The organism is Rhodovulum marinum, assembly GCF_004343075.1.
Taxonomy (GTDB): domain Bacteria; phylum Pseudomonadota; class Alphaproteobacteria; order Rhodobacterales; family Rhodobacteraceae; genus Rhodovulum; species Rhodovulum marinum.
In genome coordinates, this window is record NZ_SLXP01000007.1 from 163,034 (window position 1) to 207,073 (window position 44,040).

Here is a 44,040-nt window from a genome sequence, read left to right on the forward strand (position 1 = left end):
CCTCGGGGCTGATGATATAGGCCCGCGCGCCCTCGGGGGCGGGGGTGCGGTCCTGCGCCCAGGCGGGCAGGGCCAGCGCGGCACACAGCGCGGCGCTGGCGGCATATGGCAAAGATTGACGGATCCTCATGGGCCGACTCCTCCCTGTCTGGCGATGGCCGTCCCCCGTGGCCCTCTTGCGGGGCCTTCCCTGCAGGAAAGGATAGACCGGCGCGGCCCGCGATCAATCCTCGGCGGGCGCGATCGGGGCGCGCGGCGGGATCGGCACCCACAGCCCCTCGACATGCACATCCACCAGCTCGTCACAGTGGAACAGCGTGTAGGTGAACACCGTCTCGGGCTTGCGCATCACCCGCGGCCCCGTGGTCAGCATCCCCGCCGGCTGCGGGCGCGCGCCGGGCTGCATCCGCGGGCCGTGCAGCCGCTGGGCGGGTGATACGACCACGTCGCGCGCCGGCAGGCCCGCGCCGAACGCCCCCGGCCGGATCAGGATCGGCAGCGCCTCGGGGTGATGCGCCAGGAATCCCTCGTCCAGCACCACCCGGTCAAGCCAGACGATACGCTTGAACGGCCCGCGCCGGGTGCGCACGCGGTCGCCCACGCGCAGGGTCTGCGCCGGAAAATCGCCCAGCTGCGTGGTGATCCGCGTCATCGGCCCGAACCCGGGCAGCGCCCAGCCGGGCGCGGCCGCCACGCCCCGGGGCCCGCCAGGGCCCGGGCTGCGTGCGGCGGCAGGATTGCCCCGCGCGGCGGGGTCGGCATACCGGTCGGACATGACCTGTCCCCATGTCGTGGCCACGGCCCGCCGCCCTTCGGCGCAGACCGCGGGTGCGTTGGGGTGCAACGGACCGGTACGACCCAAAGGCCCGCGCACCCCAAGCAACCACACCACTGGTTACGAGCCCCGAAGGACCCTTACGCAGGACCGGTCGCAACCGGCCCGTGAGCGACTTAAGCCCCCGAATTGGTCAAGAGTCAGGTGCGTTCTCGCGGCTTTGTGGAGCTTTGGTGACGCCCCGCCCACAAAGCGCCCCGGGCCCTGCCCCGCCCTGTCCACAAAGCGGCGACAGTGCCCCGGGCAAACCTGTCGGAAAGATTAGGTCGCCCCGGCAAAGCCCCGGTTTCGGTTTCGCCGCGCGGGACAATCAAAGATGGCCGTTTCGCCCTCTTTCGACGGTTCGCAAAACGAGAACAAACCGTTTTTCCGCGTATTTTCATCGTCTCTTAGGAGAATTCGCCTCGAATCCCCCCAACCGCGGCCCGACTCACCCCGAACCCGATTCGCCCCGCCCACGCCCCGGCACCGCTTCCCCCGCGCGCCGGTTTCGCCTATATGCCCCCCACCATGGCCAAACCGAAGACAGACCCCAACTACAAGGTGATCGCCGAAAACCGGCGGGCGCGGTACGATTACGCGATCGAGGACGACCTCGAATGCGGGATCATGCTGCAGGGCTCCGAGGTGAAGTCGCTGCGCGAGAACGGCGCCAACATCGCCGAAAGCTATGCCAGCGTCGAAGACGGCGAACTGTGGCTGGTCAACGGCTATATCCCGCCCTACGAACAGGCCAAGACCTGGGGCCACGAGGAACGCCGCCGCCGCAAGCTCCTGGTGTCGCGCCGCGAACTGGCGCGGCTGTGGTCCGACACGCGGCGCAAGGGCTACACGCTGGTGCCGCTTGTTCTGTATTTCAACCACAAGGGCATCGCCAAGCTGAAGATCGGCATCGCCAAGGGCAAGAAGACCCAGGACAAGCGCGCCACCGAGGCCAAGCGCGACTGGCAACGGCAAAAGCAGCGCCTGCTCAAGGACCACGGCTGATCGCCTTGCCAGCCGCGCGGTGCCGTTTTAAGTGGGAACGAAGCTGCGCGAGGCGGAGGGGTTCATGGCCTATGACGATCCGAAGACGCTGGTCTCGACCGAGTGGCTGGCAGCCCATCTGAAAGATCCCGACCTGCGCCTTCTGGACGGGTCGTGGTACCTGCCGACGATGGGGCGCGACGGGCGCGCGGAATACGACGCCGCCCACATACCCGGTACGCGCTTTTTCGATATCGACGAGATTTCCGATCAGCGATCCGCCATCCCCCACATGGCGCCCCCGGTGGAAAAGTTCATCGCCCGGATGCGCGCCATGGGCCTCGGCGACGGCCACCAGGTGGTGGTCTATGACGGGGCCGGCATCTTTTCGGCGCCGCGCGTGTGGTGGACCTTCCGCCTGATGGGCAAGACCGACATCGCCGTGCTGGACGGCGGCCTGCCCAAGTGGCTGGCCGAGGGCCGCCCGGTCGAGGATCTGCCCCCCGTGGTGCGCGACCGGCACATGACGGTCCAGCGCCAGGCCCACCTGGTCAAGGATGTCACCCAGGTCGCCGCCGCCTCCAAGCTGGCGGATTACGAGATCATCGACGCCCGCAGCCCCGGCCGCTTCGTCGGCGACGAACCCGAACCGCGCCCCAACCTGCGCTCGGGCCATATCCCCGGCTCCAAGAACGTGCATTTCGCCACGCTCTTGAACGCCGACGGCACGATGAAATCGCCCGACGACCTGCGCGCGGTGTTCGAAGCGGCCGGCGTCGACCTGAAAAAACCGGCCATCACCACCTGCGGGTCGGGGGTGAACGCGGCGATGCTGGCGCTTGCGCTGGAACTGATCGGCCACCGCAACCACGCGGTCTATGACGGCGCCTGGACCGAATGGGGCATGTATAACGACCTGCCCGTGGCGACCGGGCCCGCGTGATGCTGACCCGCCTGTCGCCGCAGGCGCCCGACAAGATCATCGGCCTGATGCAACAGTTCCGCGCCGATCCCCGCGCGGACAAGATCGACCTGGGCGTGGGCGTCTACCGCGACGCGGCCGGCGGCACGCCGGTGATGCGCGCCGTCAAGACCGCCGAGCAACGGATCTGGCAGGCGCAGGCGACCAAGGGCTATGTCGGGATCGAGGGCGACCCGGCCTTCCTGGACGCGGTCCGCACGCTGGTGCTGGACGATGCCGCGCCCCCCGACCGGGTGGCCGCCGTGGCGACACCGGGCGGCACCGGGGCGGTGCGCATCGCGTTGGATCTCGTGCGGCTGGCCAACCCGGCCGCGCGGGTGTTCATCCCCGATCCCAGCTGGCCCAACCACGCCGCCATCGCGGGCTTCGTCGGGTTGGAACAGGTCGCCTACCGCTATTACGACGCCGCCGCCCACGCGCTGGACGCCGCGGGCATGCTGGCCGATCTGGAACGCGCCGGGCCGGGCGACGTGGTGATCCTGCACGGCTGCTGCCACAACCCCACCGGCGCCGACCTCTCGCCCGCCGACTGGGCCGACGTGGCCGCCGTGCTCCAGAAAACCGGCGCGCTGCCGCTGGTCGACCTGGCCTATCTGGGCTTCGGCGCGGGGGTCGAGGCCGATGCCGCGGGCCTGCGCCTGCTGGCCCGGCACCTGCCCGAGATGCTGATCGCGGTCAGCGGGTCCAAGAATTTCGGCCTCTACCGTGAACGCGTCGGCGCGATCCTGGCGCTGGCGGGCGATGCCGCCACCGCGACGCTGGCGCGCGGCAACCTGTCGAACCTGAACCGGCAGACCTACGCCTTCCCGCCCGATCACGGCGCCCGCGTGGTGACCGACATCCTGGCCGACCCCGCCCTGCGCGCCGACTGGCAGACCGAACTCGACGCCATGCGCACCCGGATGGAGGGCCTCCGCGGCGCGCTGTCGGATACCCTGCGCGAACTCAGCGGGTCCGACCGCTTCGGCTTCATCGCGGCGCAAAAGGGCATGTTCTCGCTGATCGGCGCAACGCCCGCCCAGGTCGCCACGATGCGCGACGATCACGGCGTCTACGTCATCGGCGACGGGCGGATGAACGTCGCGGGCCTGACCGAGGCGATCCTCCCCCGCGTCGCCCGCGCGATGCTGGCCGCGGGTCTCTAAGTCCAAAAGACGAAACGCGCGCGCAGCTTAGAGCAGAATATACAAGCAATAGTACCGCGTCTTGGGTAGATCACGCGGCTGTTCAACCTAAGCGTGAAAACGCATTCCCACCCAAAGAACAACCGCCATTAACTCGACAGCAATCATTGAAAAGCCTACCATGGATGCCATCAAGAACCTGGATATTTGCGCCTCCTTTCCAAGAATTATTACAACAGCGACGGCGATTGGCGCAAGGGTAAGAAAAAACGTCGCCCAAAACACAAAATCTATGGATACCGTCATTTCTGCCAACAGCTTGCCAAGGAAAAGATGGTCGACCCCTAGAAGCAAATACATGTCAGATTCACGCCACGGCGGGAAGGCCCATGAAGTAAAGGTGAAGTAAGTCAAAATAGCGAAAGCGGCTAAGCGTAGCGCCATCTTCACCTTCGTATTATCCGAGAAAGCCGCAGACCAAATTGTTAAAAAGAAAGCCGATGTGAGGACGGCGACACTTTCCGCTATGAAATACACGTTGAGATGAAAACTCTGCGAGAAGACTTCATCGCCAGTGTTGTAGTGCGCGTATGGCGGATATTGGTAACCATCAGGAGTGAGCAAAAAAGAACCCACGACTGTGTGATTGTAGAGTTCGGTCGAAACTGTAAAAATAGCCGCAAGCACCAAAGAAACCAACAGCACTCGAAGCGAGTCCACAGAGAACAAACCTCTGCTTGTTTCACCAATCGAGTTTGAAACGGCGCCACTTATAAGGGCGGTAACGGCTATCGAAAGCGCAACAGCAAGCGCTACCAGGGCAATCGCGCAAGCAATTAGCGCAGCAATTAAAATAGCTAATACCGCCATATGAAAGCAACCTGGAAGTTAATCAATATCTTAGGTCGTCATAGAATAAGGAGAAACCTCGGTCAATGGTTATTGACCGAGGCTCTCTTAGCTATCCGATGACTAGCCCTTGGCGAATTCCGGGTAGGCTTCCATGCCCAGTTCGCCGATGTCGAGGCCGTTGACCTCTTCCTCTTCGCTGACCCGGATGCCCATCGTGGCCTTCAGGATGAACCACACGATGGCCGAGACCACGAAGACGAACACGCCGACGATCACGATCGATTTCAGCTGAACGAGGAGCGACGCGTCCGGGTTCGTGAACACGACCGCGATGGTGCCCCAGATGCCGGCGAACAGGTGCACCGGGATGGCGCCGACCACGTCGTCGATCTTCAGCTTGTCCAGGAACGGCACCGCGAACACCACGATCACGCCGCCGATGGCCCCGATCACGGTCGCCATGCCCAGGGACGGCGTCAGCGGTTCGGCGGTGATCGCCACCAGGCCCGCCAGCGCACCGTTCAGCACCATGGTCAGGTCCGGCTTGGAATACAGCACCTTGGTCAGGATCAGCGCCGCCAGCGCGCCACCGGCCGCGGCCGTGTTGGTGTTGGCCATGATCCGGCTGATGTCGGCCACGTTGCCTGCGGTATCCATGTACAGCTGCGACCCGCCGTTGAAGCCGAACCAGCCCAGCCACAGGATGAACGTGCCCAGCGTGGCCAGCGGCAGGTTCGAACCGGGGATCGGGTGCACCGACCCGTCCTTGCCGTACTTGCCGATGCGCGGCCCCAGGATCAGAGCGCCCGCCAGCGCGGCCCAGCCGCCCACCGAGTGCACCACGGTCGAGCCGGCGAAGTCGAGGAAGTCGGTCACGCCCTCAACGTCCGGAGCAAGGAAGCCGCCGCCCCATTTCCACGACGCCTGGATCGGGTAGATCAGGCCGGTCAGGACCACGACGAACAGCAGGAAGGGCCACAGCTTGATCCGCTCGGCCAGCGTGCCCGACACGATCGAGGCGGTGGTGGCGCAGAACATCAGCTGGAAGAAGAAGTCCGAACCGACCGAGGCATAGGTCAGGTCGGTTTCCGTATCGGCCAGGCCGACCGGCTCCAGCGAGGTCCAGCCGAAGGCGCCAAGATACCCGAAAACGTCTTCTCCCACCGTGCTAGAGATGGTCCAGCCGTCGCCCGGGTACATCAGGTTATAGCCGATCAGGTAATACATGATCGCCGCGATCGAGAAGAGCCCCATGTTCTTCATCAACTGCGTCGCGGTGTTCTTCTGGCGCACCAGGCCGGCTTCCAGCATGGTGAACCCGGCGGCCATCCAGAACACCAGGAAGCCGGTCACGAGGAACATGAAAGTGGTGAAGATATAGCCGATCTCTTCGTTCGGCGGCGTCATGTCGACCTCCTGGGCAAAGCCCAGCGCGGGCAGCAGCGCCAGCCCCGCGGCAAGAGGAATGAATTTCGTCAGTTTCATCTGTACTGGTCCTTTTGCTTCCGGATCGTCGCGGGGCGCGCTCAGATCGCGTCTTCGTTGGTTTCGCCCGTGCGCACGCGAACGGCCTGGTTCACGTCGAGAACGAAGATCTTGCCGTCGCCGATCTTGTCGGTCTTGGCGGTCTTGGCGATCGTCTCGACAACCTGGTCGGCCATGGCCGCGGCCACGACGATTTCCAGCTTCACCTTGGGAACGAAGTTCACGGCGTATTCCGCGCCGCGATAGATTTCCGTGTGCCCGGATTGCGAGCCAAAGCCCTTGATCTCGGACACCATCATGCCGCGCACGCCGATGGTGGTGAGCGCTTCCCTCACCTCCTCCAGCTTGAACGGCTTGATTGCAGCAATGATCAGTTTCACGTCATGACCCTTCCGTTTACGTGGCAGGCGGTCCTGCGGGTGTACCGACGCAAGGAGGGGCCTCCGGCACCGGGGAGACAAGGAATCCGCCGCCTCCGACGGCCGCCGCACTGGAAAGTTTGCACAATTTTTGCACAAATTAATTTCCGTGATGGTTTTTTGTGCAGTTGTGAAAGCCGAAAACGTGAGCGGCTGGGAACTCCACATTGCCGGGCGGGCGCGGTAAGGTGGCCCGAGGCAGAGCAGACAATCGGAACGGCAATGGGCAGCAAGGGCCGGAGAACACCCCCGCTCGTGGCGGAACGACGCTATCCCGCCAAGAAGGCGGGCGCGAAGAAACGCGCGCCCACCCGGCGCAAATCCACGGGCACGAAACGGCGCAGGACGCGGCGGTCGGGCAACGCCGTGACACGGTTTTTCGGCGGCCTCTTCCGCTGGATCCTGCGGCTGGTCTGGCGCATCGGCTCGCGGCTGGCGCTGATGGGCGCGGTCGTGGTGGGGCTTGCGGTCTTCTACTTCTACGTCCAGTTGCCCCCCGTCTCCGCGCTTCTGGACGGGCGCAACCGCGGCTCGGTCACGCTGCTCGACCGTTCGGGCCAGGTCTTTGCCTGGCGCGGCGAACAGTTCGGCGGCCAGATCACCGCCGCCACCGTGGCGCCCGCCCTGAAAAACGCCGTCATCGCCACCGAGGACCGCCGATTCTACAGCCATTTCGGCATCAGCCCGCGCGGCGTCGCAGGCGCGATCCGCATCAACCTGTCCGAAGGGCGCGGCCCGCTGTCGGGCCATGGCGGCTCGACCATCACCCAGCAGACCGCGAAACTGTTGTGCCTGGGCGTGGCCTATGACCCCGCGCAATGGAAATCCGAAGCCGAGTACGAGGCCGATTGCCGCCGCACCACGCTCGCGCGCAAGGCCAAGGAAGCGGTCTACGCCATGGCGATGGAGGCCAAGTACACCAAGGACGAGATCCTGACGATCTACCTCAACCGCGCCTACCTGGGCGCCGGCGCCCGCGGCTTCGAGGCCGCCGCCCAGCGCTATTTCGGCAAGTCCGCCAACCAGGTGAACGCCTCGGAGGCGGCGATGCTCGCGGGGCTGCTGAAGGCGCCGACCACCTATGCGCCCACCAACAACCTGGAACGCTCGCGCAACCGGGCCAATCTGATCCTTGGGCTGATGCAGGACCAGGGCTACCTGACCGCCAAGCAGGCCGCCATCGCCAAGGCCAACCCGGCCGAACTGTCGGCGGCCGCCGAATCGCGCTCGGGCGGGTATTTCGCCGACTGGGTGATGGGCGCAGGCCCCGATTTCCTGACCCGCACCACCACCGAGGACGTCATCATCCGCACCACCTTCGACCCGCGCCTGCAAAAGGCCGCCGAAGATGCGCTCAAGGACGTGTTCGAAACCAAGGTGAAACCGGGATCGAAGGCCGAGGCGGCGATCGTGGTGATGTCCGCCGACGGCGCGGTGCGCGCCATGGTCGGCGGGCGCAAGACCACCATCGGCGGGTTCAACCGCGCCACCATGGCCCTGCGCCAGACCGGATCGGCCTTCAAACCCTTCGTCTATGCCGCCGCGCTCGACCTGGGCTACACGCCGAACGCCACCGTGGTCGACGAACCCTACACGATAAACGTCCCCGGATCCGGCCCCTACGCGCCCGAGAATTACGACCGGCGCTTTCACGGCCGGGTGACCCTGACCGAGGCACTGCAGCATTCCTACAATGTCCCGGCGGTGAAGGTCTCCGAATCGGTCGGCCGCGAGAACGTGCGCCGCATCGCCGCCGATTTCGGCCTCGACAGCGACCTGGCGCTCGGCCCGGCCCTGGCCCTGGGCGCCTCGGAATCGACGCTGATCAAGATGACCGGCGCCTATGCCGGCATCCTCAACGGCGGTTCCAGCGTCACGCCCTACGGCCTGGTCGAGCTGCGCTTGAAGGGCGAGACCGAACCGCTGATGGGCCAGGAAGGCGGCATGGGCGAACGCGTCATCTCCGAACGTGCCGCGCGCAGCCTGGTCTACATGATGCACCGCGCGGTCGAGGCCGGCACCGGGCAACGCGCGCAACTGCCCGGCTGGCAGGTCGCGGGCAAGACCGGCACCACCTCGGCGGCGCGCGACGCCTGGTTCATCGGCTTCACCGCCGACTACGTCGCCGGCGTCTGGATGGGCTACGACGACAACACGCCGCTGTCGGGCGTCACCGGCGGCGGACTGCCCGCCGAGATCTGGCACGAAACCATGGCGCGCGTGCATGACGGGCTGACACCGCGCCCGCTGCCGATGCTGGTGCCCGACCGCCGCGACACGGCACCCGGCCAATATCCCGGCGAAACCTATTCCTCGGGCGATGGCAATGGGGTCGAGCGCCCGCGCGAAACCGGCGGTGACGTGGCCGAACGCATCCTGCTGGAGGTGCTGGGCGCGATCCTGGGCACCGGCCGCGGCAACTGAGCCCCCGCGCCTTTCGGGTTTCGCCCCGGCTGTCGCCGGGGCGACCGGCTGGGGGCTCCGCCCCCAGACCCCGGGGATATTTCAAGCCAGAAGAAGACCTCGCCCCTTCTTCTGGCCCGAAATATCCCGGGGGGAGTCCGAAGGACGGGGGGCAGAGCCCCCCCGCGGATCAGCCCAGCCGGCGCAGGTCCTCGATCAGGGCATCCAGATCGCCGCGGCGCCGGTCCAGCAGGGCGCCGATCTCGGTCCGCTCGGTGGCCAGCATATTCACACCCTCGATGAAGATGTTGAAGAACAGGTCGCGCCCCGACCGGTCCGAAACCAGGAAGGTCACCTCGAACGGCGCCTGGCCGCGTAGAATCGCGGTGGTCTTGACCTCGTGGAAATTCTTCAGCGGGCGCGCCTCGCGCACCTTCAGCTCGCCGCCGATGAACTCCCGGAACCGGCGACCGTACTTGCGCGAGATATAGCCCTGGAAGGCGTCGGTAAAGGCGCGCATCTGCGCCGCGCTGGCCGACCGCGCCGCCACCCCGAGCGCCGAGCGGGCGATGATCGGCACATCGGCATAACGGGCGAAGATACGCTCGAACTCGGGCAGCATCTGCGCCTCGGAGCGGCCGGAATTGATCACCCGGTTGATATCGGCCACCACCCGGTCGATCAGCTGCGCCGCCTGTTGCGTGGTCAGCGCCCGTGCCGCCCCGGGCAGCGCCAGCACGGCGCCCGCGGCCAGGCCCGCGCCGATCAGCGCGCGGCGTTGGGGGTCACTGGGCATCTGGGTCGGCATAGGGGTCCTCATACGGGTCGAAATAGTCCGGCGTCGCGCCCCGTCCAAGCTGGAACCGGCGGTTCTGCAGGTAGGTCTGGCGCGTTTGCGCATAGCTGTCGGCGCTGTCGTAAAGGATCGAATCGATCAGCTCGGACCGGTCGTAGCGCGCCCCCAGCCCCGAAAGCACCCTCAGCCCCGTCGCGGTTTCGCGCTGGTCGGCGCGCGGCAGGTGGCCCAGCGGGTTGATCGCCAGGTCGACCACCGCGCCCAGCGTGTCGCGCCCGGTGGACGGCCCCAGGAACGGCAGTTCGACGTAATTGCCCTCGGCCACGCCCCAGACGTGCAGGGTCTCGCCGAAATCGGTGTCGATCTCGGGCGCGCCCATCGGCGTCGCCGGGTCCAGCAGGCCGCCCAGCCCGATCGTGGTGTTGACGAAGAACCGCGTCGTGTTCTGCGCCGCGTCGCCCGGGCGCAATTGCAGCAGGCTGTTCAGCACCTTGCCCGGCAGTGACAGGTTGGCCGAGAAATTGCTGAACGCCGTGCGCACCGGGTCGGGCACCACGCGGCCATAGGATGTGGCCGCCGGGCGCACCAGCGCGCGGTCCAGCGCCACGTTGAAATCGTGCACGCCGCGGTTCTGTACCTCGTAGGGGTCTGAAACCCCGCCGGGAATCGGCGCGGCACAGCCGGCCAGAACGGCCAGGGCGGCGGCGGCCGCGACGTGGCGCGGCCATCGAAGACGGTCGGTCGAAAGGGCGGGCACTGGCAGCATCCGGATCAGGTGAAAGAACCCGGCTACGGAACCATGACGCGCCGCGGATCACAAGGGCCAAGCCCCGTTCCAAGCCGTCCGAACGTCTTCATTTTTCGGTTTCACCCGCTTCGGCGCGGCTGTAGCGTCGCCCGCGTCGGGACAGGCCACAAGGAGAGAGCCCATGAGCGGACGATTCGAAACACGGCTGGCAGAGATGGGCGTGACCCTGCCCGAGGCGCCCGCGCCGGCGGCCAATTACGTGCCTTACGTGGTCTCGGGCGACCTCGTGTTCGTCTCGGGCCAGATCGCGATGCAGAACGGCACCTTCCTCACCGGCAAGCTGGGTGCCGACATGGATGTGGACGCGGGTGCCGCCGCTGCGCGGACCTGCGCGATCGGGCTTCTGGCGCAGGTCAAGGCGGCCTGCGGCGGCGATCTCGACCGGCTGCAACGGGTGGTGAAACTGACCGGCTTCGTCAACTCGACGCCCGAATTCGGCGACCAGCCAAAGGTGATCAACGGCGCCTCGGATTTCCTGGTCGAGGCGCTGGGCGATGCCGGGCGGCATTCGCGCTCGGCGGTCAGCGCGGCCTCGCTGCCCTTCGGCGTCGCGGTCGAGATCGAGGGCATTTTCGAAATCCGATGACACCGCTGCCCCGGGCCTTCCTGGACGCGCCCATCGCCCACCGGGCGCTGCATGACCGTGCCGCCGGGCGGCCCGAGAACTCGATCGAGGCGGTGCGCGCCGCGGTGGCGGCCGGTTACGGCATCGAGATCGACATCCAGGGGTCCGCCGACGGCGTGCCCATGGTGTTTCACGATTACGACCTCAAGCGGCTGACCGGCGAGACCGGGCGCATCGCCCGGCGCAATGCCCGCGAACTGACCGAAATCCGTCTGACCGGCGGGCAGACCGGCATCCCGACGCTCGAGGCGGTTCTCGAAGAGGTCGCGGGCCGGGTGCCCCTGCTGGTCGAGATCAAGGACCCCGACGGTGCCATGGGCCGCGACGTGGGCCGGATCGAACGCGCCGTCGCGCGCGCGGTTTCGGGCTATGCCGGCCCCGTGGCGGTGATGTCCTTCAACCCCCATTCGGTCGCCGATTTCGCGATGGCCGCCCCCGACGTGGCGCGCGGCCTGACCACCTGCGCGTTCGAGCGGCTGCACTGGCCGCGCCTGCACGCCCCCACCCGCAAGCTGTTGCGCGGCATTCCCGATTTCGACCGGATCGAGGCCGCCTTCATCTCGCATCGCTGGTCCGACCTTTCCCGCCCGCGGGTGGCCGAACTGCGCCTGCAGGGGGCGGCGGTTCTGTGCTGGACGGTCAAATCCCCGCGCGACGAGGAAACCGCCCGGCTTCTGGCGCAGAACGTCACCTTCGAGGGCTATGCCGCGGCCCGGCCCGTTCTGCCGGCTTGACCTCGGCCCGCCCCGGCCCATCTGACCGGGCAAGGCAGGAAAGCACGGATGCCCGCAGAGCAAGTCGAAATCGAGGTTCTGTCGTCGCTGGCCGATATCCCGGCCGCCGAGTGGGACGCTTGCGCCTGCCCCGAGGCGGCCGATGGCGGCCGCCCCGACGACCCCTTCACCACGCACCGGTTCCTCAAGGCGCTGGAGGACAGCCGGTCCGTCGGCGCGGGCACCGGCTGGCAGCCGCACCACCTGGCCGCGCGCCGGGCGGGCCAGATCATCGCGGTGGCCCCGCTTTACGCCAAGACCCACAGCCAGGGCGAATACATCTTCGACCACAACTGGGCGCATGCCTATGAACGCGCGGGCGGGCGCTATTACCCCAAGCTGCAGATCGCCGTGCCCTTCACCCCCGCCACGGGGCGGCGGTTCCTGACCCGGCCCGGGGCCGAACGGGCGGGCATGGCCGCGCTGGTGCAGGGCGCGATCCGGCTGGCCGCGCAGAACCGGCTGTCCTCGCTGCACGCCACCTTCTGCACCGAGGCCGAGGCGCGTGCCGGGGCCGACCTGGGCCTGCTGCCCCGCGTCACCCAGCAATTCCACTGGGAAAACGCGGGCTATGCCGATTTCGACGCCTTCCTCGCCTCGCTGTCCTCGCGCAAGCGCAAGAACATCCGCAAGGAACGCGCCACCGCCCAGGGCTTCGGTGGCACGATCACCGGCTATACGGGCGAGACGATCCAACCCGGCCACTGGGATGCCTTCTGGCGCTTCTACCAGGACACCGGCGCGCGCAAATGGGGCACGCCCTACCTGACGCGGGCGTTCTTCGACCGCGCCCACGACACCCTGCGCGACGACATGCTCCTGGTGCTGGCCGAACGCGACGGCGAACCGGTGGCGGGCGCGCTGAACTTCATCGGGCGCAGCCGCCTGTATGGCCGCTACTGGGGCTGTGTCGAGGATCACCCCTGCCTGCATTTCGAACTGTGCTACTATCAGGCCATCGACCACGCCATCGCGCACGGCCTGGACACCGTCGAGGCGGGCGCGCAAGGCGCGCACAAGCTCGCCCGCGGCTACCTGCCGGTGGCCACCCATTCGCTGCACTGGATCGCCGATCCGGGCTTTCGCGGCGCGATCGAACAATATCTCGTGGCCGAACGCGACGCCGTCGAAGAGGAAATCGAGGTGATGACCGATTACGGCCCGTTCCGAAAGACGATGACGGAGGACACATGACCGCCAAGCTGACCGATGCCGAACGCAAGGCCGACCTCGCCCCCCTGCTGGCCAATGGCTGGACCAAGACCAAGGGCCGGGATGCCATCGAAAAGACCTATGAATTCAAGGATTTCGTCGCGGCCTTCGGGTTCATGACCCGCGCCGCGCTCTGGGCCGAGAAACTGAACCACCACCCCGAATGGTTCAACGTCTACAAGACGGTGCAGGTCACGCTGTCCACCCATGACGCGGGCGGGCTGACCATGCTGGACGTGAAACTGGCCCGCAAGATGGACGCGCTGGCCTGAACGCGCTGCGCCCTGCGCCGATTTTGCACTGGCCACCGCCCGCCGCGGCCCCTAGCATTCGCACCGTAACGGTCTGAAAGGTCAGGACAATGGCGGGGCAGCTTCGGCGCAGTATCCTTCTTGCGGCAGTTCTTGCGGCGGCCCCCATGGCCGGCGCGCAAACGCTGGACGTGCCGGCGCTGATCGCCGCCGCGCAGGCCGGCGACCCCGAGGCCCAGCGCATGGTGGGCGAGGCGCGGGTCTATGGCCTGGGCGGGGCGCAGGACGTGCCGGCCGGCATCGCCCTGCTGGAGCAGGCGGCACAGGCGGGCGACCTGCGCGCCAAGGCCAGCCTGGGCAAGATCCTTCTCGACGGCTTCTACCTGCCCGCCGAACCCGACCGCGCGCTGCCGCTGCTGGACGAGGCCGCGCAGGCCGGCGACACCCGCGCCCGGACCGCGCTGGGCGCCGCGCTGTTGTGGGGCGACGTGACCGCGCCCGACCCCGACCGCGCCCGGGCGCTTTTGCAACAGGCCGCCCAGGCCGGCGATGTCGAGGCGCTGCGCATTCTCGGCGAACAGCTTGTGCAGGGCTGGGTGATGGCGCCCGACACCCGCACCGGCCTTGCCATGCTGGAACAGGCCGCCGCCACCGGCGACACCGGCGCGCAGGTCGCGCTTGGCGCCGTGCTGCTGGATGGGCCCGGCGTCGATCACAACATCCCCCGCGCGGTCGAGTTGTTCGAATCCGCCGCGCGCGCGGGCGACGGCGCGGGGCTGGAAACATACGGCGCCTGGCTGATGTGGGGCCAGCGCGACCCGGCCCGGGCCGAAACCCTGCTGCGCCGCGCGGGCGAAATGGGCCGCGCCAGCGCCTGGACCACCCTGGCCGAGGGCGCGATGTATGGCTACCTGCCGCCCAATTCGCGGGCCAAATTCGCGGGCTTTGCCGACCGCGCCCGCGCCGCCGGACAGGACCGCATCGCCGTTCTGGACGCCGAACGCCGCATGTGGGGCATCGGCATGCGCGCCTCGGGCCCCAAGTCTCGCGCCCTGCTGGAACAGGCCGCCGAGGCGGGCAACCCGGACGCGCTGCGCTTTCTCGTGCGGCTGTTGCGCGACGGCAATGGCATGAACGTGGCCCGCGACCGCGCCGCCGCCCGCGCCCTGCTGGACCGGTTCGCGGATCTCCTGTCCCCGGCCGAACGCGCCAGGCTGGCCCTGACGATCGACATCTCGGCCACCCGCCAGACGGCCAGGTACCCCGCGCTGGCCGACCGGCTGGAGCGCGACCACCAGCGGCTTGGCCTCGCACTCGCCCGCGACCTTTACGCGGCCAATCCGAATTTCGCGATCTACCTGCTTCAGCGCGACATGGCGCGGCGCGGCATCTATGCCGGGCCGCTGGACGCGCTGGCCACCAGCGACACCTTGCGCGCGCTTCATTCCGATTGCATGGCCCGGCTGCCCGACCGCTGGCAATGCGGGGAAAACGTCATGGACGTGTCGGTGATCGGCCCGCTTCTGGCGCGCCGATCCCCGGGCTGACCCTCATACAAGAGTCATATGCGATTCATATGGAATTCATATGCGATTCATATCGCTGATTCCGGCCGTTTTCAGATCGCCGCCAACAGCGCCTCGCCCGCCGAGATCTCGCACTCGCCGGGGCTTTCCTCGACGTTCAGCACCGTGACCACGCCATCCTCGGCCAGCATCGCGTAACGTTTCGACCGCGCCACCAGACCCACCGGCAGCGCCGTGAAATCCATCCCGATCGCCTTGGTAAAGGCGCCGTCCGCATCGGCCAGCATGGTGATCCCGGCATCCGTCGCCCCCGTCGCCTCGCCCCAGGCCTTCATCACGAAGGGGTCGTTGACGGCAACGCAGATCACCTCGTCCACGCCCTTGTCCTTCAGCCCGTCCATCACCCGCACGAAGCTGGGCACATGGGCCGAATGGCAGGTCGGCGTGAACGCCCCCGGCACCGCGAACAGCGCCACCTTGCGGCCCGCCAGTTTCTCGGACAGCTTCACCTCCTGCGGCCCCTCGGCGCCAAGCTGGATGAAGGTGGCCTCGGGCAGCCGGTCGCCGGTGGAAATCGTCATCTCTGTCCCTCCTCGTGGATTGCAAACGCTTTCCCGCCTCAGATAGTGTCTGGCCCGGATCATGCCAGAGCGGAAGGCCCAATGTCCCACATCGTCATCATCGGCGCCGGCCAGGCGGGCGCGGCGCTGGCCGCGAAATTGCGGGCACTGGACTTTGCCGGGCGGATCACCCTGATCGGCGAGGAACCCGCCCCCCCCTACCAGCGCCCGCCGCTGTCCAAGAAATACCTGCTTGGCGAGATGGGCGTCGAACGGCTGTACCTGCGCCCGCCCGAATTCTATGCCGAGAACGACATCGAGTTGCGCCTGTCGCAGACCGCGGTGGCCATCGACCGGGCCGACCGCGCGGTGATCGTGGACGGGCAGGCGCTGCGCTATGACCAGCTTGCCCTGACCACCGGCGCGGTGCCGCGCCGCCTGCCCGGCGCCATCGGGGGCGCGCTTGGCGGGGTTCATGTCGTACGCACGCTGGCCGACGTGGACGGCATGGCGCCCGCCTTCCGCCCGGGCGCGCGGGTGCTGATCGTGGGCGGCGGCTATATCGGGCTGGAGGCCGCGGCGGTGGCCGCCGCCAAGGGCCTGCAGGTCACCCTGATCGAGGCCGCCGACCGCATCCTGCAGCGCGTCGCCGCCCCCGAGACATCCGCGTATTTCCGCGACCTGCACCGCGCCCATGGCGTCGACCTGCGCGAGGGCACGGGGCTGGTGCGCCTGTTGGGCGACACCCGCGTGACCGGGGCCGAACTGACCGATGGCACCGTGCTGGATCTCGACTTCGCCATCGTCGGCATCGGCGTGACACCCGCCACCGAACTGGCCGAAACCGCCGGGCTGGACGTGGCCCACGGCATCGCGGTGGACGCGATGGGCCGCACCTCCGACCCGGCCATCTGGGCCGCGGGCGATTGCACCAGCCTGCCCTATCGCGGCGCGCGCATCCGGCTGGAAAGCGTGCAGAACGCCATCGACCAGGCCGAGGCGGTGGCCGCGAACATGCTGGGCGCGAACGCACCCTATGACCCGAAACCGTGGTTCTGGTCCGACCAGTACGACGTGAAACTGCAGATCGCCGGGCTGAACCTGGGCCATGATCGCGTGGTGATCCGCCCCGGCGACCGCGCGGGCGCGGTCAGCCACTGGTATTACCGCGGGGCCGAGCTTCTGGCCGTCGACGCGATGAACGACCCGCGCGCCTACATGACCGCCAAGCGCCTGATCGAGGCGGGCCGCTCGCCCGACCCGGACGCGGTGGCGGCGGGCGACCTCAAGGCGCTGATGGCGGCGTGAGGATCATCGCGGGCCAGCACCGGGGCCTTCGGCTGGCCTCGGTCGGCAAGGGCGATGCGGGCGCGCATCTGCGCCCCACGACCGACCGGGTGCGCGAAAGCCTGTTCAACCTTCTGGTGAACGGCCCCTATGGCGACCCGGTGACCGGCGCCCATGTGGTGGACCTGTTCGCGGGCACCGGCGCGCTGGGGCTCGAGGCGCTGTCGCGCGGCGCGGCGCATGTCACCTTTGTCGAAAACGGCGCCAAGGCCGCCGCCCTGATCCGCGAGAACGTGGCGAAATGCCGGGCCGAGGGTGCAACGACCCTGATCCGCCGCGACGCGACGCGGCCGGGCGAAAACCCCGGCGCGGCCCATGACCTGGTGTTCCTCGACCCGCCCTATGGCAAGGGGCTGGGCGAAAAGGCACTGGCCGCGGCCCTGGCGGGCGGCTGGATCGCGCCCGGCGCGCTGATCGTCTGGGAGGAGGGCGGCGAGATCGCCCCGCCCGAGGGCGTGGACCTGCTGGATACCCGGCGCTACGGCGACACGCGGATCGCGATCCTGCGCCACGCCTGATCCCGCTTGCGGGCCGGCACCCGGCCCCCCATCTGATCGTCCATGACCGCGCTTGCCCCCGCCACCGATGCCGCGCTGATCGCCGCTGCCCGCGCCTATTTCGCCGCGCGGCGCGCCCGCGTGCCCGGTTTCGTGCGGGCACAGTTCGGGCTGCGCGGCACGGTCCGGCTGCATCGCCACGCGCTGGGCTGGGACATCGTCAAGGCACCGGTCAACGTGGTGCTGTCGCCGGTGCTGATCCTGTCGCGGCTGGGCGGCTGGGCGGCGGGCCGTCTGGGCGCGCGGCGCACCGCCGACTGGCTGCTGTCGCGCCGTGTGTTGCTGCCCACCGCGGTCGCCCGGGCCGCCGAACGCGCCATCGTCGTCGACCTGCTGGAGCTGCCCTGGGACGGCCCCGGCAAGACCAGCGAGGCCGACGCGCTGGCCCGCGCCATGCTGGCCCAACCGGCCCTGGCCCGGCTGGTTGCGGAACGGCGCGAGGCGGGCCGCCTGACCGCGCGCGCCCTGTCGGACTATGGCGGCACGCGGTCCGCCGTGGCCGAGATGACCACGGCGCTGGGCACGCTGGGCGCGGGCGCGATCGTGTTCCAGTCGGTCACACCGGGCATGGTGTCCTTCGCCCCCGGCCTGGCCGCCGTGCTGGCCCACCAGGCGGCGGTGGCGGCCTTTCCGCTGGGCGGGCTGATGGGCACGGCGTGGTATGGCCTGTTCCCGGTCGCCGTCTCGCCCTGGCTGATCGCCGCGCTGACCGTTGGGCTGGTCGCCATGGGCGCGCTGGTGGCAGCCTTCGCAGGTGTGATCGCCGACCCGGTGCAAACCGCGCTGGGGCTGCACCAACGCCGCCTGAATCGCCTGATCGACGCGATGGAGGATGCCTTTACCGGCGAGGGGAAACGCGGCTTTGCCGTGCGCGAACATTACCTCGCGCGGCTTCTGGACCTGTCCGACGCGGGAATGGCGGCAATCCGCATGCTGACGCCCTGACCGCGCTCAGGACGCCATCTGGAACATCGGAAAGGTCACGCCCAGCGCCCAGGCCAAAAACAGCCCCAGCCCGATCCCCGCCCCCGCCGGCCGGGCCGAGGCGCGGCCCACCCAGCCGCCCATCATCCCGAACAGCAGGAAGAACAACAGCACCACCGGCAGGATCACCAGCAGGAAGAACAGCCCGCTGAAATCCAGCGCCGTGGCCAGCCCCAGCGAGGCCAGGAATGCCCCCCGCGCCGTCAGGCTGCGCCACAGCGGCGCACGCCCGCCCTCGACCATCAGCGCGTCGCCCAGCATGTAGGGCACCGTGCCCACCGCCATCGCCGCGATGATCACCGCCCGTTCGGGGTTGGGAAAGAACGAGGTCACGTAGCGATCCATCGCGAATCCGTAGATGCCGATGCCATAAAACGCGACCAGCCCCGCCAGCCCCAGGATGCGCCCCACCTCGCGCCAGCCGGGCCAGCGCACCTCGCCCCACCACGCCAGCAGCGCCAGCACCAGCACGCCATACAGCGCGAAATGCACGGCCAGGTAATCGGCCACCAGCACCGGCAGGAACCGCGTGTTCACCGGCGCCAGCACCAGCGGCACCACCACCGCCGGCAGCAGCGCCGCGATCAGGAAACGGTTGCGCGGCAGGGGTTTCGGCCGCGCCTGGTGGGTCTTGCCGCCCAGGCGGGCCAGCGGCCAGGCCAGCGCCACGATCCCCGTCAGCAACAGCGCCACCCAGCCGCCCATATGCGCCACGTCGCCCGAACTTTGCCGCCCGAATGTCGCGTCCAGCCAGGCCCGCGCCTCGCGCAGCATGGTGGGCGACCAGATCACCCCGACATGTTCCACGTTCGGCGCCAGAACCGCGCGCCGCCCGGTGCCCTCGGCCGGGTCGCCCACCGTGTCGCCCAACCCCGCCGCCGGGTCGGCGCGGTGCAGCGCGGCCAGCGCGTCGGGGATCAGCCGCCCCTCCCACTCGCCCTGGATCATCAACAGGTTCGGCGGGTCGGTCGCGGTGATCGAATCGTCCGACATCGACACCGCCACCGTGGCCGCCAGCCGGTCATCGACCACCGCCTGCCGCACCGCGATGTAACTGCCCATGGAATGGCCCATGATCGCCACGCGCCCATCCGCCCAGGGCTGGGCCAGCGCGGCGTCGATCACCCGATCGGTTTCGGCCATCAACAGGATCGCCGTGCCCTCGGGGCTGTCCAGGTCGCCCGACATCGGCACCGGGTTGCGCCCGTGCCCCTCGTAGTCGAACGCGACGGCGGCATAGCCCGCCCGCGCCAGGGTCAGCGAGGTCGCCTGCATCAAGGGCCGCGACCCCGCGAATCCGTGCGAGACGATGACCACCGGCGCGGGCCCCGCATCCGGCAGGCGGTAAACGGTGGTGGGCGTCGTGCCGGTGCCGGGCACGGGTTCGATCAGGATGCCCGCGCGTTCCGATTCCAGCTGCCAGATCGACACGACGATCGCCGCCAGCGCCAGGATCGCGACGATCCAGCGCGCGGGCGTCAGCCGCCAGCCCACGGGGTGCGGATGGTCCTGCGCGGCGGTCATCGGCATCCCCGGCCAGGGGCCAGCGGGCGGAATCTGGGTCGCATCTGGGGCATCGGCGCTCCTTTCCGGCGGACGGGCGCGCCCGGCATCGGGGGCGGCCTAGCGATAGGTAGGGTGGAACAGCCCCGCCGGCGAGAGCGTGAAGATCTCGGCGCCCTCGGCGGTGACGCCGATGGAATGCTCGAACTGCGCCGACAGCGTCTTGTCGCGGGTCACCGCCGTCCAGTCATCGGCCAGCACCCCGGTCTCGGGGCGGCCAAGGTTCACCATCGGCTCGATGGTGAAGAACATCCCCTCTTCCAGAACCGGCCCGGCGCCCTTCTGGCCGTAATGCAGCACGTTGGGGGGCGCGTGGAACACCCGCCCCAGCCCGTGGCCGCAGAAATCGCGCACCACGCTCATCTTGTGGCTTTCCACATAGGTCTGGATCGCGTGGCCGATATCGCCGAAGGTGTTGCCGGGCCTGACCGCGTCGATCCCCTTGAACAGCGCGTCATGGGTCACCTGGATCAGCCGCTCGGCCTTGCGCGACAGTTTCCCCGCCACGTACATCCGGCTGGTGTCGCCGAACCAGCCATCGACGATCACCGTCACGTCGATGTTCAGGATGTCGCCATCGACCAGCACGTCATCCTTGCGCCGTTTCTCCAGGTCCTTCGACACCGTCTCGGTGCCGCTTTTCGGGATCGGCGCGCCGGGGATGCCGTGGCAGACCACGTTGTTGACCGAGATGCAGCTGGCGTGCCGGTACCCCTTGTAGCCGATGGTGGCCGAGGTCGCGCCCTTGGCCTCGACCATTTCGGTGATCAGCCGGTCGATTTCGCCGGTGCTCTGGCCGGGATGCACCGCGGGGGCGATCTCGTCCAGGATCTCGGCCGCAACCCGCCCGGCCGCATGCATGCCCGCGAAATCCTCGCGTTCATGGATGCGGATGTTGTCCCTGTTGCGGCGGGTCCGCCTTTTCTCGTCCACTGGCAACTCCTCGGCCCCTCGCGCGGCAACATAATGCGGCATCGCGGCAATGGCCAGTGCAGGCCCTAACCCTGCGGCGCAAGGTCCACCGGCAGCGGCGCGGCCAGCGTCACGCCGCCCGTGTCGATCGCGGTGCCGTAACACAACATCTCGACCCCCGCCGCGGCGGCCGCGCGCGCCGCCTGCGCATAGGCGGGGTCGATATCCGCGGCCAGCCGGAACCGCGCGCAATCGCTGCGCTGCACCAGGTACAGAACCGCCGCCCGGTGCCCCGCCTGCGCCATCCGCGCCAGTTCGGCCATGTGTTTCGCGCCGCGCGCCGTCACGCTGTCGGGAAACTCGGCCCAGTCGCCCGCGCGGCGCAGATGCACGTTCTTCACCTCGACATAGGCGTCGGGCAACCCCGCCCCGGTCAACAGGAAATCCACCCGGCTGCGTTCGCCATATTTCACCTCGGCGCGCACCTGCCCATACGCCGCGAATTCCGCCACGCGGGCCGCCTCCAGCGCCTCGCGCACCACCCGGTTGGGCAGGCCCGCGTCGATCCCCGCCCAGTGCCCGCCGGGCAGCTCCGCCAGCCGCCAGCCATAGCGCAGCTTCTTCCTGGGGTCGTCATTGGGTTCCAGCCAGACGCGCAGGCCCGGCTCCTTCAGCCCCATCATCGAGCCGGGGTTCGGGCAATGCGCCGTCACCGCCTGCCCGCTGTCCAGCGTCACGTCGGCCAGGAACCGGTTATAGCGGCGGATCAGCCGACCGCGCACGAGGGGGCTTTGAAAGCGCATGACCCGGACCTATACCGAGGCAAGAGACCGGACAAGGAGGCGAGCATGGGCAATCCCACCGCGGCGATGCTGGTGATCGGCGACGAGATCCTTTCGGGGCGAACGCGCGACGCCAACATGCATTTCCTCGCGGGCGAACTGGTCAAGCACGGCATCCGCCTGTCCGAGGTCCGCATCGTCCCCGACATCCCCGAGCGCATCGTCGAGGCGCTGAACGCCCTGCGGGCGGCCTATGACACGGTGTTCACCTCGGGCGGCATCGGGCCGACCCATGACGACATCACCGCCGACGCGGTCGCCGCGGCCTTTGGCGTGGGGATCGACGTGCGCGAGGATGCCCGCGCCCTGATGCAGGAGTATTGCGACCGGATGGGGCGCGAGCTGAACGAATCGCGCCTGCGCATGGCCCGCATCCCCGAAGGCGCCGCGCTGATCGAGAACCCGATTTCCGCCGCGCCGGGGTTCACCATCGGCAACGTGCATGTCATGGCCGGCGTGCCCTCGATCTTCCAGGCGATGGTGGCGGGCGTGCTTCCGACGCTGGTGGGGGGCGACGCGCTTCTGTCGCAGAACCTGACCGTGGAACGGGCCGAGGGCGACATCGCCGGCGAGCTGCGCGGGCTGGCCGCCGAATTTCCCGACCTGTCCATCGGCTCCTACCCCTTCGTGCGCGACGGGGTCTACGGCACCAATATCGTGATCCGCGGCAGCGACGGCGCACGGCTGGACGCCGCCATGGGCCGGCTTTGCGCGACCTTCCCCGAGGCGGTCGCGTGACGCCCGAGGCGCTGTTCGCGGCGCAAGAGGCCACCTGGCCGCCCGCGTCGAAAACCCGTCTCGGCCCCTGGTGCATCCGCGACGGCCAGGGCGGCGGCAAGCGCGTCTCGGCCGCCACCGCCCAGGGCCCGGTGACGGAGGCCGAGATAGACGCGGCCGAGGCCGCCATGGCCGATCTGGACCAGCCGCCCCTGGTCATGGTCCGCCCCGGCGAAGACAGGCTCGACGCCCTGCTGGCCGCCCGCGGCTATGCGCTGGTCGACCCGGTCGAGGTGCTGGCCGCGCCCGTCGAGACGCTGGCCGCCGAACCGCCCCCCCCGGTCACCGCCTTCACCGTCTGGGAACCGCTGGCGATCATGAACGAACTGTGGGACGAGGCCGGCATCGGCCCCGCGCGCCGCGCGGTGATGGCCCGCGCCGCCACGCCGAAAACCGCCGTGATGGGCCGCCAGAACGACCGCGCCGCCGGCGCCGCCTTCGCCGCGATCCATGGGGGGCTGTGTTTCGTGCATGCCATGGCGGTGGCCGCCCCCCACCGTCGGCAAGGCACCGCCGTCAACATGATGCGGGCCGTGGCCCAATGGGCCCAAGATCATGGGGCAGAACAGCTTGCAGCCCTTGTAACCCAGGACAACGCGGCGGCCCGCGCGCTCTACGCTTCCTTGGGGATGCGGAATGTGGGACACTATCACTACAGAATGAAAGCGCCACCAATGGCCTGAGCAGTGACAGATAAACCCGACCTTCCCACGGCGCTCGACCTGCCGCCGGTCGACCCGTTGCCGCCCGAGACGCGGAAATATTTCGACATCTGCGCCGAGAAACTGGGCCTCGTGCCCAACGTGCTGCGCGCCTATGCCTTCGACATCGCCAAGCTGAACGCGTTCTCCGCGATGTATAACGACCTGATGCTGGGCGAAAGCGGGCTGACGAAACTGGAACGCGAGATGATCGCGGTCGTGGTCTCGTCGATCAACCGCTGCTGGTACTGCCAGGTGGCCCATGGCGCGGCGGTCCGCGAGCTTTCGGGCGATCCGAAACTGGGCGAGGCGATGGTGATGAACTATCGCGCCGCGCCCCTGAACGCCCGCCAGCGCGCGATGCTGGACTTCGCCGAAAAGCTGACGCTGGAAAGCCACCGGGTAGAGGAGGCCGACCGCCAGGCCCTGCGCGACCAGGGCTTTTCCGACCGCGACATCTGGGACATCGCCGCGGTGGCGGGCTTTTTCAACATGTCGAACCGGATCGCCTCGGCCAGCGGCATGGAACCGAACGAGGCCTATCACGGCGCCCACAGATGACCCCGCTGCGCCCGATCGCCTGCGCCCTGCTGCTGGCCGCCACACCGGCCGCGGCGGCGCCCGCCCTGACCCTGCCCGACGCGGCGACCCTGGCGGCCGAGGAAACCGTGGCCCGGGCGACGGTCGCGATCCCGGTGGCCGGGTTCGACGGCACCCGGGTGCCCGCGATCCGCGCCGAAGGCACGGTCACCCGCCGCGCCTGGCAACAGCCGCTGAAGGGACGGACCACGATGCAGGTCATGGCGCCGCTGCGCGATGCGCTGCTGGCCGAGGGGTTCCAGGTGATCCACGCCTGCGCCGCCGAGACCTGCGGCGGGTTCGACTTCCGCTTCGCCACCGACACGCTGCCCGAACCGGCGATGCATGTGGACCTGGGCGATTTCCGGTTCCTGTCGGCCCGGCGGCTGGGGGCGGGGGGGCCGGAATACGTCACGCTCATGGTCAGCCGGTCCAGCGCCCGCGCCTTCGTGCAGATGACGACGGTCGGCCCGCCCGAGCATGACGCGCCCGACCTGGTGTCATCCAGCAAGAACAACGCGGCGGGCGGCCCTCTGGCCGCGGATGCACCGCTGACCGACCGCCTGGCGCTGGATGGGCACGCGGTGCTGCGCGACCTCGACTTCGCCACCGGCTCGGCGACGCTGGCCGAGGGCGATTTTCCCTCGCTCACCGCGCTCGCGCGCTATCTGGACGACAATCCTGACCTGTCGGTGATGCTGGTCGGCCATACCGACGCGGTCGGCGCACTGGACAACAACATAGCGCTGTCGCGCCGGCGGGCGCAGGCGGTGCGGGCCTATCTCGTCGACCGGCTGGGCGTACCGGCCGATCGCGTGAGCGCCGAGGGCGCCGGCTACCTCGCGCCGCTGGCCAGCAACCGGACCGAAGACGGCCGGATGCAGAATCGCCGCGTCGAGGTCATCCTGACATCGGTGGACTAGGCGCGGCCGATCCCCCCTCACGGCAGACCGCATGACCCGCGGAATACCCGGGTCTTTCGGGTTTCGCCTTGGCTTCGCCAAGGCGACCGGCTGGGGGGCGTTGCCCCCCAGGCCCCCCAGGGTGCTTGCACCAAGAAGAAGAACCCTGTGTCTTCTTCTGGCCGCAAATATCCCGGGGGGTGTCCGAAGGACGGGGGGCAGCGCCCCCCCATGCGCCGGCCGCAGGCAGGCGCCTCCTCCGATCAGATGACGGCGTCCTCGCCCGAGAACCTGTCCACCAGGAAGTCGATGAAGGCGCGCACCTTGGGCTGGGTGAACCGCCCCGGCGGGTAGACCGCGTAGATGCCCAGCTTTTCCGTCGGCAGGCCCGGGATCGCCTCTTCGACAAGCCCCTTTTCCAGCGCGTCCTTGAACAGGAAACTGGGCAGATAGGCTATGCCCAACCCCGAGATCGCCGCGTTCAACAGCGACTGGCCGTCATTGACCGTCAGCCAGCCCGCGGTGCGCACCTGGCGTTTCTCGCCCGAAGGCGCGGTGATCTTCCAGACATTGCCGCTGGCCTGGTTGGAGTAGTGCAACAGCTTGTGCTCGTTCAGGTCGTCGATCTTCTGCGGGCGGCCGTATTTCTGGAAATAGGACGGCGCGCCGATCATCCGCTTGCTGGTTTCGGCGAGTTTCCGGGCGCGCAGCGTGCTGTCCTCCAGTTCGCCCACCCGGATCGCCATGTCGAAGCCTTCCGAGATCAGTTCGACATAGCGGTTGTTCAGCACCATGTTCACGGTGATGTCGGGGAATTGCTGCAGGAAATCGCCCAGCAGCGGCGACAGGTGATTGACCCCGAAATCGGTGGCGACCGAGATCCGCAACAGCCCCGAGGGCGCCGATTGCATCGAGGTCACCAGCGCGTCGGCCTCGCCCGCATCGTTCAGCACCTTGCGCGCGCGGTCGTAATAGGCCAGGCCGATCTCGGTCGGGCTGACGCGGCGGGTGGTGCGGTTCAAGAGCCGCGCACCAAGGCGTGCCTCGAGCGACGAGACATGCTTCGACACCGCGGATTTCGAGATTCCCATCTTCTTGGCGGCGTCGGTAAAGCCGCCCTGGTCCACCACGGTGGCAAAGGCCTCCATCTCGGTCAGTCGATCCATCGGAACATCCTTACTCACACCCCCGTGCTGTCCGTTACAATCCTCGGCAATTCGGGCAGGAATTTGAAAGGCGCTCGACAATACTGGGGTCATTGACGGATCGTCATGTCACGGGAAACCGCCCAAAGTGGCGCGACTCCCCGCCTCGGTACCCGCCAACCCCTTGATTTCAAAAGGTAGCGGCCAGGCGCGCGCCCTGGTCGATGGCGCGCTTGGCATCCAGTTCCGCCGCGACATCCGCGCCGCCGATGACATGGTGAACGATGCCCGCCGCCTCCAGCGCACGTGCCAGGGCGCGCTCGGGCTCCTGCCCGGCGCACAGGACCACCGTGTCGGCCGCGATCAGCCGCCGGTCGCCGCCCGACGCGATCTCGATCCCCGCGGGGGTGATCCGTTCATAGGTCACGCCGCCCAGCATCTCGACCGCCTTCATCCGCAGCGCCGTGCGATGGATCCAGCCCGTGGTCTTGCCCAGCCGGCGGCCCGGTTTCTCGGGCTTCCTTTGCAACAGCGTCACCTGCCGCAGGGGCCGCGAGGGGCTGGGGCCGCCCGGCGCCAGCCCGCCGCGGTGGATCGCCGGGTCGCCCACGCCCCATTCCGCGCGCCAGTCCGTGGGGTCCAGCGTCGGGCTGCGCCCGGTCACCAGGAATTCGGCGACATCGAAGCCGATGCCCCCCGCCCCCACGATGGCCACGCGCGGCCCCACCTCGGCCCCGCCCGCCAGCACGTCGGCATAGCCCAGCACATGGGGCAGGTCTTGCCCGGGGATGCCGGGATCGCGCGGGGTCACGCCGGTGGCGACCACCACCGCGTCGAACCCGGCCAGGTCCGCCGCCCCGGGCGCGGTCGACAGGCGCAGGTCGACCCCGCGCCGGTCCAGCATGGTTTCATACCAGACCACCAGCCCGTCGAACTCTTCCTTGCCGGGGATGCGGCGGGCCAGGTTCAACTGCCCGCCGATGCCCTCGGCCTTGTCGAACAGCGTGACCCGGTGCCCGCGCTCGGCCGCGACCAGCGCCGCCGACAGCCCCGCGGGCCCCGCGCCCACCACGGCGATGCGTTTCGGCGCCTCTGCCTTTTCGTAGCACAGTTCCGTTTCGAAACAGGCGCGCGGGTTGACCAGGCAGGTCGAGACCTTGCCCGAGAACGTGTGATCCAGGCAGGCCTGGTTGCAGGCGATACAGGGCGCGATCTCGTCGGCGCGGCCCCCTGCGGCCTTGGCCACGAAGGCCGCGTCGGCCAGCCAGGGCCGCGCCATCGACACCATGTCGGCCACGCCCTCGGCCAACAACTTTTCCGCCAGATCGGGCGTGTTGATCCGGTTCGAGGTGATCAGCGGGATGCCCACCTTGCCCATCAGCTTCCGCGTCACCCAGGCGAACCCGGCCCGCGGCACCGAGGTGGCAATCGTCGGCACCCGTGCCTCGTGCCAGCCGATCCCGGTGTTCAGGATCGAGGCGCCCGCCTTTTCAATGCGTTGCGCCAGTTCCAGCACCTCGTCAAAGGTCGACCCGCCGGGGATGAGGTCGATCATCGACAGCCTGTAGATCAGGATGAAATCCGGCCCCACCGCCGCGCGGACACGCGCCACCACCTCCAGCGGCAAGCGCATCCGGTTTTCATAGCTGCCGCCCCAGCGGTCGGTGCGCTTGTTGGTATGGGTGACCAGGAACTGGTTCAGGAAATACCCCTCCGACCCCATCACCTCGACCCCGTCATAGCCCGCCTCGCGGGCGCGGGTGGCCGCCGTGACGATATCGGCGATCTGTTTTTCGATCCCCGCCTCGTCCAACTCGATCGGCGCAAAGGGCGAGATCGGCGACTTGATCGCGCTGGGGGCCACGCAATCGGGGCCATAGGCATAGCGGCCCGCGTGCAGGATCTGCATCGCGATCAACCCGCCCTCGGCATGGACGCGGTCCGTCACGCGGGCGTGGTTGGCGATGTCATCCTCCGTGTAAAGCCCCGCCGCTCCGGGAAAAACCCCGCCCTCGGGGTTCGGCGCCATGCCCCCGGTCACGATCAGCCCGGCCCCGCCACGCGCGCGCAGCCCATAGAACTCGGCCACCCGGTTCCAGTCGCCGCGCTCTTCCAGCCCGGTATGCATCGAGCCCATCAGAACCCGATTGCGAAGCGTGACATGGCCCAGGTCAAGCGGCGCCAGAAGATGCGGATAGTCGGTCATTCGGTCCTCCTGCGGTGCAGGATGCCGACGGCCCCGCCGCCTGTCACGGTCGACGCGGCGTCACCCGGCCCGCGGCGCGGCCGGGGCGACGGGCCGGCGGGTCACATCGTCTCGACACAGTGCCGGCGGAACGCCTTTTTCAACAGGTCCAGTTCGGCGCGCAACAGGTCGATCTCGGCGCGCAGGTCATGGTCCAGCGGCGCGCCGGCGACGATGGCGAAACTGGCCAGCGTCGCGCCGCCGGCCGCCTCACGCACCACGAAGGTCTGCACCCCGTCCGACAGCAGGTCAGCCGGGATCGGCACGCGCACCGCATAGCGGCCGGGCAGGTCGGCATCGGGGGTCAGCGTCACGCCCGAAAGCGGCGTCTCCAGGTGGACCACCTCGATCGCGGGCGGCGCCTCGCCCGCCGCGCCGTCCAGAACGCCCTCCCACACGCCCGCGCGCAGGCGCGTCGCCGTCAGGCGCAGGCCGGTTGCCCCCGTATCCCTCACAGCTCGGCCCTCGGGCGGCGGCTCAGCGTGACGTCGCGCAGCGTGATCTGGTTCATCTGCGGCCCCTCGAAGATCAGGTCCAGCCACATCTTCTCGACCCGTTTCTCGTTCAGCCCGGTATAGGCCAGGTCGAATTCCACCGCCATGTCGCGCGTCTCCAGCGGCAGTTCACGGACCAGCTGTTCGACATTGGGCCCGTGTTGCACGTTCAGCCGGGCGAAGATTTCCAAGGGTTTCTCGGTCTCGATGGTGGTCTCCAGCCGCACCAGGTGGCGACGGCGCAGCCCCGCCACGGCCTCGGCCGGCAGGTCGATGGCCAGCGACAGGAAATTGCCGTCGAACCGGAACACGTCCAGCCGCAGGCCATGGGGCGCGATATCCTGGGCCTGGGTGTTGCGCACCTGCCGGACGGTCAGTTCCGACCGCAGGCAATCGTGAAAGACGCGCGCCTCGGTGCCGATGGGGGTCTTGCTTTCCACCGCGGCGGCGCCCGCCGGGGTGATCGGGCCGCGGAACAGTTCGGGCCGCCAGGCCCAGTCCGCGCCCAGCGGCCGGCGCAGCGCGCTGCCCGGGCCCAGCGGCAGGCCCAGTCGGCCATCGGCGGCGTGCAGCACCCGGTCCAGCTGGCGACGCAACCGCACCGCGCGCATGCGCAGCGGGCGCAGGTCGGCCGGGTCCATCCTGCCCGCGGCATCGGCGGCACGCCCCCAGGCCGACAACGCGTGTCGGAACAGGAACCTGTCGATCAGGGCATCGGGTCTTGGGGCCATCGGGCGACTGCTCGGTCCTGGTTTTCGGCGAGGCTACCTCAGACCGGCCATGGTTTCAGCATGGTTAATCTCAGCGCTGCAAAAAACCGAAAAAGCGACGCAACCCGGTCGGTTGCGGCGCGGCGGCCGGGACCGCGGCGGCGGCCTCGGGGGCCGGTGCGGTGGCCGCGGCGGGCATCGCCGGGGCCTCCGGCGTGCCGGCATCGGGGGTCAGCGCGGCACTTTCGGCGCGGATGCGGGCGGCGAAATCGCGCAGCACCGCCAGCCCCGCCTTGTCACTGATCGGCCGGTCGTCGAAGCCCACCACCGAGGCGGTCACGATCCGCCCGTTCACGTCGAAGATCGCGCGCCAGTAATCGTTGCGCAGCCCCGCGCCCAGCCCCGCGCTGCGGTCGCGCGCGCGCAGCACGAACAGCCCGTCGCGGTCGAACATCTCGACCACCTCGACGCTGGCGGCGCGCCCGTCGCGGGCCAGCGCCGCGCGCCCCTCGTCGGACGCGAAGAACCGTGCCAGGACCAACGCGCGATCCTCGGGCGTCCCGCCCGGCCCCGGGTTCGCCGCGACCGAGGCGGTCAACAACGCGTCCGTCGCCGGCACCGGCGCGTTCCGCCGGCCCGAAATCGCCGCGCAACTGGCCATCAGCACAAAGGCGCCCTCGACCCCGTCGCGGGTGGCCGTGCCGTCGATACAGAACCCGCGGGGCCCCGCGATGGCCACCGTGTCGCCGGCGACCGTCACCTTCTGCGGTGCCGCGCGCGACTGCAACAGCCCGCCCAGCCCGGTGGTCGCCTCGGGCCCGGCGGCGACGCAGCCCGACAGCGCCAGTGCCACGAGGCCGGCCAGGACAGGCCGGCCCGCGCGGCGCGGATCAGAGATCCATGTAGGCATGCTTCTCCTGGGCGCCGCCCGGATGGGTGACGGCCCCCTTGCGGGTGGACCCGACCAGCTGGGCGTATTTCCACAGCGCGCCCGAGGCATAGATCGTTTCCTTCGGGCCTTTCCAGGCCTCCTTGCGCGCGGCCAGCTCGGCGTCCGACAGGGCGACCGACAGCTCGCCCTTGACCGCGTCGATGGTGATCATGTCGCCATCCTGCACCAGCGCGATCGGCCCGCCATGCGCCGCCTCGGGGCCGACATGGCCCACACAGAACCCGCGCGTCGCGCCCGAGAACCGCCCGTCGGTGATCAGGGCGACCTTCTTGCCCATGCCCTGGCCCGACAGGGCGGCGGTGGTGGCCAGCATCTCGCGCATGCCGGGGCCGCCCGCGGGGCCCTCGTTGCGGATGACGATGACCTCGCCCTCCTTGTAGGCGCGCGACTTGACCGCCTCGAACGCGTCTTCCTCGCATTCGAACACGCGGGCGGGGCCGGTGAACACCTGCTGGTCGGCCTCCATGCCGGCGACCTTCACGATGGCGCCCTCGGGGGCCAGGTTACCTTTCAGGCCCACCACGCCGCCGGTGGGGGTGATCGGGGTGTCGACCGGATAGATCACCCGGCCATCGGCCTCGCGGGTGACCATGTCGATTTCCTCGCCGATGGTGCGGCCGGTGACGGTCAGGCAGTCTTCGTGGATCAGGCCGGCCTTGCGCAGTTCCTTCATGATGACCGGCACGCCGCCCGCCTCGTACAGGTCCTTGGCGACGTATTTCCCGCCCGGTTTCAGGTCGACGAAATAGGGCGTGTCGCGGAAGATGTCGGTCACGTCGAACAGGTCGAACTCGATCCCGGCCTCGTGCGCGATGGCGGGCAGGTGCAGCCCGGCATTGGTCGACCCGCCGGTGCAGGCCACGACGCGCGCGGCGTTTTCCAGCGCCTTGCGGGTGACGATGTCGCGGGCGCGGATGTTCTTTTCGATCAGGTTCATCACCGCCTGGCCCGAGGCCTCGCAATACTGGTCGCGGGATTCATAGGGCGCGGGCGCCCCCGACGAATTCGGTAGCGCCAGCCCGATCGCCTCGGAGACACAGGCCATGGTGTTGGCGGTGAACTGGCCGCCGCAGGCGCCCGCCGACGGGCAGGCGACCTTTTCCAGCGCGATCAGCGCCTCTTCCGACATGTTGCCGGCCTGGTTCTGGCCCACGGCCTCGAACACGTCCTGCACGGTGACGTCCTTGCCCTCGTGCCGGCCCGGCAGGATCGACCCGCCATAGATGAACACCGACGGCACGTTCAGCCGCAGCATCGCCATCATCATCCCCGGAAGCGACTTGTCACAGCCCGCCAGCCCCACCAGCGCGTCATAGCAATGCCCGCGCATGGTCAGTTCAACGGTGTCGGCGATCGCCTCGCGCGAGGCCAGCGACGAGCGCATCCCCTCGTGGCCCATGGCGATGCCGTCGGTCACGGTGATCGTGGTGAACTCGCGCGGGGTGCCGTGCGCCTCTTTCACGCCCATCTTGACCGCCTGGGCCTGCCGGTTCAGCGCGATGTTGCAGGGCGCCGCCTCGTTCCAGCAGGTCGCCACGCCGACGAAGGGCTGGTGGATCTCGTCCTCGGAAATCCCCATCGCGTAGTAATAGGACCGGTGCGGCGCGCGGGACGGGCCCTCGGTCACATGGCGGCTGGGCAGGCGGGACTTGTCGACGGGTCGCTTGAGCATGGGAACCTCCGGAACGTGTTGCCCATGGGAATAGACGCAAGGGCCGGGCAGAGACAAGCAATTGATGGGCGCCGCGGGGCGGTCTAGGGTCGCGCTCGCAAGGGATGAGGGGCCGATGCGCTATCAACCGCACGAACGCCTGACCGCGCCCGCGCGCGCCCGGCCCGCGCTGTGGCGGCTGGCGGCGGGCGCGATCACGGCGCTGGCGGTCTATTACGGGCTGATCTACGCGCTGTTCGGCCTGGTCGCCATCGCCCGCGGGGCCGATATCGCGGCCTCGGTCTTTTCCGGCATCTTCGTCACCACCCTGACGGCGGCCGGAACGCTGGGGCTTCTGGCCTCGTTCGGGTTCCTGGTGATCGGCACGCTGGTGGCCGCGCAGCTGTTCCAGCACCGCGGGCTGACCACGCTGACAGGCCCGCCTTCGCTGGCCGCAAGCCATTTCGCACGGGTGCTGCGGGCGCTGGCGCTGCTTTACGCGGCGGTGTGGCTGCTCCTGCCCTCGGGGGTGCCGCTGACGCCCCATGTCGGTTTCGGGCGCTGGCTGACGCTCTTGCCGCTGGCGGTGCCGCTGATCCTGCTGCAGGTCGGCGCCGAGGAACTTTTCTTCCGCGGCTACCTGCAACAGCAACTCGCCGCCCGCTTTCGAAACCCGGCGATCTGGATCGGCCTGCCCGCCGCCCTGTTCGCCTGGGGCCATTACATGCCCGAGGAAACCGGCGCCAACGCGCTGATGGTGGCGGCCTGGGCGGGCGTGTTCGCGGCGGCCGCCGCCGACCTGACCGCGCGCACCGGCACGCTGGGGGCGGCCGTCGCGCTGCATTTCGCCAATAACGCGGTGGCGATCCTGTTCCTGTCGCTGCCCGGCCCGGTCTCGGGGCTGGCGCTGTATACCTACCCGTTCGCCCCCGACGACCCGGCCCTCACACCGCTGTTCCTGGTCGACCTGGCCGTGATCGGGGTGTCGTGGCTGGCCGCCCGCGTCGCCCTTCGCGTCTGAGTTGAAGCCGCCCCCGCCGCGCGCTAGCTTGCGCCCGAACCGCCCCAAGCCCGGATCCCAGATGCGCGCCCCCCTTTTCGAGGCCTATATCGAGCCCGCCCGGCTTTACCCCGAGATCTGGCGCCTGGTCCTGGCGGTCGGCGTGATCCTGCTGATCTATGCGGGGTGTTTCGCGCTGATGATGGTGGGCGCCTACCCGGTGCTGGGGCCGCTCAACTATTTCGGCTGGCTTCAGGGGCTGACCGCGCCCGCCCAGCCGGGCCAGACGCTGTTCCTGCTGGCGACGTTCCTGGGCATGGGGCTGGGCGTGCTGATCGCCACGCCCGCGCTGCATTACCGCGACCCGGGCACGCTGTTCGGCCCGCTGCGCGACTGGATGCGCGGGTTTTTCCTGTCGCTCGCCGTCCTCGTGCCGGTCTATGCCGCGTTGTTCGTGATCGGCCGCGCCATCGCCCCGCCCGAGGCCAACCTCGCCCTTGCGGACTGGGCGCGGCTCTTGCCGCTGGCGTTGATCCTGGTGCTGGTCCAGACCGGGTCCGAGGAACTCTTGTTCCGCGGCTACCTGCAACAGCAACTTGCCGCGCGCTTTGCCTGGCGGGCGGTCTGGATGGGGCTGCCGGCGCTGGCCTTCACCGCGCTGCATTACAACCCGATGGCCGGCGGCAACGCCTGGGTCGTGCTGGTGGCGATCCTGGCCTTCGCGCTGGCCGCCGCCGACCTGACCGAGAAATCGGGCAGCCTCGGGATGGCCATGGGCTGGCATTTCATCAACAATTGCAGCTCGCTTCTGATCGTGTCGGTCAAGGGCACGATCACCGGCCTTGCGCTCTATGTCACGCCGTTCGACCTGACCGATTCCACGATGGCGCCCTTCGCCCTGGTCCTGGACATGCTGGTGATCCTGGGCATCTGGCGGCTTCTGCGCGCGCTGATCTGACCGCGCCCAGCGCGATTGCATTTCCCGCCCCCGCGGCTTATCTGAGCGGCCAGACCGAGCGAAGGGTGGCGCGCCGCATGAACTGGATCAACAACTACGTCCGGCCCAAGATCAACTCGCTGTTCTCGCGCCGCGAGATGCCCGAGAACCTGTGGACCAAATGCGACGTCTGCGGGACGATGCTGTTCCACCGCGAACTGGCGGACAACCTGAACGTCTGCACCTCCTGCGGCCACCACATGGGCATCACGCCCCGCGACCGGTTCCTGACGCTCTTCGACGGCGGCATCTTCACCGAGGTGACGGTGCCCATGCCCGTCACCGACCCGCTGGGCTTCCGCGACCAGAAGAAATACCCCGACCGGATGCGCGCCGCGCAAAAGGGCACCGGCGAGCGCGAGGCGATGCTGGTCGCCGAGGGCGAGATCGGCCGCACCCCCGTCGTCTGCGCCGCCCAGGATTTCAGCTTCATGGGCGGGTCGATGGGCATGTATGTCGGCAACGCCATCATCGCCGCCGCCCAGCGCGCCGTCGAACTGCGCCGCCCGCTGATCCTGTTCTCGGCCGCCGGCGGCGCGCGCATGCAGGAAGGCATCCTCAGCCTGATGCAGATGCCACGCTCGACCGTGGCGGTGCAGATGCTGAAAGAGGCGGGCCTGCCCTATATCGTCGTGCTGACCCATCCCACCACCGGGGGCGTCACCGCCTCCTACGCCATGCTGGGCGACGTGCAGATCGCCGAACCCAACGCGCTGATCTGCTTTGCCGGCCCCCGCGTGATCGAACAGACCATCCGCGAGAAACTGCCCGAGGGCTTCCAGCGCGCCGAATACCTGCTGGAACACGGCATGCTGGACCGGGTGACGCCGCGGACGAAGCTGCGCGAGGAACTGGTGACCATCACCCGCATGCTGATGGGCCTGCCCCCCGCGGTGATCGCCGACCTGCCGCCGCCCGCCAGCCTGTCGCACGGCCCCTCCGAGGGCGACCAGGACGGCACCGAGAACGCCGAACCGCCCCGGCGCCCCACGCCGCCCGATGCCGAACCGCCCGAGGCGGACGCCAAGACGTGAGCGGCGGGAACAGCGACGCCCTCCTTGCGCGGATGATGGCGTTGCACCCCAAGATCATCGACCTGACGCTGGACCGGGTGTGGCGCCTTCTGGCCGCGCTCGACCACCCCGAACGCCGCCTTGCCCCGGTGATCCACATCGCGGGCACCAACGGCAAGGGCTCGACGCTCGCGATGATCCGCGCGGGGCTGGAAGGCGCGGGCCAGCGCGTGCAGGCCTATACCTCGCCCCATCTCGCGCGCTTCCACGAACGCATAAGGCTGGCCGACGGGCTGATTTCCGAACCCGCGCTGACGGCGGTGCTGGACGAATGCGCGCGCGCCAATGGCGATGCGTCGATCACCTATTTCGAGATCACGACCTGCGCCGCGCTTCTCGCCTTTGCCCGCGACCCGGCCGATTACTGCCTGCTCGAGGTGGGCCTGGGCGGGCGGCTGGACGCGACCAACGTGATCGACACGCCGCGCCTTACCGTCATCACGCCCGTGGACCTGGATCACCAGCACTACCTGGGCGACACCCTGCCCGAAATCGCCGCCGAAAAGGCCGGCATCCTGAAACGCGGCGTGCCCTGCATCGTCGGCCCGCAACAGGACGCCGCGCTCGACGTGATCGAGGCCCGCGCCGCCAAGGTTGGCGCGCCGCTCATCGCCCATGGCCAGCACTGGCATGTGTGGGAAGAACGCGGGCGGCTGATCTATCAGGACGAGCGCGGCCTTCTCGACCTGCCGATGCCCGCCCTTGTCGGCGCCCACCAGGTGCAGAACGCAGGCGCCGCGCTGGCCGCGCTCCGCGCGCTGGACATGGGCGAAGAGGCCTGCGAGGCCGCGTTGACCCGCGCCACATGGCCCGCCCGCCTGCAACGCCTGCGCACCGGGCCGCTGGTCACCGCCGCGGGCCGGGCCGAACTGTGGCTTGACGGCGGCCACAACCCCGCCGCCGGCGCCGCCCTGGCCGAGGCGGTGACCCGCCTCTCGCCCCGCCCACTGCACCTGGTCTGCGGGATGCTGAACACCAAGGACGTGGCGGGTTACATGCGGCCGCTGGCGCGCGTGGCCGAAACCCTTACCGCCGTGTCGATCCCCGGCGAAACCGCGACCCTTCCGGCCGACACCACCGCCGCCGCGGCCCGGTCCGCGGGCCTGCCCGCCACCACCGCCGACAGCGTGGCCCAGGCCGTCGCCCGCATCGCCGACGCCACCCCCAACGCGCGCATCCTGATCTGCGGCTCGCTCTACCTCGCCGGAAACGTCCTGCGCCAGAACGGCTAGGCGGCCCGGTCCCGCCCCCAGTCCGCACCCTGCATTTCCCGCAAACGGCTTGCCGTGCGCTCGAACTCGAACACGCCCGCCCCTTCCAGGTACAGCATTTCGGGCACCGCCGCGGCCGAGGCGATCAGGCGCACGCGCCCCTCGTAAAGCGCATCCACCAGCGTCACGAAGCGCCGTGCCTCGTTGTAGTTCTCGCTCGACAGGCGCGGGATATCCTCCAGGATCAGCACCCGAACGGCCTCGGCGATGGCCAGGTAATCCGCCGGGCCCAGCGGTTTCGCGCAAAGGTCCCAGAACCGCGCCCGCGCCACCCCGTTGTGGAACAGCGGCAATTCCACCTCGCGGCCCTGCACCTTCAGAACCAGCGGCGCGCCCGCGCCTTCGGTGAAATCCTGCCAGATCGCCTCCATCGCCTCGCGCGCCAGGCGGTCGGCGGGGGTGAAATAGACATCCGCCCCGGTCAGCCGGTTCTGCCGGTAATCCGTGGGCGAGGCCAGGTGCACGACCTCCAGCCGGTCCTCGATCAGCCGGATGAAGGGCACGAACCGGTCCCGCTGCAACCCGTCCTTGTACAGGTCCGCCGGCACCCGGTTCGACGTCGTCACCACCGTCACCCCGGCCGCGAACATCAGTTCGAACAGCCGGCCCACGATCATCGCGTCGGTGATGTCGGTGATCTGCATCTCGTCCAGGCACAGCAGGCGCAGGCCCTTGCACATCTCGGCCGCCACCGGTTTCAGCGCGTCATCGGCCCCCTTGGCGCGCGCCGCGTGCAGCCCCGCCTGCACCTCCTGCATGAAGGCGTGGAAATGCACCCGCCGCTTGCCCTCGATCCCGACGGTGCGGTGAAAGAAATCCATCAGCATGGATTTCCCGCGCCCCACGCCGCCCCACAGGTACAGCCCGCGCACCGGCTCGGGCGGCGGGGCCTTGCGGAACAGCCCGCCCCGGGGCCGCGGCGCCGGGCGTTCCAGCGCCTCGCGTATGCGGTCCAGCGGGGCCAGCGCGGCGATCTGCGCGGGGTCGGGGTGCCATTCCCCGGCCTCGATCCTTTCGTCGTAAAGATGGCGCAGACTCATGCCCATGGCCGGGGTTCTAGTGCGCTGCACCGCAGAAAGAAAGCCCGCCGCCCGCTAGCCGCCCGCGCGCCACGCCTCCAGGATATGGGCACAGGTCATCAGGTCCAGATGCGCGCCGCCGCCGTTCTTGAACAGGGTGATCTCGTCCTCCGACCGCCGCGCGAAGGCACCCCCGGCAAGGTCGTAATAATCGGCCACCACGTCCGCCTCGGCGATCGCGCCGGCCTCCAGCGGGATCTTCAGCTCGCCGATATGGCCCAGCGTCGTGGCCCGGCTGTCGACGAAGATGCGCGCGCGGCCCAGCGCCGCGTCGTCGGCCTCGCGCATGTCGGGGCGATAGGCGCCGATCAGGTCGACATGCTGGCCCGGCCGCAGCCAGTCGCCCCGGATCAGCGGTTCGGTCGACATGGTGGCCGAGGTCACGATATCGGCCGCGCGCACCGCCGCCTCCAGGTCGCTGGCCACCGCCACCTGCGGGAAGGCCGAGGCCAGCCGCTCCGCCCCCGCGGCCGAGCGGTTCCAGACGGTGAAATGCGCCCCCGGAAACGCGCTGGAATAGGCCTCGTACAGCGAATGCGCCACGGTGCCCGCGCCCACGATCAAAATCTCGCGGCTGTCGGGCCGGGCCAGTTTTGTCGCCGCCAGCAGGCTGTCGCCCGCGGTCTTCCACTTGGTCACCAGGTGGAAATCGACGATCGCCTCCAGCGTGCCGTCGCGGTCGGAATACAGGCTAACGCCGCCGTTCACCACCGGCTTGCCGTCCGCCGGGTTGCCCGGAAAGATCGTGGCCGATTTCACCGCGATCCCCAGCCCGTCGATCCAGGCCGCCCGCGACAACAGCGTGTCGGGATCGCGGTACAGGAACGTGTCGCCGATCTCGGCCCGTGGCAGGCGGTGGCCGGCCTCCAGCGCCGGAATCAATCCCGCCCAGGTCAGGCAGCGTTCGCCTTCTTCGAAGCCGATGATCTCAGGCATGGGCCGTCCTTTCCGTCTCGTCCAGCACCCCTTCGGCGACCAGCCGCGCGGCCCAGCCCGGCGCGCCGTCGAACAGGTGCGTTTGCCAGCCCCGCGCCTTTGCCGCGGCGATGTTCTCGGGCCGGTCATCGGTAAAGATCAGCGCCCCGGGCGCGATCCCGCTGTCGCGTTCCACGATCTCGTAGATCGCGGGGTTGGGCTTGATCACCCCCAGCCGCCCCGAAACATAGGCCCGGTCGAACAGGTCGAAGAACGGATAGGCGGCGCGGGCGATTTCAAAGGTCGGCACCCCGAAATTCGTGAGCGCAAAGACCGGCACGCCGCGCGATTTCAACGCCGTCAGGATGCGCACCGATGCGGGGATGGCGGGGCTGGCCATCTCCAGCCAATGACTTTCCCACAGCCGGATTTCCGCGGCCCAATCCGGATGCCGCGCGGCCATCCCCGCCACCGCCTCCGACAGGTCCGCGCCCAGGTCGACCGACAGGTTCATCCCCTCCAGGTCGACCTCGGAAAACAGCGCGCGGCGCCGCTCGGGGCCGATCATGCGGTCGTAGAACGCCTCGGGCTGCCAGTCGATCAGCACGCGGCCGATGTCGAAGATCACCGCCTCGATGGGCATGGGGCCTCCTTGTGCCGGGTCGGCGGCAGGCTAGCGGCAGGCCCCCGCGCCCGAAAGGGGAAATCCCGCCCCCGCGCCTATCCGCCCCGCCGCGCGGTGCGCAGCGCGCGGTCCAGCGCATCCAGGAACCGCGACCGGTCGGCCTTGGAAAAGCCCTTGCCGCCGCCCTGGCGGAACGGGTCGGCCGCGCGCAGGTCGGCCATCAGGTCGCGGGTGGCCAGCTTTTGCCCGATATTCGCGGGCGTGAAGGGCTCGCCCGTGTGGTTCAGCACCTGCGCCCCGGCGGCCACGCATTTCGCGGCCAGCGGAATATCGGCCGTCACCACCACGTCGGCCGGTCCGGCCCGGTCCGCGATCCACTTGTCGGCCTCGTCGGGGCCTTCGGGCACATAGACCATGCGCGCCAGCGGGTGATCGACGGGCCGCAGCCCGCCATTCGCCACGTAATGGATTTCCGCCCCGTGACGTTCGGCCACCCGCAGCGCCTCGGCCTTGACCGGGCAGGCGTCGGCGTCGACCAGAACGCGGATCACCCGTACAGCGCCTCGGCATGGAAGGCGACGTGATCCTCCATGAAGGTCGAGACGAAGAAATAGCTGTGGTCATACCCGCCCTGCATTCGGAAAATCGCCGGGTGCCGCGTCTCGGTGATGGCCGCGGCCAGCGCCTCGGGCATCAGCGAGTCGATGAACTGGTCGCCGGTGCCCTGGTCGATCAACATCGGCCCGTTGAACCCGTTGGCGCGCAGCGACAGGCAGGCATCGTGCCGGGTCCAGTCGACATTGCCCTCGCCAAGATAGGCGTGGATCGGCTTTTTCGCCCAGTCGGACTGGCTGGGATGGGTGATCGGCGCAAAGGCCGACACGGACGCGAACCGCCCCGGATAGGCCATCGCGATGGTCAGCGCACCGTGCCCGCCCATCGAATGGCCGGTGATCGCCTGGCGTTCCTCGTCCACCGCGAAATTGTTCACGATCACGCGGGGCAGTTCCTCGGCCACGTAATCCCACATCCGGTAATGCGCGGCCCAGGGCGCCTCGGTCGCGTTCACGTAGAACCCCGCGCCCTGGCCCAGGTTGTACATCTCGTGATCCGCCACGCCCTCGCCCCTGGGCGAGGTGTCGGGAAAGACCAGCGCGATCCCCTGCTCGGCGGCCCATTGCTGGGCGCCCGCCTTGACCATGGCGTTCTCATGCGTGCAGGTCAGCCCCCACAGGTACCACAGCACCGGCACCGGGCCGTCCTCGGCCTCGGCGGGCAGGAACAGCCCAAAGGTCATGTCGCATTTGCAAACGTCGGAGGCGTGCCGGTACACGCCCTGCATGCCGCCAAAGCACTTGTTCTCGGAAAGGGTTTCCATGGCGCTCGCTCCCTCGCTGGCCCGGGCTATGGCCTAGCGCGCGCACCCCGGTTCGGCAAGGTCACAGCGTCAGAACCCAGGCGATCACCGCCGGAACCGTCAGGATCGAGACCGCCGTCGAGATCAGGATCGACGCCGAAACCCGCTGCGGCGCGACCCCGTAATGCTGCGCCAGGATATAGACATTGCCCGCCACCGGCAGCGCGGCGGCCGCGATCATCACCCCCGCCGCATATGGTTCAACGTTGAACAATACCAGCGCCGCAAAGGCCACGGCGGCCGGGTGCAGCACCAGCTTGGCCAGGGACAGCCAGCCCGCCACCGCCACCCGCTCGGCCGATTTGGTGGCCAGCGACGCGCCGATGGCGAACAGCGCGCCGGGCGTGGCCGCGCCGCCTAGGATCGTCAGGAAATCGTTCAGCGGCACGGGCATCGGCAGGCGCACCGCCGACCACGACAGGCCCAGCACGATCGACACGATCATCGGGTTCTTGACCAGCCCCACCCCCACCGTGCGCAGGATACCCAGCGCCACCCGCCCCTCGCGCGCGGCGGTGATCAGGATCACGATCAGGCTGGAAAACACGATCAGGTCGACCGCCAGCACCATCATCACCGGCCCGACCGCCGCCTCGCCCAGCAGCACGGCCAGCATCGGGATCCCAAGGAACCCGGTGTTCCCGATGGCGGCGCATTGCGCCTCGACCGCGGCCTCGGCCATGCCGCGCCCGCGCAGGAACGCCACCGCCGTCGCCAGCAGGTAAACCGCCATCGTCCCGGCCAGGTAGGCGCCCAGGAAACCCGGATCGACCAGCTCGGCCACCGGCAGGTTCGCGGCGAACCGGAAGATCATCGCCGACAGCGCGAAGTAGAAGACGAATTTCGTCAGATACGCGGTCGCCTCGGGGGTAAAGAACCGCGTGCGCCCGGCGCCATAGCCAAGCCCGATCAACGCGAAGAACGGCAGGGTCTGCAGAAAGATCGCCAGCATTGCGCCGGGCTAGCACGGGCCGGCCCGCTTGGGAATGCCGGGCGGGCGCGCGCGCCCTAGCCCGACCCGATCAGGATCCCCGCCGCCAGCACCAGCGCGCCGCCCAGCACCACCTGGAAGGCCGCGCGGAAGAACGGCGTTTCCATGTATTTCTTCTGGATCCAGGCAATCGCCCACAATTCCACGAACACCACGATCAGCGCGATGATCGTCGCCGTCCAGAAATGCGGGATCAGGTAGGGCAGCGCGTGGCCAAGCCCCCCCACCGCCGTCATCACCCCCGACGCGATGCCCCGCTTCACCGGCGAGCCGCGCCCCGAGATCTCGCCGTCATCCGACGCGGCCTCGGTAAAGCCCATGGAAATCCCCGCCCCGATCGAGGCCGCCAACCCCACCAGGAAGGTCGTCCAGGTGTCCTGCGTGGCGAACGCCGTGGCAAAGATCGGCGCCAGCGTCGAAACCGACCCGTCCATCAACCCCGCCAGCCCCGGCTGCACCCAGGTCAGCACGAATTGCCGGTGCGCGGTGCGCGCCTCCTGTTCCTTGGCGTCCTCGCCGACATGGGTGCCCACCAGGCTGTCGGCGACCGCCTCGTGCCCGGCCTCGGCCGCCGCCAGGTCGCCCAACAGCTTGCGCGTGCCCGCGTCCGCGGTGCGCTGCGCCGCCTTGACGTAGAAATGATGCGCGTCGCGCTCCATCATCTCGGCTTCTTCGCGGATCCGCTCGATGCCGAGGTTCTCGATCAGCCAGACCGGCCGCCGCGCGTAATAGCCCGAGACATGTTCGCGCCGGATCAGCGGGATCACCTCGCCGAACCGTTCGCGGTGCTTCTCGATCAGGCGCCGGCGATGGCTGTCCTCTTCGCGGGCCATCTCCTCGAACACCCGCGCGGAATCGGGATAATCGGTGCGCAGCCGCTCGGCATAGCTGCGATAGATGCGCGCGTCGTCCTCTTCGGACGAAATCGCAAGCGCCAGGATTTCCTGTTCGCTGAGGTCGGAAAAGCGGCGGCGCTGGCTGACACCGGGAATCATGCGGGGTCCTCACCTTTTAGAATGGTTCTAAAATATCGCGGATCGGTCGAGGTTCAAGGGGACCAATGCCGCACCCGGACCGCTGCCGACAGGGGGCCATTTGCCGCCCCCGCCCGGCTTGCCCGGACTGAACCGCCCGGTTTAGACTGTGCCCCCCAGACACGCGTGAGGCCATGAACGCCACTCCCGGCCGGATCAAGAAGGGGCGCAAGTTCGACCAGGTGCTGCACGGCGCCCGCGAGGTGTTCCTGCGCGACGGCTTCGAAGGCGCCAGCGTCGACGACATCGCGCGCGCCGCCGGCGTGTCCAAGGCCACGCTCTACAGCTATTTTCCCGACAAGCGGCTGTTGTTCGTCGAGGTGTTCCGCCTGGAATGCGACCGCCAGACCATGGCCGCGCTGGACGAGATCGACTTCGCCGCGCCCGTGCCGGCCGTCCTGCGCAAGGCGGGCGAACACATGGTCGCGTCCTTCCTGTCCGAACTCAACCAGGCCGTGTTCCGCGTCTGCGTGGCCGAGGCCGACCGCTTCCCCGAACTGTGCGACGCCTTCTACCGCTCGGGGCCGCGGCGGCTGCATGACGAGCTGGTGGCCTATCTCGCGGGCATCAACGATCGCGGCGAACTGGCGATCCCCGACCCGCCGCTCGCCGCCGACCAGTTCATCGAACTGTGCAAGGCCGACCTTTACCTGCGCCACCTGCTGCGCCTGGCCGACAGCTTTCCCCCCGCCGAGATCGACCGCGTGATCGACGGGGCGGTGGCCACCTTCATGGCGCGTTACGGCCGCTAGGGTCAGTCGACGCGGCGCACCTGCAACTGGTTGCCCACCTTGCGCGTCTCGAACCGTTTCAGCTCGCGCACCAGGTCCGACAGCTTGCGCTTGCCATAGCTGCGGGTGTCGAAATCGGGGTTGTCGGCGGTGATGTACTGGCCCAGCTGGCCCAGCGTGTACCACTCGTCCTCCTGCTCGATCTTGTCCATCGCGCGCAGGATCATCCCGATCGCGTCGGTCGGCGGCCGCTTGCCCGCGGGCGCGGCGGCTGTGGCGGCGGGGCCCTTCTGGGCGGGGGCCGGCTCCTCGACGATGTTCTCGATCAGCACGAAACGGTTGCAGACATTGCGCAAGCTGACCGGCGCCTTGGCCTCGCCGATGCCGATCACGTCCAGCCCGTGTTCGCGGATGCGGCTGGCCAGCCGGGTGAAATCGCTGTCGGACGAGACCAGAACGAACCCGTCGAACCGGCCCGAATGCAGGATGTCCATCGCGTCGATCACCAGCCCGATATCGGAGGCGTTCTTGCCCTTGGTGTTCGCGGTTTCCTGATGCGCCACCAGGCCGAGGGCCAGCACCTTTTCCGCCCATGGCTTCAGCCGGTCGGACGACCAGTCGCCATAGACCCGGCGCAGCGCCGGTTCCCCGAAGGAGGTGATTTCCTTCAGGATCGCCTCGGCATAGCGGGCGGGGATGTTGTCGGCGTCGATCAGGACGGCGAGGAGCGGGGGTTTTGCATCGGGCATGGCAGTCCTTGAGGGCAAAGGCAGGGCCGGGGGCATTCTGCCCCCGGACCCCCTGAGGATATTTTCAGCCAGAAGAAGAGATCAATAGACCACGACGGATCGGATGGATTTGCCTTCGTGCATGAGGTCGAAGCCGTGGTTGATCTCGTCGAGGGTCAGCTGGTGGGTGATCATCGGGTC

At 68.9% G+C, this 44,040-nt stretch carries 46 protein-coding genes (1 of these 46 running past the window's edge); 21 read left to right on the top strand and 25 right to left on the bottom strand.

The features are described from left to right. Together EV662_RS12315 and EV662_RS12320 are read right to left on the bottom strand one after the other, a co-directional pair. Positions 1-130, bottom strand: partial view of a DUF4399 domain-containing protein gene (locus EV662_RS12315; protein ID WP_132462717.1) — the beginning only. Its footprint begins 311 nt before the window's first position; only the first 130 of its 441 coding nucleotides appear in the window; it begins with the start codon at positions 128-130; its stop codon lies beyond the left edge, outside the window. Positions 131-223: 93 nt separating this feature from the next. Then, positions 224-775 (bottom strand): Hint domain-containing protein, encoded by a 552-nt coding sequence (locus EV662_RS12320; RefSeq protein WP_132462720.1) that lies wholly within the window; start codon positions 773-775, stop codon positions 224-226. Positions 776-1,345: 570 nt separating this feature from the next. Here EV662_RS12320 and smpB point away from each other — a divergent pair. The 3 genes from smpB (at position 1,346) to EV662_RS12335 (ending at position 3,928) form a co-directional block, all read left to right on the top strand. After that, complete coding sequence (gene smpB / locus EV662_RS12325) at positions 1,346-1,822, top strand: SsrA-binding protein SmpB (RefSeq protein ID WP_132462723.1); 477 nt, start codon at positions 1,346-1,348, stop codon at positions 1,820-1,822. Positions 1,823-1,886: 64 nt separating this feature from the next. Then, positions 1,887-2,744, top strand: coding sequence for a 3-mercaptopyruvate sulfurtransferase (gene sseA, locus EV662_RS12330; protein ID WP_132462888.1), 858 nt, complete (start codon positions 1,887-1,889; stop codon positions 2,742-2,744). Beyond that, a complete protein-coding gene (locus EV662_RS12335) occupies positions 2,744-3,928 on the top strand; it encodes an amino acid aminotransferase (protein WP_132462726.1) in 1,185 nt (394 codons plus the stop codon). The genes sseA and EV662_RS12335 overlap by 1 nt, the downstream gene beginning before the upstream one ends. An 87-nt stretch (positions 3,929-4,015) precedes the next feature. On the opposite strand, the gene EV662_RS12340 is transcribed toward EV662_RS12335, so the two are convergent. From EV662_RS12340 to EV662_RS12350, 3 genes are all read right to left on the bottom strand, one after another. Beyond that, positions 4,016-4,777: a hypothetical protein gene (locus EV662_RS12340; RefSeq protein ID WP_132462729.1), complete on the bottom strand. Its 762-nt coding sequence runs from the start codon at positions 4,775-4,777 to the stop codon at positions 4,016-4,018. Positions 4,778-4,879: 102 nt separating this feature from the next. After that, complete coding sequence (locus tag EV662_RS12345) at positions 4,880-6,244, bottom strand: ammonium transporter (protein WP_132462732.1); 1,365 nt, start codon at positions 6,242-6,244, stop codon at positions 4,880-4,882. A gap of 41 nt (positions 6,245-6,285) precedes the next feature. After that, entirely contained in the window at positions 6,286-6,624 is a 339-nt protein-coding gene (locus EV662_RS12350; RefSeq protein ID WP_132462735.1) for a P-II family nitrogen regulator, read from the bottom strand. Between the two features lie 261 nt (positions 6,625-6,885). On the opposite strand from EV662_RS12350, the gene EV662_RS12355 reads away from it, so the two are divergent. Then, positions 6,886-9,087 carry a transglycosylase domain-containing protein gene (locus tag EV662_RS12355; protein WP_132462738.1) on the top strand — a complete coding sequence of 734 codons (2,202 nt, stop codon included), beginning with the start codon at positions 6,886-6,888 and terminating at the stop codon, positions 9,085-9,087. Positions 9,088-9,256: 169 nt separating this feature from the next. Here EV662_RS12355 and EV662_RS12360 read toward each other — a convergent pair whose 3' ends face one another. Further along, the gene (locus EV662_RS12360) at positions 9,257-9,862 is read right to left on the bottom strand and encodes an MlaC/ttg2D family ABC transporter substrate-binding protein (protein WP_165915587.1); all 606 of its coding nucleotides are present in this window, start codon (positions 9,860-9,862) and stop codon (positions 9,257-9,259) included. After that, positions 9,852-10,619, bottom strand: coding sequence for an MlaA family lipoprotein (locus EV662_RS12365; protein WP_243695838.1), 768 nt, complete (start codon positions 10,617-10,619; stop codon positions 9,852-9,854). The genes EV662_RS12360 and EV662_RS12365 overlap by 11 nt, the downstream gene beginning before the upstream one ends. A gap of 172 nt (positions 10,620-10,791) precedes the next feature. Between EV662_RS12365 and EV662_RS12370 the strand changes: the two genes are divergently transcribed. From EV662_RS12370 to EV662_RS12390, 5 genes are all read left to right on the top strand, one after another. Next, positions 10,792-11,256 carry a RidA family protein gene (locus tag EV662_RS12370; RefSeq protein WP_132462747.1) on the top strand — a complete coding sequence of 155 codons (465 nt, stop codon included), beginning with the start codon at positions 10,792-10,794 and terminating at the stop codon, positions 11,254-11,256. Then, the gene (locus tag EV662_RS12375; RefSeq protein ID WP_132462750.1) at positions 11,253-12,029 is read left to right on the top strand and encodes a glycerophosphodiester phosphodiesterase family protein; all 777 of its coding nucleotides are present in this window, start codon (positions 11,253-11,255) and stop codon (positions 12,027-12,029) included. The genes EV662_RS12370 and EV662_RS12375 overlap by 4 nt, the downstream gene beginning before the upstream one ends. Positions 12,030-12,077: 48 nt before the next feature. Next, positions 12,078-13,262, top strand: a complete 1,185-nt coding sequence (locus EV662_RS12380; RefSeq protein ID WP_132462753.1) for a GNAT family N-acetyltransferase — start codon at positions 12,078-12,080, stop codon at positions 13,260-13,262. After that, positions 13,259-13,552, top strand: coding sequence for a 4a-hydroxytetrahydrobiopterin dehydratase (locus tag EV662_RS12385; RefSeq protein ID WP_132462756.1), 294 nt, complete (start codon positions 13,259-13,261; stop codon positions 13,550-13,552). Before EV662_RS12380 ends, EV662_RS12385 begins: the two co-directional genes overlap by 4 nt. Positions 13,553-13,698: 146 nt before the next feature. Then, positions 13,699-15,078, top strand: a complete 1,380-nt coding sequence (locus EV662_RS12390) for a tetratricopeptide repeat protein (RefSeq protein ID WP_165915588.1) — start codon at positions 13,699-13,701, stop codon at positions 15,076-15,078. A 71-nt stretch (positions 15,079-15,149) separates the two neighbouring features. Here the strand turns inward: EV662_RS12390 and EV662_RS12395 are convergent, their stop codons facing one another. Then, a complete protein-coding gene (locus EV662_RS12395; protein WP_132462762.1) occupies positions 15,150-15,638 on the bottom strand; it encodes a peroxiredoxin in 489 nt (162 codons plus the stop codon). Between the two features lie 81 nt (positions 15,639-15,719). Between EV662_RS12395 and EV662_RS12400 the strand changes: the two genes are divergently transcribed. From EV662_RS12400 to EV662_RS12410, 3 genes are read left to right on the top strand one after another with little or no spacing between them, the layout of a single operon-like run. After that, positions 15,720-16,925, top strand: coding sequence for an NAD(P)/FAD-dependent oxidoreductase (locus tag EV662_RS12400; protein WP_132462765.1), 1,206 nt, complete (start codon positions 15,720-15,722; stop codon positions 16,923-16,925). After that, a complete protein-coding gene (gene rsmD, locus EV662_RS12405; protein WP_132462768.1) occupies positions 16,922-17,482 on the top strand; it encodes a 16S rRNA (guanine(966)-N(2))-methyltransferase RsmD in 561 nt (186 codons plus the stop codon). Before EV662_RS12400 ends, rsmD begins: the two co-directional genes overlap by 4 nt. A 42-nt stretch (positions 17,483-17,524) precedes the next feature. Further along, on the top strand, positions 17,525-18,466 hold the full coding sequence (locus EV662_RS12410; RefSeq protein ID WP_132462771.1) for a DUF6635 family protein: 942 nt from the start codon (positions 17,525-17,527) through the stop codon (positions 18,464-18,466). 6 nt (positions 18,467-18,472) lie between these two features. On the opposite strand, the gene EV662_RS12415 is transcribed toward EV662_RS12410, so the two are convergent. From EV662_RS12415 to sfsA, 3 genes are all read right to left on the bottom strand, one after another. Then, positions 18,473-20,029, bottom strand: coding sequence for a dienelactone hydrolase family protein (locus EV662_RS12415; protein ID WP_132462774.1), 1,557 nt, complete (start codon positions 20,027-20,029; stop codon positions 18,473-18,475). Positions 20,030-20,128: 99 nt separating this feature from the next. Beyond that, positions 20,129-21,001 carry a type I methionyl aminopeptidase gene (gene map / locus EV662_RS12420; RefSeq protein WP_243695839.1) on the bottom strand — a complete coding sequence of 291 codons (873 nt, stop codon included), beginning with the start codon at positions 20,999-21,001 and terminating at the stop codon, positions 20,129-20,131. A gap of 65 nt (positions 21,002-21,066) precedes the next feature. Continuing rightward, positions 21,067-21,783, bottom strand: a complete 717-nt coding sequence (gene sfsA / locus EV662_RS12425; protein ID WP_132462780.1) for a DNA/RNA nuclease SfsA — start codon at positions 21,781-21,783, stop codon at positions 21,067-21,069. Between the two features lie 45 nt (positions 21,784-21,828). Between sfsA and EV662_RS12430 the strand changes: the two genes are divergently transcribed. Genes EV662_RS12430 through EV662_RS12445 form a run of 4 tightly spaced genes read left to right on the top strand, consistent with a single transcriptional unit; the run spans position 21,829 to position 24,802 of the window. Beyond that, a complete protein-coding gene (locus tag EV662_RS12430; RefSeq protein ID WP_132462783.1) occupies positions 21,829-22,560 on the top strand; it encodes a competence/damage-inducible protein A in 732 nt (243 codons plus the stop codon). Continuing rightward, positions 22,557-23,282 carry a GNAT family N-acetyltransferase gene (locus EV662_RS12435; protein ID WP_132462786.1) on the top strand — a complete coding sequence of 242 codons (726 nt, stop codon included), beginning with the start codon at positions 22,557-22,559 and terminating at the stop codon, positions 23,280-23,282. Before EV662_RS12430 ends, EV662_RS12435 begins: the two co-directional genes overlap by 4 nt. A 3-nt stretch (positions 23,283-23,285) precedes the next feature. Next, entirely contained in the window at positions 23,286-23,861 is a 576-nt protein-coding gene (locus tag EV662_RS12440) for a peroxidase-related enzyme (RefSeq protein ID WP_132462789.1), read from the top strand. Continuing rightward, positions 23,858-24,802 (top strand): OmpA family protein, encoded by a 945-nt coding sequence (locus EV662_RS12445; RefSeq protein ID WP_132462792.1) that lies wholly within the window; start codon positions 23,858-23,860, stop codon positions 24,800-24,802. The genes EV662_RS12440 and EV662_RS12445 overlap by 4 nt, the downstream gene beginning before the upstream one ends. A gap of 242 nt (positions 24,803-25,044) precedes the next feature. On the opposite strand, the gene EV662_RS12450 is transcribed toward EV662_RS12445, so the two are convergent. The 6 genes from EV662_RS12450 to ilvD all read right to left on the bottom strand — a co-directional run bounded on the left by EV662_RS12450 (position 25,045) and on the right by ilvD (position 31,999). Then, the gene (locus tag EV662_RS12450; RefSeq protein WP_132462795.1) at positions 25,045-25,947 is read right to left on the bottom strand and encodes a LysR family transcriptional regulator; all 903 of its coding nucleotides are present in this window, start codon (positions 25,945-25,947) and stop codon (positions 25,045-25,047) included. Positions 25,948-26,116: 169 nt separating this feature from the next. Beyond that, entirely contained in the window at positions 26,117-28,132 is a 2,016-nt protein-coding gene (locus tag EV662_RS12455) for an NADPH-dependent 2,4-dienoyl-CoA reductase (protein ID WP_132462798.1), read from the bottom strand. A 101-nt stretch (positions 28,133-28,233) separates the two neighbouring features. Beyond that, on the bottom strand, positions 28,234-28,626 hold the full coding sequence (locus EV662_RS12460) for a hypothetical protein (RefSeq protein ID WP_243695840.1): 393 nt from the start codon (positions 28,624-28,626) through the stop codon (positions 28,234-28,236). Next, entirely contained in the window at positions 28,623-29,396 is a 774-nt protein-coding gene (locus EV662_RS12465) for a DUF6478 family protein (protein WP_132462801.1), read from the bottom strand. The genes EV662_RS12460 and EV662_RS12465 overlap by 4 nt, the downstream gene beginning before the upstream one ends. A 70-nt stretch (positions 29,397-29,466) precedes the next feature. Then, positions 29,467-30,285 carry a hypothetical protein gene (locus tag EV662_RS12470; protein ID WP_132462804.1) on the bottom strand — a complete coding sequence of 273 codons (819 nt, stop codon included), beginning with the start codon at positions 30,283-30,285 and terminating at the stop codon, positions 29,467-29,469. Further along, a complete protein-coding gene (gene ilvD / locus EV662_RS12475) occupies positions 30,266-31,999 on the bottom strand; it encodes a dihydroxy-acid dehydratase (protein WP_132462807.1) in 1,734 nt (577 codons plus the stop codon). Before ilvD ends, EV662_RS12470 begins: the two co-directional genes overlap by 20 nt. 115 nt (positions 32,000-32,114) lie before the next feature. On the opposite strand from ilvD, the gene EV662_RS12480 reads away from it, so the two are divergent. From EV662_RS12480 to EV662_RS12495, 4 genes are all read left to right on the top strand, one after another. Next, on the top strand, positions 32,115-32,999 hold the full coding sequence (locus tag EV662_RS12480) for a CPBP family intramembrane glutamic endopeptidase (protein WP_132462810.1): 885 nt from the start codon (positions 32,115-32,117) through the stop codon (positions 32,997-32,999). A 61-nt stretch (positions 33,000-33,060) separates the two neighbouring features. Continuing rightward, positions 33,061-33,936, top strand: a complete 876-nt coding sequence (locus tag EV662_RS12485; protein ID WP_132462813.1) for a CPBP family intramembrane glutamic endopeptidase — start codon at positions 33,061-33,063, stop codon at positions 33,934-33,936. A gap of 77 nt (positions 33,937-34,013) precedes the next feature. Then, complete coding sequence (accD, locus tag EV662_RS12490) at positions 34,014-35,009, top strand: acetyl-CoA carboxylase, carboxyltransferase subunit beta (protein WP_132462816.1); 996 nt, start codon at positions 34,014-34,016, stop codon at positions 35,007-35,009. A gap of 32 nt (positions 35,010-35,041) precedes the next feature. Next, positions 35,042-36,280: a bifunctional folylpolyglutamate synthase/dihydrofolate synthase gene (locus EV662_RS12495; RefSeq protein WP_425057016.1), complete on the top strand. Its 1,239-nt coding sequence runs from the start codon at positions 35,042-35,044 to the stop codon at positions 36,278-36,280. Here the strand turns inward: EV662_RS12495 and zapE are convergent. From zapE to mbfA, 7 genes are all read right to left on the bottom strand, one after another. After that, on the bottom strand, positions 36,277-37,365 hold the full coding sequence (gene zapE / locus EV662_RS12500; protein WP_132462822.1) for a cell division protein ZapE: 1,089 nt from the start codon (positions 37,363-37,365) through the stop codon (positions 36,277-36,279). The two genes, EV662_RS12495 and zapE, sit on opposite strands and share 4 nt — an antisense overlap. A 48-nt stretch (positions 37,366-37,413) precedes the next feature. Further along, the gene (locus EV662_RS12505) at positions 37,414-38,334 is read right to left on the bottom strand and encodes an ornithine cyclodeaminase family protein (RefSeq protein WP_132462825.1); all 921 of its coding nucleotides are present in this window, start codon (positions 38,332-38,334) and stop codon (positions 37,414-37,416) included. Further along, entirely contained in the window at positions 38,327-38,956 is a 630-nt protein-coding gene (locus tag EV662_RS12510; protein WP_132462828.1) for an HAD family hydrolase, read from the bottom strand. Before EV662_RS12510 ends, EV662_RS12505 begins: the two co-directional genes overlap by 8 nt. A gap of 77 nt (positions 38,957-39,033) precedes the next feature. Then, a complete protein-coding gene (locus EV662_RS12515) occupies positions 39,034-39,486 on the bottom strand; it encodes a YaiI/YqxD family protein (protein WP_132462894.1) in 453 nt (150 codons plus the stop codon). Continuing rightward, positions 39,486-40,316 (bottom strand): S-formylglutathione hydrolase, encoded by an 831-nt coding sequence (fghA, locus tag EV662_RS12520; protein ID WP_132462831.1) that lies wholly within the window; start codon positions 40,314-40,316, stop codon positions 39,486-39,488. Before fghA ends, EV662_RS12515 begins: the two co-directional genes overlap by 1 nt. A 61-nt stretch (positions 40,317-40,377) precedes the next feature. Then, positions 40,378-41,307, bottom strand: a complete 930-nt coding sequence (locus tag EV662_RS12525; protein WP_132462834.1) for an AEC family transporter — start codon at positions 41,305-41,307, stop codon at positions 40,378-40,380. A 56-nt stretch (positions 41,308-41,363) separates the two neighbouring features. Next, positions 41,364-42,341 (bottom strand): iron exporter MbfA, encoded by a 978-nt coding sequence (gene mbfA / locus EV662_RS12530; RefSeq protein ID WP_132462837.1) that lies wholly within the window; start codon positions 42,339-42,341, stop codon positions 41,364-41,366. A 173-nt stretch (positions 42,342-42,514) separates the two neighbouring features. Between mbfA and EV662_RS12535 the strand changes: the two genes are divergently transcribed. Then, positions 42,515-43,132, top strand: a complete 618-nt coding sequence (locus EV662_RS12535) for a TetR/AcrR family transcriptional regulator (RefSeq protein WP_132462840.1) — start codon at positions 42,515-42,517, stop codon at positions 43,130-43,132. A gap of 2 nt (positions 43,133-43,134) precedes the next feature. Here EV662_RS12535 and EV662_RS12540 read toward each other — a convergent pair whose 3' ends face one another. Beyond that, positions 43,135-43,860 (bottom strand): NYN domain-containing protein, encoded by a 726-nt coding sequence (locus EV662_RS12540; RefSeq protein WP_132462843.1) that lies wholly within the window; start codon positions 43,858-43,860, stop codon positions 43,135-43,137. Positions 43,861-44,040 lie beyond the last annotated feature (180 nt).

Excerpts from the sequence above, each read along its gene's own strand:
- EV662_RS12320 (WP_132462720.1), bottom strand. The coding sequence starts at position 775 with ATGTCCGACCGGTATGCCGACCCCGCCGCGCGGGGCAATCCTGCCGCC.
- smpB (WP_132462723.1), top strand. The coding sequence starts at position 1,346 with ATGGCCAAACCGAAGACAGACCCCAACTACAAGGTGATCGCCGAAAAC.
- sseA (WP_132462888.1), top strand. The coding sequence starts at position 1,887 with ATGGCCTATGACGATCCGAAGACGCTGGTCTCGACCGAGTGGCTGGCA.
- EV662_RS12335 (WP_132462726.1), top strand. The coding sequence starts at position 2,744 with ATGCTGACCCGCCTGTCGCCGCAGGCGCCCGACAAGATCATCGGCCTG.
- EV662_RS12340 (WP_132462729.1), bottom strand. The coding sequence starts at position 4,777 with ATGGCGGTATTAGCTATTTTAATTGCTGCGCTAATTGCTTGCGCGATT.
- EV662_RS12345 (WP_132462732.1), bottom strand. The coding sequence starts at position 6,244 with ATGAAACTGACGAAATTCATTCCTCTTGCCGCGGGGCTGGCGCTGCTG.
- EV662_RS12355 (WP_132462738.1), top strand. The coding sequence starts at position 6,886 with ATGGGCAGCAAGGGCCGGAGAACACCCCCGCTCGTGGCGGAACGACGC.
- EV662_RS12360 (WP_165915587.1), bottom strand. The coding sequence starts at position 9,862 with ATGCCCAGTGACCCCCAACGCCGCGCGCTGATCGGCGCGGGCCTGGCC.
- EV662_RS12370 (WP_132462747.1), top strand. The coding sequence starts at position 10,792 with ATGAGCGGACGATTCGAAACACGGCTGGCAGAGATGGGCGTGACCCTG.
- EV662_RS12375 (WP_132462750.1), top strand. The coding sequence starts at position 11,253 with ATGACACCGCTGCCCCGGGCCTTCCTGGACGCGCCCATCGCCCACCGG.
- EV662_RS12380 (WP_132462753.1), top strand. The coding sequence starts at position 12,078 with ATGCCCGCAGAGCAAGTCGAAATCGAGGTTCTGTCGTCGCTGGCCGAT.
- EV662_RS12385 (WP_132462756.1), top strand. The coding sequence starts at position 13,259 with ATGACCGCCAAGCTGACCGATGCCGAACGCAAGGCCGACCTCGCCCCC.
- EV662_RS12390 (WP_165915588.1), top strand. The coding sequence starts at position 13,699 with ATGGCCGGCGCGCAAACGCTGGACGTGCCGGCGCTGATCGCCGCCGCG.
- EV662_RS12395 (WP_132462762.1), bottom strand. The coding sequence starts at position 15,638 with ATGACGATTTCCACCGGCGACCGGCTGCCCGAGGCCACCTTCATCCAG.
- EV662_RS12400 (WP_132462765.1), top strand. The coding sequence starts at position 15,720 with ATGTCCCACATCGTCATCATCGGCGCCGGCCAGGCGGGCGCGGCGCTG.
- EV662_RS12410 (WP_132462771.1), top strand. The coding sequence starts at position 17,525 with ATGACCGCGCTTGCCCCCGCCACCGATGCCGCGCTGATCGCCGCTGCC.
- EV662_RS12415 (WP_132462774.1), bottom strand. The coding sequence starts at position 20,029 with ATGACCGCCGCGCAGGACCATCCGCACCCCGTGGGCTGGCGGCTGACG.
- sfsA (WP_132462780.1), bottom strand. The coding sequence starts at position 21,783 with ATGCGCTTTCAAAGCCCCCTCGTGCGCGGTCGGCTGATCCGCCGCTAT.
- EV662_RS12430 (WP_132462783.1), top strand. The coding sequence starts at position 21,829 with ATGGGCAATCCCACCGCGGCGATGCTGGTGATCGGCGACGAGATCCTT.
- EV662_RS12445 (WP_132462792.1), top strand. The coding sequence starts at position 23,858 with ATGACCCCGCTGCGCCCGATCGCCTGCGCCCTGCTGCTGGCCGCCACA.
- EV662_RS12450 (WP_132462795.1), bottom strand. The coding sequence starts at position 25,947 with ATGGATCGACTGACCGAGATGGAGGCCTTTGCCACCGTGGTGGACCAG.
- EV662_RS12455 (WP_132462798.1), bottom strand. The coding sequence starts at position 28,132 with ATGACCGACTATCCGCATCTTCTGGCGCCGCTTGACCTGGGCCATGTC.
- EV662_RS12465 (WP_132462801.1), bottom strand. The coding sequence starts at position 29,396 with ATGGCCCCAAGACCCGATGCCCTGATCGACAGGTTCCTGTTCCGACAC.
- EV662_RS12470 (WP_132462804.1), bottom strand. The coding sequence starts at position 30,285 with ATGCCTACATGGATCTCTGATCCGCGCCGCGCGGGCCGGCCTGTCCTG.
- ilvD (WP_132462807.1), bottom strand. The coding sequence starts at position 31,999 with ATGCTCAAGCGACCCGTCGACAAGTCCCGCCTGCCCAGCCGCCATGTG.
- EV662_RS12480 (WP_132462810.1), top strand. The coding sequence starts at position 32,115 with ATGCGCTATCAACCGCACGAACGCCTGACCGCGCCCGCGCGCGCCCGG.
- EV662_RS12485 (WP_132462813.1), top strand. The coding sequence starts at position 33,061 with ATGCGCGCCCCCCTTTTCGAGGCCTATATCGAGCCCGCCCGGCTTTAC.
- accD (WP_132462816.1), top strand. The coding sequence starts at position 34,014 with ATGAACTGGATCAACAACTACGTCCGGCCCAAGATCAACTCGCTGTTC.
- EV662_RS12495 (WP_425057016.1), top strand. The coding sequence starts at position 35,042 with ATGATGGCGTTGCACCCCAAGATCATCGACCTGACGCTGGACCGGGTG.
- zapE (WP_132462822.1), bottom strand. The coding sequence starts at position 37,365 with ATGGGCATGAGTCTGCGCCATCTTTACGACGAAAGGATCGAGGCCGGG.
- EV662_RS12505 (WP_132462825.1), bottom strand. The coding sequence starts at position 38,334 with ATGCCTGAGATCATCGGCTTCGAAGAAGGCGAACGCTGCCTGACCTGG.
- EV662_RS12510 (WP_132462828.1), bottom strand. The coding sequence starts at position 38,956 with ATGCCCATCGAGGCGGTGATCTTCGACATCGGCCGCGTGCTGATCGAC.
- fghA (WP_132462831.1), bottom strand. The coding sequence starts at position 40,316 with ATGGAAACCCTTTCCGAGAACAAGTGCTTTGGCGGCATGCAGGGCGTG.
- EV662_RS12525 (WP_132462834.1), bottom strand. The coding sequence starts at position 41,307 with ATGCTGGCGATCTTTCTGCAGACCCTGCCGTTCTTCGCGTTGATCGGG.
- mbfA (WP_132462837.1), bottom strand. The coding sequence starts at position 42,341 with ATGATTCCCGGTGTCAGCCAGCGCCGCCGCTTTTCCGACCTCAGCGAA.
- EV662_RS12535 (WP_132462840.1), top strand. The coding sequence starts at position 42,515 with ATGAACGCCACTCCCGGCCGGATCAAGAAGGGGCGCAAGTTCGACCAG.
- EV662_RS12540 (WP_132462843.1), bottom strand. The coding sequence starts at position 43,860 with ATGCCCGATGCAAAACCCCCGCTCCTCGCCGTCCTGATCGACGCCGAC.